Source organism: Bacillus inaquosorum KCTC 13429, assembly GCF_000332645.1.
GTDB classification, from domain to species: Bacteria; Bacillota; Bacilli; order Bacillales; family Bacillaceae; genus Bacillus; species Bacillus inaquosorum.
The window spans coordinates 1-55,851 of record NZ_AMXN01000009.1 but is presented as its reverse complement, the minus strand read 5'-3'; the positions used below and the strand labels follow the sequence as shown (position 1 = coordinate 55,851).

The 55,851-nt window shown below is 43.2% G+C and carries 64 protein-coding genes and 1 pseudogene; 19 read left to right on the top strand and 46 right to left on the bottom strand.

Annotation, left to right across the window (positions count from 1 at the left end; genetic code table 11):
- The first annotated feature begins 125 nt into the window (after positions 1–125).
- The gene (locus BSI_RS02585; protein WP_003241646.1) at positions 126–1,091 is read left to right on the top strand and encodes a bile acid:sodium symporter family transporter; all 966 of its coding nucleotides are present in this window, start codon (positions 126–128) and stop codon (positions 1,089–1,091) included.
- Between the two features lie 51 nt (positions 1,092–1,142).
- Here BSI_RS02585 and odhB read toward each other — a convergent pair whose 3' ends face one another.
- The 8 genes from odhB to cdaS form a co-directional block, all read right to left on the bottom strand.
- Positions 1,143–2,396 carry a 2-oxoglutarate dehydrogenase complex dihydrolipoyllysine-residue succinyltransferase gene (odhB, locus tag BSI_RS02590; protein ID WP_003241644.1) on the bottom strand — a complete coding sequence of 418 codons (1,254 nt, stop codon included), beginning with the start codon at positions 2,394–2,396 and terminating at the stop codon, positions 1,143–1,145.
- Between the two features lie 15 nt (positions 2,397–2,411).
- Entirely contained in the window at positions 2,412–5,246 is a 2,835-nt protein-coding gene (gene sucA / locus BSI_RS02595) for a 2-oxoglutarate dehydrogenase E1 component (RefSeq protein WP_003241643.1), read from the bottom strand.
- Between the two features lie 228 nt (positions 5,247–5,474).
- Positions 5,475–7,391 carry a vWA domain-containing protein gene (locus BSI_RS02600; RefSeq protein ID WP_003241641.1) on the bottom strand — a complete coding sequence of 639 codons (1,917 nt, stop codon included), beginning with the start codon at positions 7,389–7,391 and terminating at the stop codon, positions 5,475–5,477.
- A gap of 10 nt (positions 7,392–7,401) precedes the next feature.
- Positions 7,402–8,292: an AAA family ATPase gene (locus BSI_RS02605; RefSeq protein WP_003241639.1), complete on the bottom strand. Its 891-nt coding sequence runs from the start codon at positions 8,290–8,292 to the stop codon at positions 7,402–7,404.
- An 87-nt stretch (positions 8,293–8,379) separates the two neighbouring features.
- Complete coding sequence (locus BSI_RS02610; protein ID WP_003241637.1) at positions 8,380–8,967, bottom strand: superoxide dismutase family protein; 588 nt, start codon at positions 8,965–8,967, stop codon at positions 8,380–8,382.
- 94 nt (positions 8,968–9,061) lie between these two features.
- Positions 9,062–10,297: a D-gamma-glutamyl-meso-diaminopimelic acid endopeptidase CwlS gene (gene cwlS / locus BSI_RS02615; RefSeq protein WP_003241635.1), complete on the bottom strand. Its 1,236-nt coding sequence runs from the start codon at positions 10,295–10,297 to the stop codon at positions 9,062–9,064.
- A 382-nt stretch (positions 10,298–10,679) separates the two neighbouring features.
- Entirely contained in the window at positions 10,680–11,897 is a 1,218-nt protein-coding gene (locus tag BSI_RS02620; protein ID WP_003241632.1) for a macrolide family glycosyltransferase, read from the bottom strand.
- 235 nt (positions 11,898–12,132) lie between these two features.
- A complete protein-coding gene (cdaS, locus tag BSI_RS02625; RefSeq protein ID WP_003241630.1) occupies positions 12,133–12,747 on the bottom strand; it encodes a cyclic di-AMP synthase CdaS in 615 nt (204 codons plus the stop codon).
- Positions 12,748–13,022: 275 nt separating this feature from the next.
- On the opposite strand from cdaS, the gene BSI_RS02630 reads away from it, so the two are divergent.
- Together BSI_RS02630 and rsbRC are read left to right on the top strand one after the other, a co-directional pair.
- Positions 13,023–14,381: an MATE family efflux transporter gene (locus tag BSI_RS02630; protein WP_003241628.1), complete on the top strand. Its 1,359-nt coding sequence runs from the start codon at positions 13,023–13,025 to the stop codon at positions 14,379–14,381.
- 15 nt (positions 14,382–14,396) lie between these two features.
- Entirely contained in the window at positions 14,397–15,245 is an 849-nt protein-coding gene (rsbRC, locus tag BSI_RS02635) for an RsbT co-antagonist RsbRC (RefSeq protein WP_003241625.1), read from the top strand.
- Between the two features lie 25 nt (positions 15,246–15,270).
- Here the strand turns inward: rsbRC and bshB2 are convergent, their stop codons facing one another.
- From bshB2 to rarD, 4 genes are all read right to left on the bottom strand, one after another.
- Complete coding sequence (bshB2, locus tag BSI_RS02640; RefSeq protein WP_003220099.1) at positions 15,271–15,936, bottom strand: bacillithiol biosynthesis deacetylase BshB2; 666 nt, start codon at positions 15,934–15,936, stop codon at positions 15,271–15,273.
- Between the two features lie 18 nt (positions 15,937–15,954).
- Complete coding sequence (locus tag BSI_RS02645) at positions 15,955–16,305, bottom strand: YojF family protein (protein ID WP_003241622.1); 351 nt, start codon at positions 16,303–16,305, stop codon at positions 15,955–15,957.
- A complete protein-coding gene (gene yoyC, locus BSI_RS02650; RefSeq protein ID WP_003241620.1) occupies positions 16,302–16,580 on the bottom strand; it encodes a protein YoyC in 279 nt (92 codons plus the stop codon). Before yoyC ends, BSI_RS02645 begins: the two co-directional genes overlap by 4 nt.
- 75 nt (positions 16,581–16,655) lie before the next feature.
- The gene (gene rarD / locus BSI_RS02655; protein ID WP_003241618.1) at positions 16,656–17,552 is read right to left on the bottom strand and encodes an EamA family transporter RarD; all 897 of its coding nucleotides are present in this window, start codon (positions 17,550–17,552) and stop codon (positions 16,656–16,658) included.
- A gap of 98 nt (positions 17,553–17,650) precedes the next feature.
- Here rarD and BSI_RS02660 point away from each other — a divergent pair, with 98 nt between their 5' ends.
- The gene (locus BSI_RS02660) at positions 17,651–18,109 is read left to right on the top strand and encodes an Hsp20/alpha crystallin family protein (RefSeq protein WP_003241616.1); all 459 of its coding nucleotides are present in this window, start codon (positions 17,651–17,653) and stop codon (positions 18,107–18,109) included.
- 32 nt (positions 18,110–18,141) lie between these two features.
- Here the strand turns inward: BSI_RS02660 and BSI_RS02665 are convergent, their stop codons facing one another.
- Together BSI_RS02665 and BSI_RS02670 are read right to left on the bottom strand one after the other, a co-directional pair.
- Positions 18,142–18,378 carry a hypothetical protein gene (locus BSI_RS02665; RefSeq protein ID WP_003241613.1) on the bottom strand — a complete coding sequence of 79 codons (237 nt, stop codon included), beginning with the start codon at positions 18,376–18,378 and terminating at the stop codon, positions 18,142–18,144.
- 86 nt (positions 18,379–18,464) lie between these two features.
- Positions 18,465–19,799, bottom strand: coding sequence for a gluconate:H+ symporter (locus tag BSI_RS02670; RefSeq protein ID WP_003241612.1), 1,335 nt, complete (start codon positions 19,797–19,799; stop codon positions 18,465–18,467).
- A gap of 342 nt (positions 19,800–20,141) precedes the next feature.
- Between BSI_RS02670 and BSI_RS02675 the strand changes: the two genes are divergently transcribed.
- The gene (locus BSI_RS02675; RefSeq protein WP_003241610.1) at positions 20,142–20,531 is read left to right on the top strand and encodes a tautomerase family protein; all 390 of its coding nucleotides are present in this window, start codon (positions 20,142–20,144) and stop codon (positions 20,529–20,531) included.
- A gap of 446 nt (positions 20,532–20,977) precedes the next feature.
- Here the strand turns inward: BSI_RS02675 and yodB are convergent, their stop codons facing one another.
- Positions 20,978–21,316, bottom strand: a complete 339-nt coding sequence (yodB, locus tag BSI_RS02685; protein ID WP_019258668.1) for a transcriptional regulator YodB — start codon at positions 21,314–21,316, stop codon at positions 20,978–20,980.
- 129 nt (positions 21,317–21,445) lie between these two features.
- Between yodB and BSI_RS02690 the strand changes: the two genes are divergently transcribed.
- Positions 21,446–22,054: a nitroreductase family protein gene (locus BSI_RS02690; RefSeq protein WP_003241606.1), complete on the top strand. Its 609-nt coding sequence runs from the start codon at positions 21,446–21,448 to the stop codon at positions 22,052–22,054.
- 42 nt (positions 22,055–22,096) lie between these two features.
- On the opposite strand, the gene BSI_RS02695 is transcribed toward BSI_RS02690, so the two are convergent.
- Positions 22,097–22,699, bottom strand: coding sequence for an alpha/beta hydrolase (locus tag BSI_RS02695; RefSeq protein ID WP_003241604.1), 603 nt, complete (start codon positions 22,697–22,699; stop codon positions 22,097–22,099).
- 15 nt (positions 22,700–22,714) lie between these two features.
- The gene (locus BSI_RS02700; RefSeq protein WP_003241602.1) at positions 22,715–23,626 is read right to left on the bottom strand and encodes a ring-cleaving dioxygenase; all 912 of its coding nucleotides are present in this window, start codon (positions 23,624–23,626) and stop codon (positions 22,715–22,717) included.
- A gap of 183 nt (positions 23,627–23,809) precedes the next feature.
- Between BSI_RS02700 and BSI_RS02705 the strand changes: the two genes are divergently transcribed.
- Positions 23,810–24,010 (top strand): DUF3311 domain-containing protein, encoded by a 201-nt coding sequence (locus BSI_RS02705; protein ID WP_003241600.1) that lies wholly within the window; start codon positions 23,810–23,812, stop codon positions 24,008–24,010.
- Entirely contained in the window at positions 24,010–25,500 is a 1,491-nt protein-coding gene (locus tag BSI_RS02710; RefSeq protein WP_003241598.1) for a sodium:solute symporter family protein, read from the top strand. Before BSI_RS02705 ends, BSI_RS02710 begins: the two co-directional genes overlap by 1 nt.
- 34 nt (positions 25,501–25,534) lie before the next feature.
- On the opposite strand, the gene ctpA is transcribed toward BSI_RS02710, so the two are convergent.
- Positions 25,535–26,935 carry a carboxy-terminal processing protease CtpA gene (gene ctpA, locus BSI_RS02715; protein WP_003241597.1) on the bottom strand — a complete coding sequence of 467 codons (1,401 nt, stop codon included), beginning with the start codon at positions 26,933–26,935 and terminating at the stop codon, positions 25,535–25,537.
- A gap of 153 nt (positions 26,936–27,088) precedes the next feature.
- Here ctpA and BSI_RS02720 point away from each other — a divergent pair, with 153 nt between their 5' ends.
- Together BSI_RS02720 and BSI_RS02725 are read left to right on the top strand one after the other, a co-directional pair.
- Complete coding sequence (locus BSI_RS02720) at positions 27,089–27,790, top strand: class I SAM-dependent methyltransferase (protein WP_003241595.1); 702 nt, start codon at positions 27,089–27,091, stop codon at positions 27,788–27,790.
- Positions 27,791–27,877: 87 nt separating this feature from the next.
- Entirely contained in the window at positions 27,878–28,129 is a 252-nt protein-coding gene (locus BSI_RS02725; protein ID WP_003241593.1) for a hypothetical protein, read from the top strand.
- An 82-nt stretch (positions 28,130–28,211) separates the two neighbouring features.
- Here BSI_RS02725 and ldcB read toward each other — a convergent pair whose 3' ends face one another.
- Positions 28,212–29,033, bottom strand: a complete 822-nt coding sequence (ldcB, locus tag BSI_RS02730) for an LD-carboxypeptidase LdcB (RefSeq protein WP_032732298.1) — start codon at positions 29,031–29,033, stop codon at positions 28,212–28,214.
- A gap of 82 nt (positions 29,034–29,115) precedes the next feature.
- Positions 29,116–29,817 carry a purine-nucleoside phosphorylase gene (gene deoD, locus BSI_RS02735; protein WP_003241589.1) on the bottom strand — a complete coding sequence of 234 codons (702 nt, stop codon included), beginning with the start codon at positions 29,815–29,817 and terminating at the stop codon, positions 29,116–29,118.
- Between the two features lie 202 nt (positions 29,818–30,019).
- On the opposite strand from deoD, the gene yoyE reads away from it, so the two are divergent.
- Positions 30,020–30,145, top strand: a complete 126-nt coding sequence (yoyE, locus tag BSI_RS02740; RefSeq protein WP_003241588.1) for a protein YoyE — start codon at positions 30,020–30,022, stop codon at positions 30,143–30,145.
- 35 nt (positions 30,146–30,180) lie between these two features.
- Here the strand turns inward: yoyE and yodL are convergent, their stop codons facing one another.
- The 3 genes from yodL to BSI_RS02755 form a co-directional block, all read right to left on the bottom strand.
- A complete protein-coding gene (gene yodL, locus BSI_RS02745) occupies positions 30,181–30,498 on the bottom strand; it encodes a shape determination protein YodL (RefSeq protein ID WP_003241586.1) in 318 nt (105 codons plus the stop codon).
- 60 nt (positions 30,499–30,558) lie between these two features.
- Positions 30,559–31,170 carry a phosphatidylglycerophosphatase PgpB gene (pgpB, locus tag BSI_RS02750; protein WP_032732324.1) on the bottom strand — a complete coding sequence of 204 codons (612 nt, stop codon included), beginning with the start codon at positions 31,168–31,170 and terminating at the stop codon, positions 30,559–30,561.
- 79 nt (positions 31,171–31,249) lie between these two features.
- Positions 31,250–31,426, bottom strand: coding sequence for a YozD family protein (locus BSI_RS02755; protein WP_003241581.1), 177 nt, complete (start codon positions 31,424–31,426; stop codon positions 31,250–31,252).
- Between the two features lie 120 nt (positions 31,427–31,546).
- On the opposite strand from BSI_RS02755, the gene BSI_RS02760 reads away from it, so the two are divergent.
- A complete protein-coding gene (locus tag BSI_RS02760) occupies positions 31,547–31,690 on the top strand; it encodes a hypothetical protein (protein ID WP_003241578.1) in 144 nt (47 codons plus the stop codon).
- Here BSI_RS02760 and yodN read toward each other — a convergent pair.
- The 13 genes from yodN to cgeC all read right to left on the bottom strand — a co-directional run bounded on the left by yodN (position 31,687) and on the right by cgeC (position 42,106).
- Entirely contained in the window at positions 31,687–32,367 is a 681-nt protein-coding gene (gene yodN / locus BSI_RS02765; protein WP_003241576.1) for a germination protein YodN, read from the bottom strand. The genes BSI_RS02760 and yodN overlap by 4 nt on opposite strands.
- A 150-nt stretch (positions 32,368–32,517) precedes the next feature.
- Positions 32,518–32,742 (bottom strand): YozE family protein, encoded by a 225-nt coding sequence (locus BSI_RS02770; protein ID WP_003241575.1) that lies wholly within the window; start codon positions 32,740–32,742, stop codon positions 32,518–32,520.
- Positions 32,743–32,828: 86 nt separating this feature from the next.
- A complete protein-coding gene (locus tag BSI_RS02775; RefSeq protein ID WP_003241573.1) occupies positions 32,829–33,107 on the bottom strand; it encodes a YokU family protein in 279 nt (92 codons plus the stop codon).
- Positions 33,104–34,519 (bottom strand): lysine 2,3-aminomutase, encoded by a 1,416-nt coding sequence (kamA, locus tag BSI_RS02780; RefSeq protein WP_003241571.1) that lies wholly within the window; start codon positions 34,517–34,519, stop codon positions 33,104–33,106. The genes BSI_RS02775 and kamA overlap by 4 nt, the downstream gene beginning before the upstream one ends.
- Positions 34,520–34,531: 12 nt before the next feature.
- Entirely contained in the window at positions 34,532–35,359 is an 828-nt protein-coding gene (gene ablB / locus BSI_RS02785; RefSeq protein WP_003241569.1) for a putative beta-lysine N-acetyltransferase, read from the bottom strand.
- A complete protein-coding gene (locus BSI_RS02790) occupies positions 35,337–36,647 on the bottom strand; it encodes a peptidase (RefSeq protein WP_080030906.1) in 1,311 nt (436 codons plus the stop codon). Before BSI_RS02790 ends, ablB begins: the two co-directional genes overlap by 23 nt.
- Positions 36,648–36,654: 7 nt before the next feature.
- Complete coding sequence (locus BSI_RS02795) at positions 36,655–37,308, bottom strand: 3-oxoacid CoA-transferase subunit B (protein ID WP_003241565.1); 654 nt, start codon at positions 37,306–37,308, stop codon at positions 36,655–36,657.
- The gene (locus tag BSI_RS02800) at positions 37,293–37,982 is read right to left on the bottom strand and encodes a CoA transferase subunit A (protein ID WP_003241564.1); all 690 of its coding nucleotides are present in this window, start codon (positions 37,980–37,982) and stop codon (positions 37,293–37,295) included. The genes BSI_RS02795 and BSI_RS02800 overlap by 16 nt, the downstream gene beginning before the upstream one ends.
- 6 nt (positions 37,983–37,988) lie before the next feature.
- On the bottom strand, positions 37,989–39,323 hold the full coding sequence (locus tag BSI_RS02805) for an aspartate aminotransferase family protein (protein WP_003241562.1): 1,335 nt from the start codon (positions 39,321–39,323) through the stop codon (positions 37,989–37,991).
- 131 nt (positions 39,324–39,454) lie between these two features.
- Positions 39,455–39,568 (bottom strand): YjcZ family sporulation protein, encoded by a 114-nt coding sequence (locus BSI_RS23335; protein WP_032732322.1) that lies wholly within the window; start codon positions 39,566–39,568, stop codon positions 39,455–39,457.
- 79 nt (positions 39,569–39,647) lie between these two features.
- Positions 39,648–40,427 (bottom strand): spore maturation N-acetyltransferase CgeE, encoded by a 780-nt coding sequence (gene cgeE / locus BSI_RS02810; protein WP_003241556.1) that lies wholly within the window; start codon positions 40,425–40,427, stop codon positions 39,648–39,650.
- A 28-nt stretch (positions 40,428–40,455) separates the two neighbouring features.
- Positions 40,456–41,736 (bottom strand): spore maturation glycosyltransferase CgeD, encoded by a 1,281-nt coding sequence (gene cgeD, locus BSI_RS02815; RefSeq protein WP_003241553.1) that lies wholly within the window; start codon positions 41,734–41,736, stop codon positions 40,456–40,458.
- 64 nt (positions 41,737–41,800) lie between these two features.
- Positions 41,801–42,106, bottom strand: coding sequence for a spore maturation protein CgeC (gene cgeC / locus BSI_RS02820; RefSeq protein ID WP_003241551.1), 306 nt, complete (start codon positions 42,104–42,106; stop codon positions 41,801–41,803).
- 206 nt (positions 42,107–42,312) lie between these two features.
- On the opposite strand from cgeC, the gene cgeA reads away from it, so the two are divergent.
- Both cgeA and cgeB read left to right on the top strand, forming a co-directional pair.
- A complete protein-coding gene (cgeA, locus tag BSI_RS02825; protein WP_003241549.1) occupies positions 42,313–42,699 on the top strand; it encodes a spore crust protein CgeA in 387 nt (128 codons plus the stop codon).
- 6 nt (positions 42,700–42,705) lie between these two features.
- Positions 42,706–43,659, top strand: a complete 954-nt coding sequence (gene cgeB / locus BSI_RS02830; protein ID WP_003241546.1) for a spore maturation protein CgeB — start codon at positions 42,706–42,708, stop codon at positions 43,657–43,659.
- Positions 43,660–43,729: 70 nt separating this feature from the next.
- Here the strand turns inward: cgeB and BSI_RS02835 are convergent, their stop codons facing one another.
- A complete protein-coding gene (locus BSI_RS02835; RefSeq protein WP_003241544.1) occupies positions 43,730–44,878 on the bottom strand; it encodes a phytase in 1,149 nt (382 codons plus the stop codon).
- A 421-nt stretch (positions 44,879–45,299) separates the two neighbouring features.
- Between BSI_RS02835 and alr the strand changes: the two genes are divergently transcribed.
- Positions 45,300–46,484, top strand: a complete 1,185-nt coding sequence (alr, locus tag BSI_RS02840; RefSeq protein ID WP_003241542.1) for an alanine racemase — start codon at positions 45,300–45,302, stop codon at positions 46,482–46,484.
- A gap of 256 nt (positions 46,485–46,740) precedes the next feature.
- Positions 46,741–46,915 (top strand): annotated as a pseudogene (locus tag BSI_RS23220) (SDR family NAD(P)-dependent oxidoreductase); the annotation flags it as partial.
- Positions 46,916–46,957: 42 nt separating this feature from the next.
- Here the strand turns inward: BSI_RS23220 and msrB are convergent.
- Entirely contained in the window at positions 46,958–47,392 is a 435-nt protein-coding gene (msrB, locus tag BSI_RS02845) for a peptide-methionine (R)-S-oxide reductase MsrB (RefSeq protein ID WP_003241538.1), read from the bottom strand.
- Complete coding sequence (gene msrA / locus BSI_RS02850; protein ID WP_003241535.1) at positions 47,393–47,926, bottom strand: peptide-methionine (S)-S-oxide reductase MsrA; 534 nt, start codon at positions 47,924–47,926, stop codon at positions 47,393–47,395.
- Between the two features lie 131 nt (positions 47,927–48,057).
- Here msrA and BSI_RS02855 point away from each other — a divergent pair, with 131 nt between their 5' ends.
- Positions 48,058–48,483, top strand: a complete 426-nt coding sequence (locus BSI_RS02855) for a MarR family transcriptional regulator (RefSeq protein ID WP_003241533.1) — start codon at positions 48,058–48,060, stop codon at positions 48,481–48,483.
- A 50-nt stretch (positions 48,484–48,533) separates the two neighbouring features.
- On the opposite strand, the gene BSI_RS02860 is transcribed toward BSI_RS02855, so the two are convergent.
- The 7 genes from BSI_RS02860 to ilvA all read right to left on the bottom strand — a co-directional run bounded on the left by BSI_RS02860 (position 48,534) and on the right by ilvA (position 53,906).
- Positions 48,534–49,871: an MATE family efflux transporter gene (locus BSI_RS02860; RefSeq protein ID WP_003241531.1), complete on the bottom strand. Its 1,338-nt coding sequence runs from the start codon at positions 49,869–49,871 to the stop codon at positions 48,534–48,536.
- Between the two features lie 70 nt (positions 49,872–49,941).
- Positions 49,942–50,136, bottom strand: a complete 195-nt coding sequence (gene ypmT / locus BSI_RS02865; protein ID WP_003241529.1) for a protein YpmT — start codon at positions 50,134–50,136, stop codon at positions 49,942–49,944.
- Positions 50,137–50,148: 12 nt separating this feature from the next.
- Positions 50,149–50,712: a YpmS family protein gene (locus BSI_RS02870; RefSeq protein WP_003241527.1), complete on the bottom strand. Its 564-nt coding sequence runs from the start codon at positions 50,710–50,712 to the stop codon at positions 50,149–50,151.
- Positions 50,713–50,721: 9 nt separating this feature from the next.
- Positions 50,722–51,489: an SGNH/GDSL hydrolase family protein gene (locus tag BSI_RS02875; protein WP_003241525.1), complete on the bottom strand. Its 768-nt coding sequence runs from the start codon at positions 51,487–51,489 to the stop codon at positions 50,722–50,724.
- A gap of 77 nt (positions 51,490–51,566) precedes the next feature.
- On the bottom strand, positions 51,567–52,148 hold the full coding sequence (scuA, locus tag BSI_RS02880) for a cytochrome c oxidase assembly accessory protein ScuA (protein WP_032732295.1): 582 nt from the start codon (positions 52,146–52,148) through the stop codon (positions 51,567–51,569).
- 151 nt (positions 52,149–52,299) lie between these two features.
- Positions 52,300–52,551, bottom strand: coding sequence for a YpmP family protein (locus tag BSI_RS02885; RefSeq protein WP_003218212.1), 252 nt, complete (start codon positions 52,549–52,551; stop codon positions 52,300–52,302).
- Between the two features lie 86 nt (positions 52,552–52,637).
- On the bottom strand, positions 52,638–53,906 hold the full coding sequence (ilvA, locus tag BSI_RS02890) for a threonine ammonia-lyase IlvA (protein ID WP_003241521.1): 1,269 nt from the start codon (positions 53,904–53,906) through the stop codon (positions 52,638–52,640).
- 247 nt (positions 53,907–54,153) lie between these two features.
- Here ilvA and BSI_RS02895 point away from each other — a divergent pair, with 247 nt between their 5' ends.
- Entirely contained in the window at positions 54,154–55,149 is a 996-nt protein-coding gene (locus BSI_RS02895) for a sigma 54-interacting transcriptional regulator (protein ID WP_003241518.1), read from the top strand.
- A gap of 20 nt (positions 55,150–55,169) precedes the next feature.
- Positions 55,170–55,811, top strand: coding sequence for a PAQR family membrane homeostasis protein TrhA (gene trhA, locus BSI_RS02900; RefSeq protein WP_003241516.1), 642 nt, complete (start codon positions 55,170–55,172; stop codon positions 55,809–55,811).
- The last annotated feature ends 40 nt before the right edge of the window (positions 55,812–55,851 follow it).

Here is a 55,851-nt window from a genome sequence, read left to right as displayed (position 1 = left end):
TCTATTTAAAGCCAATCCGTCTATTGATATTGAATTATTCAGAAAATTAATTATAATAAGAGAATGTTTAAAATTTTGTGAGAATTTCCGCTGAAGTTCTTGATAAATGTGTAAGGAGTGTTTTTATGGACATCATTAGAAAAATAAGTCATTTCGCGGGACAAACCTTCGGCATATGGGTCATTGTTTTTGCCGTGCTGGGATTTTCTTTCCCGTCTTTATTTACGTGGATCAGTTCTTATATTACGATTTTTCTTGGCATTATCATGTTTGGAATGGGTCTTACATTGCAAGCCGATGATTTCAAAGAGCTGCTCAGAAAGCCTTGGCACGTCATCATTGGAGTGATTGCTCAGTATACCATCATGCCGCTCGTTGCTTTTGGATTGGCATTTGGACTGCATCTGCCAGCTGAAATTGCAGTGGGTGTTATCCTTGTGGGTTGCTGCCCTGGGGGAACTGCATCTAATGTCATGACATTTTTAGCAAAAGGAAATACGGCGCTTTCTGTTGCTGTTACAACAATATCTACCTTGTTGGCACCTGTTGTAACACCGGTTTTGATTATGCTGTTTGCAAAGGAATGGCTTCCAGTCTCGCCGGGGTCTTTGTTTATTTCAATCTTACAGGCTGTGTTATTTCCGATCATTGCAGGCCTGATCGTCAAAATGTTTTTCAGAAAACAAGTCGCAAAAGCCGTACATGCCCTTCCGCTTGTTTCTGTCATTGGCATCGTTGCAATTGTCTCAGCTGTCGTCAGCGGCAACCGGGAAAATCTGCTTCAATCAGGGTTGCTCATTTTTTCTGTTGTCATCCTGCATAACGGTATCGGTTATTTGCTTGGATTTCTTTGCGCAAAGCTTTTAAAAATGGATTATCCGTCTCAAAAAGCGATTGCAATCGAAGTCGGCATGCAAAATTCAGGACTTGGGGCGGCACTAGCCACGGCTCATTTCTCACCGCTATCTGCCGTACCAAGCGCGATATTCAGTGTGTGGCATAACCTTTCAGGTTCCATGCTTGCAACATACTGGTCAAAAAAAGCGAAAAGGAAACAAACAGCAGCCAACAGCAGCGATCTGTCTCTTTAAATACGCAAACAAAAAAGGTACATCACTTTTATCGTGATGTACCTTTTTTTATTAGCCCTCTAATAAAAGCTGTTCAGGATCTTCTAGTAAATTTTTGATTGTCACTAGGAAACCAACCGCTTCTTTACCGTCTACAATCCGGTGATCATAAGATAAAGCGATATACATCATCGGACGGTTTTCGAAGCGCTCTTCATCAATTGCCACAGGGCGCAGCTGAATCTTATGCATGCCCAGTATACCGACTTGAGGGCTGTTTAAAATCGGAGTCGACATCAGTGAACCGAAAGTCCCTCCGTTTGTAATGGTGAAGGAGCCCCCCTGTAGCTCACTAAGGGTTAATTTATTGTTTCTTGCTTTTTTCGCAAGCTCGCCAATTTCTTTTTCGATTCCTGCAAATGTCAGGCGGTCCGCATCCCGTACAACCGGAACGACAAGGCCTTCATCAGCCGCAACAGCGATCCCAATATCGTAGAATTTCTTAACGATCAGTTCATCGCCTTGAATTTCCGCATTCAGCAGCGGATATTTTTTCAACGCAGCTACGACCGCTTTCGTAAAGAAAGACATGAAGCCGAGCTTCACTTCGTTTTGCTCAAAGAATTGATCTTTGCGGCGTTTTCTGAGATTCATGACAGCCGTCATGTCTACTTCATTAAATGTAGTCAGCATCGCCGATGTTTGCTGTACCTCTACAAGGCGTTTTGCAATCGTTTGTCTGCGGCGTGACATTTTTTGCACTTCAACAGGTTTCTCAAAGCTTTGCTGTGCTTTTTGAGCCTGAGGCTGCTGTCTTTGCTGAGGAGCCGGTTTTGACGCTGGTTTTTCGTACGCTTCGACATCATGCTTGCGCACTCTTCCTAACGGATCTCCCGTTGGAACCTGAGACAAGTCAATTCCTTTCTCTCTTGCCAGCTTACGGGCTGAAGGAGAAGCAATCGTTCTTGATTTTGCTTCGGCTTGCGTTTCCTCGCTCACCTCTTGTGCCGCTGGTTCAGCTTGCTTCTCTACTTTTTCGCTTTCCTTGCTTTCAGCTTTCTCTGAAGGAGCAGGGGCAGAACTTTCACCCGCGCCTTCTGAAATAGTACCGATAATTTCTCCGACTTGGACGGTATCACCCGAATCTTTCAATACCTCTTGAAGTACACCCGATTCTTCTGCTGTCAATTCAACATTTACTTTGTCCGTTTCTAGTTCAAGCAGATATTCACCCTGTTCTACATAATCACCAGGCTGCTTTAACCATTGGGCTATTGTTCCTTCTGAGATTGATTCTGCTAATTCAGGTACCTTAATTTCCGCCATTTTTTCATTTCCCCCTTAGTTTTTGCGAGTCAAGCTATCAGATACAATACGTTCCTGTTCTTTTTTATGAACTGTCGGATCTCCCTCTGCAGGGCTGGATCGTCTTCTCCGTCCAATATATTGAACGCTTACTCCCTGTGGTGCAATTTCTGTCAAATACGGGCTGATATAACTCCAAGCCCCCATGTTCTGCGGCTCTTCCTGCACCCAAACGATTTCTTTCAGGTTCGGAAGTTTTGCAAATAATTCTTTGACTCCTTTTGCCGGGAATGGATACAGCTGTTCAATTCTCGCAATGTGAAGCCACTCTTTACCGTCTTCTAATTTATTGAAATGATCACTGATGTCTATGGACACTTTACCGCTGGATAATACAAGTCTGGTTACTTTTTCATAGTCATGAGAAAGTCCGGACTGTTCGTAAACAGGCTGGAAGCGGCTTTCGCTGAGCTCCTGCACTTCCGAAACCGTATTCGGATTACGAAGAAGGCTCTTCGGCGTCATAATGACGAGCGGTCTGATCTCTTCACGAAGCAGCATTTTCGCCTGTCTTCTTAAAATATGGAAATACTGTGCAGCGCTTGTCAGATTGGCAACCGTCCAGTTGTTCTCCGCGGCAAGCTGCAGGAACCGCTCGATTCTTCCGCTTGAGTGCTCAGGCCCCTGTCCCTCGTAACCGTGCGGAAGCAGCATAACTAATCCAGATTTTTGGCCCCATTTCGCACGTCCGGCAGAAATGAATTGGTCAAAATACACTTGAGCAGCGTTGGCAAAATCTCCGTACTGCGCTTCCCACATGACAAGCGTTTCCGGTGAATGCACGTTATAGCCGTATTCAAAGCCGAGAACCGATCCTTCAGACAGCGGGCTGTTATGAACAGCAAACGATGTGCCACAGTCAGATAAGTGATGAAGCGGCACAAATTCTTCACCCGTCTCACTGTCATGAAGCACAAGGTTTCTTTGGGCGAACGTTCCGCGCTCGGAATCCTGTCCTGTTAAACGAATCGGTGTTCCGTCTTTCAAAATAGAAGCAAACGCAAGTGATTCAGCCAAAGACCATTCCACTTTTCTGTCATCATCAAACGCCTTTGCGCGTCTTTCTAAAATGCGCTTTAGCTTGCCGAAAACGTTAAACGACTCCGGCCAGTTGACCAATTCGCCATTCAGCTTGCGAAGCACATCAAAATCAATGGAGGTGTCCACATCAGGGAAACCGTTTGAAACAGGCTCTGGAAGTTCAATTTCACAGGCGGTATGTTCCTTTTTAGCCGGCACTTTCTGATAAGCATCCTCAATGCGCTTCGTTACCGATTTTTCGATGTTTTGAACAACTTCCTCGGTAAGCACGCCTTCGTTCACAAGCTTTTCGGCGAAAATTTGTTTGACGGTCGGATGCTTTCTGACAGCATCATACAGCATTGGCTGAGTGGTTGACGGCTCATCCATTTCGTTGTGTCCGTAGCGTCTGTACCCGATCAAGTCAATTAGAAAGTCCTTGTTGAATGTTTTTCGGTATTCGACCGCAAACTTAACAGCTGAAAGACAGGCTTCAGGATCGTCTGCATTTACGTGAACAATCGGAATTTCATAGCCCTTCGCCAGGTCACTGGCATAGTTTGTCGATCTTGATTCAGCGCTTTCTGTTGTGAATCCGATCATGTTATTGGCAATAATATGAATCGCACCGCCTACTTGATACCCTTTTAAAGAGCTTAAATTCAATGTTTCAGCAACAATTCCTTCCCCAGGGAATGCAGCGTCTCCATGAATTAAAATGGCAAGCGATTTTGTTTCATCCTGCACCGGGTATCCGCTTTGTGTTCTTGTTTCTTGTGCCGCTCTTGTACTGCCTTCAACAATTGGATTGATAAATTCCAAGTGGCTCGGGTTGTTTGCTAACGTAATGCGTGCTGATTTTGTTTCAGCGTCTTGAAGCTCCCGATTTGCCCCCAGATGGTATTTCACATCCCCTGTCCATCCGTAGCTGATTCCGATTGATCCCTCAGACGGGACAAGGTCTTTGTTCGGCGCATGCTGAAATTCAGAGAAAATAATTTCATACGGTTTGCCGAGCACGTGAGCCAATACATTCAGGCGCCCCCTGTGCGCCATTCCGATGTTGACACTGGTCGTACCTGATTTGACAGATTGTGCAATAATGTCATCCAGCACTGGTACAAGCGCGTCCAATCCCTCAATGGAAAAGCGCTTCTGTCCGACGAATGTGCGGTGCAAAAACTGCTCGAAGCCCTCTACTTCTGTCAGTCTCTCCAGCACAGCCGACAGTTTTTCAGCTGAGTTCTTCTGGAACAGCTCGCCAGATTCAATCTTTCTCGTCAGCCACTCACGCTCTTTGAAGTCATGCACATGGTCAAATTCAAATGAGATCGTTCTTTTATAGGTATTTCGTAAATACTGAATGGCTTCTAGACCGTTCGTAATGTTTTTAGGAGCGTCTTTACAAATCACTGACGCAGGTATTGCTTTTATTTCTTCTTCTGTTAGCCCGTAATCGGATAATGGAAAGAGTTCGCTCTTTTTCCCATCCTTTCTGAGCGGATTGACGGAAGCGTTTAAATGGCCATAGGTTCGGATATCTTCTGCAAGTCTGACTGCGGATGCGATCTTTTGAATCAGATCGGCTGTAACACGTCCCTTTTCTTTTGTTCCCGAGGCCTCTTTTATATCGCTTGGCGGAGCACCGAGCTCGTCGAACATGTCCTTTAGATCCGGATCAATGCTGTTCGGATCTTGGGTATACTGATCGTAAAGCTCCAGCGCATAGCCGAGGTTCGGACCGTAAAAATCTTCCCAATTCATTCGTTGTTTCATACTATTTTGAAACATTTGAATATTACCCCCAACTTAGATAATCAAGTGAATGATTCACTATCTTAAAATAACTTTCGAACACTGTGTCCAAAATTATGTAATAAAAACGCTTCCAACGATATTTTACCACTGTTTGCAATTTGATTCTACCTTGATTGTTCACAAAATAGTAAAAAACCTTTATAAAAAACAAAAAATTTAATCATTTGAAAAAAGAAACGCCAAAAAGCATAGGATAAAGGGCTATCCTATGCTTTTATGGAGCAGTTTTTTCAGCAGCGGATACAGAACATCCGGGAGCTGATCGACATCCGGGACAAATATACTGAATTTTCCGTACATATCCTGAATGGTCTTCATTTGCGATTCTTCTATTTCTGAGTTGGAGAGAAAAACATTTATCACTTCTATTCCTCTTTTTCGGGCTTCAATAACCGCTTCACTTGTATCGACAATCCCGTTTTGTTCATAGCCAAATGCAGCCGGCTCTCCATCTGAGAAAACGATTAAGAACTTTTGTGCCTCGCTGCGCTGCAGCAATTTTTTCGTCATCTGCCGGATCGCATAGCCGTCACGGTTATCTTCCTCAGGCTCGAGCTGCATAATTGCAGGCCCAGCATCTTGTCTTAATGACGATTGGAAAGGAATAACCGTATTGAAATAGTTTGGCTGGCTTGTTTCGGTTGCATCGTTTGTGTCCTCCCAGAAGCCGACAATCTGATGCGGAACCGCTACCGATTTCAACGCTTCGTGAAACAACACGATTCCCCGTTTTGTTTCGTCCATTTTGTCGAACATGCTGGCTGAACAGTCGACCAGCAATGTAAAAACTGCGTCAATTTCTGAAGACGGTTCTTGCTTTTTGTAGAATAGACGCGGATTTCGCTCAGTGAAGTAGCGCAGAAGCTTATTGTTCAGCCGTCCGGCATGAAGGTCTGTTCTCGGCAATGTTTTTTTATGCTCCAGCGTTTTTTGAATCATTTGTTTTAAACGCTTTTGATACGACTCAATCGTTTTTGCCTGCTGTTTATAGGAAAGCTCCTCTTCACTGGTTGCCGGCTGAGGTTCTTTGTAAATCGGAAATGCGTATTTATTTTCTTTGCCGTCAGCCATACCCGCTCCGTTCGGCTGGTCTTTTTGGGACTCCAGCGCTTCCAGCTTGGAATAGTCTTTCCGTTTTGTTTGTCTGGCTGATCCTTGGACAGAGCCAAGGGCTTGATCTCCATCGTCGCCTTCCCTTGAAGCGTCTTTACCTAAATCTGATTTTGCGCCGTGTTCAATATCGAATTGAAGGAAGCTTTTAGCCGGTGCTTCTGTTTCCCGGTGCCACGTCGGCATTTCTTCTTCATGAATATCCTCATCACCGTCTGATTTTTTCGGAAGCGTGATGTCATCACTCAGCTTAGGCGCTTTTTTCTCTTCTTCAAATAACGGCTGTTCCGCAGCTTTTGCGTAATCAAGCTCAGGTAAAAAGAAGTAGGTGTTCAGCATATCCTTATCGAGCACCTCTTCAAGCCCGTCCATGAGGTCTTCAACAATTTTCAGAATCTGCCGTGTCGAATCTGCTTCATACACGCGAAGGAGCTGCTGCTCAATAAACGGGCGCATCAGATCAATATCTTCACGCATAGACGGAAGGGTCTCGAGCGGCGATTCCGTTGTTAGCTTGACATAGATCGCACAAAAGAGGGCATCCGTAAAAATGCTTCGTTCTAAATTTAAGGTCAGCTGGGTAGAGAAGTGTTTTCTGTACATGTCTTTTCGCTTCGCAAATACATGTTTTGTACCCGGACGCTCGTGTTTGATGCATTCTTCAATTCTGATGTCCTCAAGCAGCATAAACAGCTGCTTGGCAAAGCTTTTGAACGTAAGATGCCGATGGATATCATCCAAAAAGTTCGCAAACTCTTGCAGCGAGCTATATCTCGTTCCGACCGAACGCAGGTAGACGTCGCTTTTCAGACCCGCCTCCATGTCCTCGGCTGCTCTGTCTTTCCAAAAGTGGCTCATATAGATTTTCTTTTCAAATGGATTGTAATAGGACTGAACGCCATACTCCACTTCTACCGCTTCACTCTTGGTGAGTGTTTTGGCCAAATCAGTCAGCATCATAAATAAAAACGAATCAATTGTGCTGTCGTTAAATTTGATAAATTTCATCGCAGCTCCCTCATTCAAACAGAGTTTCTGCAATATTTCGAACGGCCGCCTTTTCCCGGTCATCATCAAGCTTCTCTACAATTCCCCGTTCGATGGCACGACGCGGCGGAATATAAGCGGCTAAATCACATGTATCGATTAAAGCTCTGATGGATGCGGCTTCTTCAGACACCTGTCCGTTATTAGCCTGAACAATCAAGTCAGAGGAAAGCGTGATAAACCGGTCAATCAATTTCTCATCTTGCAGAGCTGACTGAGACATAAGCACTTGTTTCAGCAGCTCGCCTTTAATATAAGGCACATCGATGATGACAAAACGGTTTTTCAATGCTTCATTCAGCGGAACAGTTCCAACATAGCCTTCATTGATGGCTGCAATAACTCCGAATCCGCCTTTAGCCCGAATGACCTCGCCTGTAAACGGATTTGTCATCATTTTTCTGTAATCTAATACACCGTTTAAAATGGGCAGTGTTTCCGGCTTTGCCATATTGATTTCATCTATATAAAGAAAATGGCCTTCCTTCATGGCTTTTGTGACAGGTCCTGAAACAAACTCGATCGTCGCCTGGCCAGATTGATTTTCAATTGTTTTATAGCCGACCAAGGCTTCTGCATCCAAGTCAACTGAACAGTTGACACTGTGCATCGGTTTATGAAAATAGCTGGACAATGTTTCTGCCAGCTTTGTTTTTCCTGAGCCTGTAGGCCCTTTCAGCAGGACATTTTTTCCCATGGCTAATGCGATAATGGCGTCGAATAAAATGGCTTCATCCTCCGCCTCATAGCCTGATGTCCCGATGAGTGACTGAAACTCTGGGGAAATTGGCTGATCTTTATATGATAAAAGCTTTTTTTGTATATCTTCCGGCAATGTTAAGTGCTGTAATTGAGTTGTCATAGACAGGTTCCCTTTCCTATTCGTATTCCATTAACGAGTATACTAAAAAAGCCCCTGTATGCTCAATACAAAAGGGCTTGGATGATATTACTGCTTTTCGTTATTGCCTGAAAGGGCTCCGCAGACGATACGCGCACCTGAATTCCCGCTTGGATTCGTCAAATAATCGTCGGCATGTTCATGAATAATAAACGCACTTCCGTCCTGGTCGAGAATATTTAGTTTACTTCCTTTTTTCAGTGAGGTGTCCGGCGCATTCATAATGACATCTACTTTTCCATCAGCACCGACTTCAAGGTTCGGTAGATCTCCGGCATGATGCCCCATCGGATTGTTGAAGCCGTGTTCTTTGTTCAGCGGATTAAAGTGACCTCCCGCTGATTCAAAATCCGGCCTGACACATGAACCTTTCTCATGGATATGAAAACCGAGTGAAGCGCCGGGGCGCAGGCTGTTTGCGGAAATATGAATGTCGAGTCCTTCGTTTTCTGATTCTTTGAGTTCTATAAAACCTACTGCTTTGCCTCCACGATTAACCAGCTGGACATGATGACCAAACGCAGACGTTTCAACCGCTTCTTTTTCCGGTACCCGCTTAGGAGGGTCAGGAGGGTTTTGTCCGCATCCCGCAGCTCCCAGCGCCGTCACCATCATCAACAGCAAGAGACGGTACATACTGTCTCCCCCTTGTTTTTTCTAACAGTGTGGTCAATCATTGTCTGATATAAACAAAAAAAGCCTATAAAAAGGCTTTTTGTCATACTCGTTTTTAAAAATAGCTTCTTGCTCCCAAGTAGCGCTGTTTCCAATAAGAATTGCTGAGATTGGAAATGTCTACGCCCGATGAGCTTGCATGAATAAAGTCTCCGCCGCCTAGGTAAATTCCCATGTGAGACGGGCCGGATTTATATGTGGTAAAGAAAACAAAATCCCCGACTGACGGCTGGCTGACTTTTTGCATGACATTCCAATACCCTGCCGTACTCAATCTTGATATCGATGATACATTATTAATGAGGTAATAAATGAAGCCGCTGCAATCAAAACCGGCAGGCGTGTTTCCTCCCCAGCGGTACGGCACTCCGACATATTTTTTCGCTTCTGTTATCATTCTGTCAATCTTCGAGCCTATTTGAATGTTTGACCCTGAGTTATCTTTTGGCTTTGTCTGATTTGAATTGTTAGACTTTGTTGTTCCCGAGATAGTCAGAACCTGTCCGATTTGCAGCACATCAGATGATAAATTGTTTTTATCACGGATGCTTTGCACAGTGACTCCGAGCTGATTCGCGATTTTCCACAGCGAATCGCCTGCTTTCACCTTGTATGTAGTTGTTTTGGAGGAATTAGAGTTTGACGGCTTCTTGGAACCGCTGTTTCCGCTCTTGGGTGAGCTGCTTCCTTTTATTTTGAGTACCTGTTTAGGATAAAGCGTATCTGATGTTAAGCCATTTAATGTTTTCAATTCAGCTACTGTCATATTTAAGCTGTTTGCGATTTTCCACAGTGAGTCACCCAGCTTAACTGTATATGTACTTTTTGAAGAGCCTGAAGAATTGGAACCGCTGTTTTTCTTTGATCCATTTGAGCCGCTTGAACTGCTTGTCCCTTTGATCTTAAGCTTTTGCCCTGGACGAATCAGGTCACTGCTCAGGCTGTTTAAGCTTTTAAGCTCAGAAACACTCATTTTATGATTTTTAGCAATCATCCATAGCGAGTCACCATATGCAACAGTGTACGTTGACGTTTTGCTTGAGTTTGATGAAGGTGTCGTGCTTTTTTTGCTGTTTTCAGGAATCTTAAGGCTTTGTCCGACATAAAGCACCGACGATTTCAATTTGTTTTCGGATTTCAGTTTGGATATTGTCGTATCATATTGGCGGGAAAGTTTCCAAAGAGAATCACCGCTTTTTACTTTTATCGTTTTTGCTTCCGCGGGCGCTGCTGCCATCGATGACCCAACAACTGCAGAAACAGCCAAGCCGGCTACAATCTTCTTTTTCATTCATTCAACCTCCTAAACTGTTTATTGCTCAAAAAACAGATAGTATTTTATTTCCAAAAATGGCGCACATCAGTTTTATCGTCACTTCTTCAAAAAGTTAAATCCTTTTCAAACATTCGGCAGCAATTTCAGCATCGTTCGACCTTTAAATCTTCAAATAAACACCTAACATTTTACATAACCTGCATCTATTTTTCGAAAGTCTAAAGAACTATTTAAGCGGGGGCAAAAATGATGTTTTTCTATTGATGAACGAAGCAGATTTTCCTCCTTCCTTGTCTGTTTTTCTTATCAATTCTCTATTGGCGTGTCAAATCCCTTCCTCTGCTTTCTTACGAAAATTCCAAAATGCCTGTTCTTTTGATAAGAACAGGCATTTATATTATGCGTTGGCTGATTGAGTTTTGTGTTTCACAACTTCAAGAATGCTGTCGGCCGCTTTTTTAGAACCGCCTGCCGCTTTCAGTGATTGTCCAATTTCTTTTGCCTTTTCAGCATACACAGGATTGTTCATCACTTCTTGAATCGTTTCTTTCAGAAGGCTTTCAGATAGTTGATCTTTTTTCAGAACTTTCCCTGCGCCGATTTTTTCCACTTGATTTCCGACGGCAAATTGGTCAGCTCCCATCGGAATAACAACAAGCGGAGTTTCAAAATACAAACCTTCACTTGTGCTGTTCATTCCGCCGTGGGTCACAAATAAACTGGCCCTTTTCAGGATCTCAAGCTGAGGGACATACGGGCGTACAATGAAATTCTCCGGAATGTCGTTTAACTCATTTGCTTTGATATGCTTGCCGATGGAAAGCACAACCTTACCGTCAAAGTCTTTACAAACCTCAAGACATTGATTAAAAAACTGCTTTTGATTGTTAAAAATGGTTCCCATCGAAATAAACAGCACGTTTTCATTGTCAATCTGCTCAAATGGGAAATCATTGTTTCCGGCTCTTTCCGTAATTGAAGGGCCAACAAATACATACTGATCGCCGAATTGCTCAGCCATTGGCTGAAATTCCCTTGATGTAAAGACAATCGTCAAGTCCCCCTCTGAAGAAAAAACGTCAAATGGCTTCTTGATCCCTGCCTGAAAATCAGTATTTAATGTTTCTGCAAGCTGCTTGTAAGATTCATAATGAGGTGAATCTTCAAATGATCCTCTCATGTATGCACCCATCATTTCCTTTAGAAATTCCTCATTCATCGCAAAGGTTGTACACAGTGAAAATCTCGGCAGCTTCAACAGGTTGGCAATGATTTTACCGGCCAGTAGGTGGTGATCATATATGACATAATCATACGACTCATGTTTGACTTCATCATAAATATGAGTCGCGATATCCTTACAGCCTTTCAAAAAAGCGCAGATCATTTCTGTGAAATCTCTTTCTTCATCTCCGGTTGCATTCTTTCCGAAGTAATCTTCCCGGAAATCATGATACTCACGAAACTCAATATCAAGAGCTGCAATTTTTTCTTTGTATTCCTTCACTGCGTAGTAGGTAATATGTTCTCCCCGTGATTTCAACTCCTTCATTACACCGATAGACGGATTAATATGCCCTTCACCGGGAAAGCCGATCATTAATACATTAGCCATGCGGCAACACCCTTCCTTTAAAAATTTATGTAATATTTTATACGGTACTATAAATACATAATTAGGTAAAGTATTTAACTTAATTAATATTCATTAGATATAACTTTTCTACCAGTTTATATTTCCTGCCTTCAAGACAAAAAGCATTCAGCTTGAAGTGAATGCTTTAAAAAAGATCCGAATTCAGTCATTTTGTCTCATGATAGGATTCATTATCAGGCCCTTATATTTATTTTTACGTTCTTGGCGAAATTAACGGATATAATACACCGTCTTTTGCAAACGACATCTTCCCTGTCTCCTCTGAAACAACAAGCACAAGCGCGTCCGTATACCCCGACATTCCAAGAGCCGCGCGGTGCCGGGTTCCCAGATGGATATCCACATCCTTTGTTGTCAGTGGGAGTACATTAGCTGCTGATACGAGTTTATTTTCCCTTACCAATAAAGCGCCGTCATGAAGAGGATTTCCGGGGAAAAAGATGCTCTCAATTAATGAAGCGCTGATCTCCGCATGAAGGGATGTTCCTTTTTGAATAAAATGTTCAACAGGGTCCACTCTTTCAATCACAATTAAAGCACCATGCTTATGTTCCGATAAGGCTTTAATCGCCTTGGCCAGCTCAATAAATGCCGGCGTAAATTCCTCAATGTATGATTGCAAATAAAAGGATGATGCGATCCCCTGCATGTCCTGAAAAATATGCCCCAATTCATCTAATTCACAAAGGAGGCACTGGTCTTTTTCGTGAAGCGCCTTCAAAATTAGCGATGCATCACCTAATATTTGCTCTAAGTACACTTGTATTTTCCCCTTGAATGCATTTTCTGACATCTGCTCATAACGCATAGACCTTCATCTCCTTTTCAAATTTCCAACCTTTCACGCATGCTTATCTTATTGATGCACATTCTATTGGTAAAGGAGGGATGTAAAGAATGGAAATCGAAAGAATCATTCAGTATATTTGCACCTTTTTAGGCGTGATTTCGCTTTCTTTTATTTATGCCCAAATGTTTAGAAAAACGAAACCGACAAAAAAAGAATAGGCCTGGCGTTCATTGCTTTTTATACATAAAATGTTATAATTTCTCTCGTTATGAAAAAGAAACGGAGATCAATGTATGAAAGAAACTCGAAACGCCCGGCAGAAGATCAAACAGCTTTTGCACATTTTAATTCCGATATTAATTACCCAGGCGGGACTATCTCTTATGACTTTTTTAGATACTGTAATGTCAGGGAAAGTCAGCCCCGCTGATTTAGCCGGTGTCGCCATTGGCTCAAGTCTTTGGACCCCTGTTTATACAGGACTTGCAGGCATATTAATGGCGGTCACCCCGATTGTCGCTCAGCTTTTAGGCGCTGAAAAAAAACAGAAGATTCCCTTTACTGTTTTACAGGCTGTATACGTGGCCGCGCTTCTTAGCATCGCCGTTTTAGCGATTGGATATGCTGCAGTTGACCTTATTCTTGGCCGATTAGACCTTGAGGCTCACGTGCATCAGATTGCCAAACACTTTTTAGGGTTTTTATCGCTGGGAATTTTCCCTTTATTTGTTTACACTGTTTTGAGATCATTCATTGACTCATTAGGGAAAACGAGAGTCACAATGATGATTACACTCAGTTCTCTTCCGATCAATTTTGTATTGAATTACGTATTCATCTTTGGGAAATTCGGAATGCCTGCCCTTGGCGGCGTCGGTGCCGGGCTAGCGTCCGCGCTTACATATTGGTGTATCTGCATCATCAGTTTTTTCATTATTCATAAAGCCGCGCCATTTTCCGAATACGGGATTTTCCTTACAATGTATAAGTTCTCTTGGAAAGCGTGTAAAAATATGCTCAAAATCGGGCTGCCTATTGGGTTCGCCGTGTTTTTTGAAACGAGCATTTTCGCAGCTGTCACGCTTCTGATGAGCCATTTTGATACAGTGACCATCGCGTCCCACCAGGCGGCCATGAACTTTGCTTCGCTTTTATATATGCTGCCGCTTAGCGTGTCCATGGCTTTAACAATTGTTGTCGGTTTTGAAGCCGGTGCAGCCCGATTTAAAGATGCACGCTCATATAGCTTGATCGGCATCATGATGGCGATTGGCTTTTCTTTGTTAACTGCAGCCTGTATCCTGTCATTTAGAGCGCAAATTGCCGGCATGTACACTTCTGACCCCGATGTGCTCCTGCTGACACAGCACTTTTTAATTTATGCGCTGTTTTTTCAGCTTTCCGATGCTGTGGCCGCACCTATCCAGGGAGCGCTCAGAGGATACAAAGATGTGAACTATACGCTTGCGGCCGCATTTGTCTCTTACTGGGTCATTGGCCTTCCTGTCGGTTATGCGGTCGGTACGTTTACAAGCCTTGGCGCGTTCGGTTATTGGATCGGGTTAATTGCAGGACTCGCCGCCGGGGCAGTTGGGCTGTTTTTCAGGCTGGCTAAACTGCAAAAACGTTATTCGCAAAAACAATACAGTTAAAAGAGGTGATCATACATGGCAAAAAATAAAAAATTATACGAATATCTTTCTCAGCATGCGGAGACCATCAGTTCAACATGGTATGAAACAATTGAGGAGACTGATCCGAATTCCATATATGCATCAACAGACCCTGCTGTCATTCACAATTTAAAGAGCCAGAATCTTGCCTTCAACTATAAAATAAACCGTATTTTTATAGATGATGAAGATGTGTACCTGCCTATACTGAAAGAATGGGCCTTTGAAGTCACACAGGATCAAGAGCATTTAAAGACTCCTATCCACTATATTATCCGGGAGTTTGTCAGAGTGAGAGATTTATATGTTTCCTATGTGAAAGAATTTGTCCATATCAATCAGGACACTGTGAAAGGCGAAGAAGCCGAAGATCTTTATCACGCCCTTATAAAAGCGTTTGATCTTGTGATTCATATTTTTATAGAAGAAATGTACAAAAACACAAGTCTTCAGCTTCAAGCCCAAAAAGATATGATTACTGAATTAAGCGCGCCGGTCATCGTGCTGTTTCACAGCGTCGGGCTGCTGCCTTTAATCGGAGATATTGATACAGTCCGCGCCAAACTGATTATGGAAAACACACTGCATCAATGTGCGGAGAAAAAGGTGACACAGCTGTATATTGATTTGTCAGGAGTAGCTGTTATTGATACGATGGTTGCCCACCAGCTGTTCAGCCTGATTGAGGCGCTTCGTTTAATCGGCGTTTCATCAACTTTGTCGGGAATCCGCCCTGAAATAGCGCAAACAGCGGTTCAGCTTGGTTTGTCTTTCGAAGATATTTCCCTGAGATCCACCCTCGCTTCAGCGATTGCATCTGACTTGAAATTAAAAAAGGTATAAGGCTAAAGGCCTTATACCTTTTTGATTAATCATTCCATTGATACGTCCAATATACTTCTTCTTCAAACCATGTTGCCATAACAGGTTCATTGTTTTTCAATTTTTCTTCAAGCTCTCTGAGCATGCCTTCTGTTTGAGTGCGGTGAGCTCTTAATGCATTCATTTTAATATCAGCTACTTCTTTGATATCAAGTACGACATCTGCTTCGCCGAGAACTTCTTCCCTGTTGCGTGTAATGGCCATGCAGAGCGTACGCGGACGGTCTTCTTTCTTTTTACGGTACAATGCACGGATAACCGCTTCCCCACATGCATCATGGTCAGGGTGCACGCCGTGTCCAGGATAAAATGTGACAATTAAACTTGGTTTTACATCATCTATGATCTCTTCCATGATATCAGCTAAATACTCATCGTCTTCAAATTCGAGCGTTTTGTCACGGAGCCCAAGCATCCGAAGGTCATTGATATCCATTTCTTTGCATGCGTTAATAAGCTCTTGTTTTCTTAATAGCGGCAACGTTTCCCGATTCGCAAAAAATGGATCGCCCATATTTCTGCCCATTTCACCTAAAGTGGCGCAGGCGTACGTAACCGGAATGTCTTTTTTTCTGTTTAAGGCAATCAGGCCTGCCACTCCGTATGATTCGTCATCAGGGTGAGGCAGGATTACAAGTACATGTTCTTTCATTATTTTTCACCCTTTTCTTTAAACTGTGAACGGTTTTTCACTGATTTGCAGAGAAATAGCCAGTTTACCGCCCGGCAGGTGTCCTGCCAATAATAAACGATTTTCTTCATCTACCGTGTATTCAGTCAAGCCTTCAGCATAAATCCAGCCGTCTTCTGTTTTTAAACCAACCCGAAAAGGGCCGTTGCCTTTAATTTTCGCCTGATGATAGGTAACTTTTGCATTGCGGATGTATGCAACAACCGTCATGTTTTTTTCATTTAAGTGCGCTGAATAAGAACCGGTTGTGGTTTCTAAATGGATATATACAGGGCGGTCCGCATATCGTTCTAAAGATGCTTGCACATCTTCTTTTATGATTGCTTTCATGATTGCTCCCCTCTTTCTTCTTTTAAATGCTCTGCGCGTTCTGTATGTAATTTGACCAGCTGATATTTCACAGCCGGTTCGAGCTGTGAATTCACAATGCGCTGGAGCGCGGCAAAATATTTTTCCAGCATCGGTTTCCGGAGTCTCGGATGTGTACGTTTATCCAAGAGCTCAAGATCAATCGCCTCTGCTACCGCTTCTGCGTCATCACTAGCGAAAGATCGGTTGTTCCAAAGTGAAGCGTAGGCTTTCACTACCTCTTTATCATTGTCCATCGTCTTGCTCCTTTATGTCTTACATACATGAAATGATTATACATAATATATGGTTCAGCTGAAAAGCCAAAGGCCTCAATGGCTTTTTGACGCCCGTTTCCACTTTACTTGTGAAAACGTAAACAAGAGCAGCGCAGCCCATATACAGCTGAATGTAAAAGCCTTCGAGCTTGAAAATGGCTCATGATAAACAAACAGCCCGATCAGCAAAGTAATGGTCGGTGCAATATATTGTAAGATACCGACTTGGTACAGCGGCAGCCGTTTCGCTCCTTCCGCAAACAATAATAGCGGCAACGCCGTAAATACACCGGCAAAAAAGAGAAGCATCCACGCCCCCCCGCTTTCTGCACCCGCGGGCTGGATATGGCCGCTCAGCAGCAAATATCCCAAAGCAATCGGCATAATCATGAATGTTTCCAGCGTTAAACCAATGGCGCTTGACAGGCTTGTTCTTTTTTTGCTTAACCCGTACAGCCCGAAGCTGAATGCAAGCAGAAGCGCAACATAAGGAATGGAGCCGTATTGGAACGCCGAGATAATGACGCCGGCCGCCGCAATCGAAACCGCCACCAATTGCAGGCGATTCAGTTTTTCCTTTAGAAATAAAATTCCAAGGAGCACTGATACAAGCGGATTAATGTAATAGCCAAGACTAGCCTCAAGCAAAAAGCCATGGTTGACAGCCCATATGTATACAAACCAGTTAATCGAAATCAGGACAGAAGCGAGAAATAAAGAAAGGATGCCGCCTTTCTTTTTCAAAGAGCGCAGCTCCTGCCACCCTGTTTTCCATTGCCGCAAGAAAAAAAGCACGATACACATAAAAACAAAAGACCATATAATACGGTGAGCCAAAATATCAAGGGCCGGCAGCTGTTCGAGAAGCTTCCAATAGAGCGGAAAGAGCCCCCACATGAGAAAGGAAACGGCTGTGTAAAGAACGCCTTTTTTTGTTTCTGAGTATTGCATTTATATCCCCGCCTTTCTTTAGAGCATCTTATATTATATCACGTGAAAGATCGGGCGGGCATATACTATTTTGTCCGTGAAGAAAGGGTGTGACGACGATGTTTGAGTGGAACAAGTACTTTCCTTTCCACAATCAATTTTCCAAGGAAGCATTAAAAAAAGCAGATCCAAAAGAAGTTGAAACGTATGTAAATCGCGTAATGGAAAGTGTGTTCGGCAGTGATTATGCGGCTCAATTTCCTTTCCGCGATCCTCTCCCCCAAAAAGAACAGCCCGCCAAATCTGCTAAACCTGATATAGATATATTTGAAACAACAGACCATGTGTTTGTAAAGGTGCCAATCAGCGAAAGCCAGCTGGAACAGTTGAAAATCAAACACACTTCTCACGCATTAATGATAGAAAATTTTCCGAATTTGGATCATCCGAAAAAAATAAGCCTGCCTTGTTTAGTCAAACGCAAAGGAACAAAAGCCGTCTATAAGGATGGCCTTCTGGAAGTCATGTTTCAAAAGCAGCAAGACTACAATATGTCCGAGGTAGAAATCATCCGATAAAAAACGGCCTGCACCGATGCAGGCCGTTTTTGTTAATAGAAACCGGGATATCCGCCGTATGGCACGCCGGCACCAAAACCGTACGGTGCGCCTCCGTAACCATACGGGACAGGCGGATAAGCATAGGGACGAGGTGCGTTAAACAGAGCACTCCCGAGAAAACCGCCTAATAAACCACCGACTAAAGGAGCGCCAAACAAGAAAGGATTGCGCGCCGGATATCCGGCTGGATCTGGGTTCCCGCGATAATATGAATGATGAGGGTACATGATTTTTCCTCCTTTATATCTGCCTATACGTAAAGTATTCAACAAGGAAGAAAAACGATTGGGCTATGGACTGAATCTGGGTATTGTTACATCACAAGCCCTGCCAATAACACACAACCGAGCCCTGTTACTGAGAGAACTGTTGTAAGCAGCGTCCAGGTTTGAAAGGTTTCTTTCATGCTCAAACCGAAAAATTCCTTTACCATCCAAAATCCTGCATCATTTACATGACATGCGATGACACTTCCCGCTCCGGTTGCCAGTACCATCAATGCCGGGTTTACACTGCCTGCCTCCATAAGCGGAGCTGCCATTCCCGCAGTGGTAAGCGCAGCCACAGTAGCAGAGCCCAAACACAGGCGCAGAACCGCAGCGATAATCCATGCAACGAGCAGCGGCGACATGTTTGTTTGACTGAAAAGATCAGCAACATAATCACCGACCCCGCCGTCAATCAGAACCTGTTTAAACGCCCCTCCCCCTCCTATGATAAGCAACATCATCGCGATTTGTGAAATCGATTCGGATAACGATTTGCTAATCTCCTTCATAGGTATTTTACGCGCATATCCCATCGTATAGAGCGCAAGCAAAAGTGAAATGAGCATTGCCGTCCCCGGAGTGCCGATAAATTCTATGATGTCTTTTCCTCTTGAATGTTCTTTGAGTAATAAAGAAAAAACAGTCGCAATGGCCATAAAGATAACTGGAAATAAAGATGTGACAACACTGATCCCATAGCCTGGTGTTTCATCCAGCTGAAATTCTTTCCGCGGCCCTAACGCCGATAAATTTCCGCGCTTTTGATACGCACCGGGAAACCGCTTCATCGCAAATTTATTAAATAAGGGCCCGGCAATCACAGTCGTCGGAACAGCGATGATGATTCCAAAAAGCAGCACCTGACCAATATGGGCGCCGTATGCGACTGAGATGGCAGTTGGCGCAGGATGCGGGGGCAAAAATCCGTGAGTGACATTTAAGGCGGCTGCCATCGGGATTCCCAAATAGAGAAAAGGCATTTTTAATTCTTTGGCAATCGCATAAACAATCGGAATCAACAGAACAAGACCCACTTCAAAAAACAGGGCTATGCCGATGATAAACGAGGCAATGACCACCGCCGCCTGTATTCGTTTCCTCCCAAATTTGTCAATCAGCGTAATGGCAATGCGATAGCCGCCCCCAGCATCTGAGACGAGCCTTCCGAGCATCGCACCAAGCCCAAACACTAAAGCTAAATGCCCGAGCTGCCCGCCTATACCCGCTTCAATTGAAAGAACGATTTTATTGATATCCATCCCAAGTCCGATGGCTACTAAAAATGAAACGACAATAAGTGAGACAAAGGTATTTAATTTCACTTTAATAATGAGAAATAACAGAATCAGCACTCCGACAGCAACGATTAAAATCGGCATGGTACCCCTCCAAATGTGTTTTAAAAATGAATTCGGCACTATTTAAGCCCAGCAAACAGAAAACGCTTTCACTAATAACTAAAAAATGTTGGTTATATGATTGTTATCTTTTGATCAACTAGTGTATTCATACTAATCTCCTAATCAATGACTGTCAATTGTTTTTATGAGTTTTTCTCAATTATCTAACGCCTATCCTATCGATTTGTTAGTTACATGTTGATTAACTTTTGGTTATATGTTATGTTTTTTATCAAGCTAGCAGCCAGTTTTCATATCAATCCATTGTCTGGAAGCAAATCGAACAATATGAAAACAGACTTCACAAGAGGAGGAATTCACATGCCATTATTACGTTTTGATGTAATTGAAGGGCGTGACGAAAAATCACTGCAATTGTTATTAGATACTGCTCACAAAGCGATGGTCGAAGCGTTTGGTGTTCCGGAAAGAGACCGTTATCAAATTGTCCATCAGCATCCGGCAAACGAGCTTATGATCCAGGATACAGGATTAGGATTTCAAAGAACTAAGGATCTGGTCATCATCAGTATAACGAGCAAAACAAGAACAGAAAGCCAAAAGGAAAAATTGTATGCCCTGCTGGCTGAAAAGCTAGAAGCAGAATGCGGTATTTCCCCAGAAGACCTAATGGTTTCCATTACCGAGAATGGTGACGCAGACTGGAGTTTTGGTCTTGGTGAGGCGCAATTTTTGAATGGAAAACTATAAAATAATGAAACATAGTAAAAAAGAGAGCTTCATCAGAAGCTCTCTTTTTTAATTCTCTCATTTCTTTTTGATAAAAATGGAAATCCCAAATTTGGTGGATAGAACCTGGATCTCCTTTTTTAAATCCAGTTTCATGCCAATGTAATTCCAATGGAAGCTGACTGGTTTTTGGCAGTAAATATAAAATTCAGGCAGATAGAGTTCCGTTTTGCCGATTTGCAAAACGAGATAAATGATGATCCCCATTAACAATAGGTTAGCGCTAATCATTTTTTCACAGATTGGAACATTCCCTATTTTTGTATATTCACTTCATATTCACATTACTTTGTAAACCTGTAAAAGCCATTTTGACAAATATAAAAAGTCATGTAAACGGTATGAACCACCACCCCTTACATGACTTTATTATTGAAATAAAGACTCTTTCCCGGACGCCTCTTTCCTTATTTCTCTTCTTCACACACTGTTTCACCGGGCTCGCAAAATTGATCGGCCCACGCCTGCATCTCTTGGAATACAGCTTGAAGCGCTGTTCCTTTTTCAGTCAGCGTGTAGATGACTTTGACCGGCGTTTCAGGGAGAACCTGCCGCTGGACGATCTCGTTTTGTTCAAGCTCCTTAAGGCGTTCCGCAAGCATTTTTTGGCTGATCATCGGTATTGTTTCCGTTATCTCTTTAAACCGTTTCGGCCCATCCATTAGCACATGGATGATCAGACCGTTCCATCGTTTTCCCAGCAATGAAAAAGCGGATTCCATTTTAGGGCACATTGTATTTCCCACAAGTCTTCATCCCTTCATCTATTGATTGACATGTATTCAATGATCCATTACAATAATCTTTCAAGTTACATTTAGTAAGCTTCTAACTTTTCTATTATCATACCACGTTTATCCGAAGGAGGAAACACTATGACGAATACTCTGGATGTTTTAAAAGCACGTGCATCTGTAAAGGAATATGATACAAATGCCCCGATCTCTAAGGAAGAGCTGACTGAGCTATTGGACCTTGCCGCTAAAGCGCCTTCAGCTTGGAACCTTCAGCATTGGCATTTCACAGTATTCCACAGCGATGAATCAAAAGCGGCGCTTCTTCCTGTAGCGTATAATCAAAAACAAATCGTTGAGTCTTCTGCTGTTGTCGCTATTTTAGGCGATTTAAAGGCAAATGAAAACGGTGAAGAAGTTTACGCTGAATTGGCAAGCCAAGGCTATATTACAGATGAAATCAAACAAACATTGCTCGGCCAAATTAACGGCGCCTACCAAAGCGAGCAATTCGCACGTGATTCTGCTTTCTTAAATGCTTCTTTAGCCGCTATGCAGCTTATGATTGCCGCAAAAGCAAAGGGTTATGACACGTGCGCAATCGGCGGATTTAACAAAGAGCAGTTCCAAAAGCAATTTGATATCAGTGAGCGCTATGTTCCGGTTATGCTTATTTCAATCGGAAAAGCATTGAAACCTGCCCATCAAAGCAACCGCTTATCGCTTTCAAAAGTGTCAACTTGGCTGTAAGGATATGAAAAACCTTAGTCCGAAATACGGACTAAGGTTTTTTTATACAATCGCATTTTTGTACCATTCGCGAGCCTGTTCAGCTTCATGCTGCGTCAGCTGATGGCCCCCATCCTGCCAGAATACGGAGGCTGATGCCCCACTGTCACGTAAATAGCGGTGAAGCTCTTCTGATTCTCCCTTCGTGCAGAGAGGGTCGTATTTCCCGGCACCGATAAAAACTGGGAGTCCAGTCATATCAGGCAGCGTGATACCGCGAACCGGAACCATCGGATGATGCAGAATAGCCCCTTTTAAGACATCTTTATAATGGAAAAGCAGGCTTGCTGCAATATTTGCGCCGTTTGAATAACCGACTGCAATCACTCGGCCGCGGTCAAATTGATGCATTTCTGCAGCCTCGTCGATAAAATCTTTCAATTCTCTTGTCCGCTCCACGAGGTCCTTTTCATCAAAGACACCTTCACTCAGGCGTTTGAAAAATCGCGGCATTCCATTTTCAAGCACCGATCCTCTGACACCAAGCAAATGGGCATGAGGGTCTATAAACCGTCCCAATGAAAGCAGATCGTGTTCATTACCGCCTGTTCCATGTAGCAGCAACAGTACGTTGTCAGATGTGCCTTTTTCATAAATATGCTTCATCGTAAATTCCCCCTTTTAAAGTTCAGGCAACATGTCTGTTATTTGTTGTCTATGTTTCTCCAGCCATACAGGCAATTTTAATGAGGTCCCCAGCTCATCAAACGTTTCATCTGTCATAAAGCCCGGTTCATCTGTGGCGATTTCAAATAAGATACCGCCTTTCTCCCTGAAATAAATGGATGTAAAGTATTCTCTGTCAAGGATTTCTGACGAAGGAAGGTGGTTTTCCGCAATAATCGGCAGCCATTTCGCCTGTTCCTCTTTCGTTGTCCGAAACGCTACATGGTGGACCGTGCCATAACCTCCCACCCCTCTTTTTTCAGGGTGTAAATGTACGTCAATGACGCCCCCGATGGCCGCTGAGGATATCAGTCTGACAATCTTGTCTTCTTCAGCCGCTTTGGAGTATCCGAGACTTTCCGTTAACAATTGAATGGTCGCCTGCGGGTCGTAGGAATACAGCAGCACGCCTTTCATTCCCGTAATCGCCTCATATTCTGAAATGCCGTCAGGTGTCCACTCACTTTTATCGCTTTTCTCATCCTCTATGATCGCTAACGGAAGGTCTTCCGTATCATGAAAAACAAGCGCCCTTTCACCGAATATCGTTTTTTCCTCCAGTTTCAGCCCGTTTTTCTCAAGACGTTCCTTCCAAAAAGACAAGGAGCCTTTTGGAACTGAAAAGTACACCCGGCCCGCTTGGCCTTTGCCTACCGTTCCCTGTCCGCTTCCTTGGAACGGGAAAAAGGTCATAATTGTACCGGGATCTCCATTTTGGTTCCCGAAGTAAAAATGATACGTTGCGGGATCATCGAAGTTTACTGTTTTTTTGACAAGCCGAAGCCCGAGCACTTCTGTATAAAATCGCAAGTTTTCTTGCGGATCTCTGGCGAATGCTGTGACATGGTGCAATCCTTCTGTTTTCATTTTCCCACTCCTATTTATCTCGATTTCAAGATATTTATTATTTTAAACCTTTATTAAGCAGGATGCAAACGATGTGTTTTGATTAAATAATTGAAAAAATCATTTTTTTCTAATAATTATCTTGTGATCTTATCTTACAACTGCTATTATAGTGAGCATTATCATGTTTCAGGAGGAAAGTAAATGGTTAAAAAAGCACTTATTGTTATTCTCATTCTTTTGCCATTCGCCCAACTTGCGCTATTGCCGCTTGTGAATCGAATTGAACCGATTATGTTCGGCCTTCCGTTTTTCCACCTTTGGCTGCTGTTGTGGATTATCATTACGCCGTTATGCTCGTTTGGCATTTACCAGATGCAAAAAAAAGATGGAGGGCTTGAATAATGCAAGGGAATCTCACTGCACTTCTCATTACAGCTGTTATCGTTTTAACCGTTGTCTGTATCGGATTTCTCGCCGGAAGAGACAAATCCTCACGCACCTCGGTGGAAGAATGGTCTGTCGGAGGCAGACGCTTTGGCGGCCTTCTCGTCTGGTTTTTAGTAGGCGCTGACCTCTATACGGCATATACTTTCTTAGGGTTAACCAGTACTGCTTATACGGGCGGAAGTGTTGCATTTTTCGCCATTCCTTATTCTGTATTGGCCTACTTTATCGCCTACTTCTTCCTGCCGAAACTTTGGAAAGTTGCGAAAATTCATAAATTAACGACACTTGCGGATTACGCCCGGGAGCGTTTTGACAGTAAGCTTTTAGCAAGCCTTGTTGCCATCGTCGGTGTGCTGATGCTTATTCCGTACATATGCCTTCAGCTGAGCGGCATTCAAGATACGCTCCAGGTTGCCGGCACCGGATATATTAATGTAAAATTCGTTGTCATCATCTCATTTATTCTTGTTGCTCTTTACACATTCTTCAGCGGGATTAAAGGTCCTACATTTACAGCGATCATTAAAGACATTTTAGTATGGGTTATTATGCTGTTTATGGTGGTGTCCCTTCCTCTCATTCATTTTAACGGCTGGACGCCAATGATTGACACGTTAGTAAAGGAAGCGCCTCAAATGCTGACGATACCGGCTGATGGGCCAAAAGGCATTCCTTGGTTTATCACAGCATCTATTGTTTCCGCTCTGGCACTTTTTATGTGGGCACATGCCGCTACAGGAGTTTTCACAGCGAAAAGCGCCGATGCAGTAAGAAAAAACAGCATGTTTTTACCGCTTTATAATATTGTTTTAATTTTGGTCATATTTCTTGGTTTTATCGCATTTCTTGTTCTGCCGGAAGATACAAATCCAAGACTGGCGCTGCTGCATTTGATTCAAACATCTTACGGCGGCGTGGCACAAGGTTTTGCATATTCCACTATCGCTCTTGCTTCATTGATTCCTTGTTCCATCATGGCAATCGGGGCATCAAACTTATTTGCAAATAACCTATATCGGGATTTGATTCATCCGAATGTGTCTCAAAGCAAGCTGACACTTGTCACACGTTCAATGGTGTTTGTTGTCATCGGCCTTGCGCTTCTGTTTGGAATGCTGTTCCCGACTGCCTTAGTGACACTCCAGTTATTAGGCGTATCCGGCATGGTGCAAATCTTCCCGGCGATTGCTGTCAGCCTATTCTGGAAAAACCAAACGAAAGAAGCGACAGTTATCGGATTATTGGTCGGCCTTGCGGTTACGTTTATTGTGTATACCACTCAATCCGCACATGGTATTTATGAAGGGTTCTGGGGATTGGCCGCCAATATCATCGCTGTGGTTATTCTCAACCCGCTGTTCGTCAAAAAAGCACGGTCCAATCTTGTTATTGAAGGTTTATTTGGTAATAAACAAGACCAAAACCCGAATCAAAAGGGTGCATAAAAAAACCCATACGCGGTAGCCGCGTATGGGTTTTTTACATTTCTTTTTTCAGTGTTTCAATTGCTTTTTCCATTTGCGTGTCATTATTTGACAGCTTCTTTTGAAGTTCTGTCATTAATTTCGTTGTTGTATCGCCAGTCAGTACACCAGTTTCTTTCAGCTTCTCTTTTTTCTGGAACTGTTTGACCACAGATGCAAAATCCTGATCATACGTACTGTTCACTTTCACCTGATAGCCAAGTGCTTTGAACATTTGCTGAGCTACTTTGACGTTGGTGCCTGAATCACCTGACTTGTACGTTTTATCCGCATCCAAATACGGCAGTTTCGCGTAATCAGGCAGCTCTGCTTTCACTTGAGGCTTGATGCCTTTTTTGTGAATCCATTCACCGTCGGCAGTCAGCCATTTGGCGACGGTCAGTTTGACGGTAGAGCCATCATCATATTCTTTTGCTGTCTGCACTGTGCCCTTGCCAAATGTCGTTTCACCGATTAATGGTATGCCTGACGATTCGTGAAGGGCAGCGGCCATAATTTCGGCGGCGCTGGCTGTGCCGTCATTCACTAAAACGACGGTCGGTTTGGTCACTGTTCGTTCTTTTTCAGCCTTCATGACTTCTTTAGAACCGTTCTTGTATTCAACCTGCATGATGTTTTTCCCTTTATCAATAAACAGGTTGCTCATTGTAATCGCTTGGTCCATTAAGCCGCCCGGGTTGCCCCTTAAGTCTAAAATATAGCCTTTGGCGCCTTTTTTCTCTAAACTGTCAATCGCACTCGTCAGCTCTTTAGCAGTTGTTTCAGAGAAAGAAGTGATTTGGATTTCGCCGATGTTGTTGTCTTTCATCTCAGAATAGACGGTCTCTACAGGAATGGTATCGCGCTTAATGGAAAGATCGATATTTCCGACTCCCGCTCTGTTCAGCTCAAGCTTCACTTTTGTGCCCTTTTTGCCGCGGATTAAAGCGACAGCTTGATTTACATTCATGCCTTTGACGCTTTTTCCGTTCACCTTAAGGATTTGGTCCCTCGGTTTGATTCCGGCTTTTTCAGCAGGTGAACCTTTAATCGGCGATACAATAAGGATTTCACCGTCTTTCTCCTCTACTTGGGCTCCGATGCCTTCAAAGGATGCGGAAATCGTCTCATCGAATGATTTTGCTTCCTCTTGATCCATATATGTGGAATACGGATCATCCAGAGATTCAATCATTCCTTTAATTGCTCCGTCTACTAATTTGTCATCATCTGTCTTTTGGTAGTAATCACTTTTGATTTGCTCATACGCTTTATTTAATTTGTCGAACTCGCTGTCTCCCATGCTTGCTGATTTCTGGCCCAGGATGCTGGAATTGCCCGTAATAAATAAAGTAAGCGCTGAAGCGACAACCGCAGTGATCAGCACAATAAAAAACAGTTTTAATTGCCGTTTCAATTAAACACCACCTTTTTCTTCTTACATTATTATCATGGACGAATTCTTATTCGTCAACTCGGAGCAGAAATGAAAGAGAAAACGCCCTTCTTTCGCTTTTCATAAACCTATGTCTTTATACGACATATGATAAAGAAAAAGGAGGATTCGATATTGAGCCGATATTTAGAAATGCTGTCCTTATTCGGTGTCGCAGGGGCGCATCCAGGCGGGCTGGCTTTTTCAAAAGCGGTCTTGCAAAAAGCTGCCCCCTCCCCAGATCAGCCGATTCTTGATGCCGGATGCGGAACAGGCCAAACAGCGGCTTACTTAGGACATTTACTGTATCCTGTAACAGTCGTTGATAAAGACCCTATCATGCTAGAGAAAGCGAAAAAAAGATTTGCAAATGAAGGGCTTGCCATCACTGCATATCAGGCAGAGCTGGAACATCTCCCGTTCTCTTCTGAGTCCTTTTCCTGCGTCCTGTCAGAATCGGTCCTCAGTTTTTCCGATTTGACGCCCTCTCTCCAAGAAATTTCAAGAGTGTTGAAGCCCGGCGGGATGCTGATTGGTATTGAAGCAGCTTTAAAAAAACCGATGCCGCCTGCAGAAAAAAAGCGAATGATGGATTTCTACGGTTTTACTTGTTTACATGAAGAAACCGAGTGGCATAAAACTCTTAGGTCTTATGGTTTTCAAAAAACGGAAGCGATAACACTTCTTCCAGATGACATGGAATTTGAACCGACCACAGAAATGGATTTATCGCAAACGATCGCTCCTATCTACTACGATACGCTTCAAACACATTATGAACTCATGCAGATATATAGCGAGTTCATGGGACATTGTATCTTTGTCGCGCATAAGTAAAACGGCGTATCGCCCCCTGTTTTCGTCCAACCTTTTTATCCTATCTATCATATGCTGATAGAAAGTCAGTATAGGAGGGAAACAATATTGGAGAGATATTACCATCTTTGCAGAAACCATCAAGGTAAAGTCGTCAGAATTACAGAGAGAGGCGGAAGAGTTCACGTCGGCAGAATTACCCGTGTAACAAGAGACAAAGTTTTTATAGCTCCGACTGGCGGAGGGCCAAGAGGTTTTGGCTACGGATATTGGGGCGGTTATTGGGGATACGGAGCGGCTTACGGTATTTCCCTCGGTTTAATCACAGGAGTGGCTCTGGCTGGTTTATTCTTCTGGTAAGCATAGAATAAATGTATGAACAAATGCTAGATTCACCAAACACAATAAAGCCCGCTTATCAAATGTAAGCGGGCTTTTACTGTTAGATTTTCTTCACTTTTTCAAAGTACTCTTCCAGCGTTAAATCATTATCATGGATGACCTTTGCGGCCTTTTTGCCTACATAGCGCAAGTGCCATGGCTCATATTCGTATTTGGTGATATCTTCTTTATTTTTTGGATAGCGAATGATAAAGCCATATTTATAAGCATTGTCCTGCACCCATTTTCCGTCTGCCGTGCTGCCGAACGCTTCATTTATCTGAAAACCGTTGCTTCGGCTCGAGATGTCCATCGCAAGGCCTGTTTGGTGCTCGCTTTCACCCGGATAAGCGACCGCTTCCCTTGCCTTCTTTTCCCCTTTTAGGCTGACTTCATTGTTAAAAATGACTTGCTGTCTGTCATACGAACGGTATCCTGAAACAGCTGCCAGTTCATAGCCTTCCTTTTTCGCAGCATCGAACATCGTTTTTAATGCGTCGGCCGCTTCCTTTCTGATGTAACGTTTTTGAATCTTTTCTTCAAAAGAGAACTCTACATCAGGTATGACTAGATCACTAGGTTCATAGTTTCCGGGCAGTGCGTATTCTTTATTGACAAGCGCGAGTATGTTTTCTGGATTTTGAATGGTTTCCAGACCGTCCACTTTTTTAATATTATTGAAATATTTGCTTTCCAATGAAAACGCACTGTCCTGAGTGTTTGCTTTTTTGCTGTCAGCTGTTTTTTGTTCTGTTTGCTTTGTTTCTGCTGTGGTTTTCGTATCCTTTTGAGCATCTCCGTTTGACATGCTGCAGCCGGCTCCGACTATTGCCGTTACACTCAGAGCGGCAGCCAGTGAAAACCATTTACCGGACTTTTTCATATTACATTACCTTCCTTTTATCAATCGTTTCCGCATTCATAAAGAAGAGGCTGCCGGCACCCAGCACGCCTCTTGATTTATTTTATTGTGATACGGAATGTAAAGCCACTTCTATCATATCATGAAATGTCGTTTGACGCTCTTCCGCTGTCGTTTCTTCTCCTGTTAATACGTGATCGCTCACGGTGAGAATTGACAGCGCTTTTCTTCCGTGCTTCGCTGCTAATGTATACAATGCAGTCGTTTCCATCTCTACGCCCAGGACACCGTATTTTGCAAGCTTTTCGATTTGCGAATCGTCGTTGTAGAATTGGTCAGCTGTAAATACGCTTCCTACAGTGACCGGCACGCCTTTATCCTTTGCGGCATCATAGGCATTTTTTAAAAGCTCAAAATCTGCGCAAGGCGCAAAATCAATGCTTCCGAAAGCGACTCTGTTCATTTGAGAATCAGTTGAAGAGGTCATAGCCAAAATGACGTCCCGCACTTTGACATCTTTACGGATAGCGCCGCAAGAACCTACTCTTATTAAATTTTGCACATCGTAGCTTTGAATTAATTCATTCACATAAATTGAAATCGACGGAACGCCCATTCCCGTGCCTTGCACGGAGATTTTTTTGCCTTTATATGTACCCGTAAATCCATACATGCCTCTAACTTCATTGTAGCATTCTACATTTTCAAGATACGTTTCAGCAATAAATTTTGCTCTGAGAGGATCTCCCGGCAAAAGCACTGTGTCCGCAATCTGTCCTTTTTCAGCACCTATATGTACACTCATCTCATATCCTCCTGTAAATCTAAATTATCATCCAGTCCGTTCATTTTACAACGAATGTCATGATGAGACAAACTTCAGCATTGATTATAAAGGAATATGGCGAAAAAAGAAATGTTCCGGGGCCGTTTGGGCACTTCCGGAGAAAAACGGGATAATTGAGGTGTTTATTTGAAAACCTAACCGCAGGAAGGAGGGATGGGACATGGGTAAAAAACAGCGTAACCGGATCACCGGCCAAAAAAAGAACAACCACATACCTGCAAAAGACGTGATTGCAGCTGAAGAGGCGCACGAGAAAGAGTATTCCGCTGCCAAACGCAAGCCTTAAACTGCAGAAAACTGCGGAAATCCGCAGTTTTCTTTTCATTTTGTCGTTTGTACAATCAGACGATTGATTTTCCTCCATCCGGCGGGAAGCAGTTTATAATATGTTTTCCCTTTTCTTCCTTCATCAATCAGAATCACGTCCCCTGTGGCCATAAATCTCGCATCATAATCACTTGGAACAGTGTCAAATACATTAAACAAAGAGAATGCTCTTTTCAGCACGTCTTGATGATCGCTCCCGTTCAGTTCAGTTCGATAGACGGGTCTGTAGCCCTTTTTTTCGCCAAACCGGGGTGTTTGAAATATTGTCACGTCATAGGAACAAGACTTCTTTTTAAACACGGATAACATCATCAAGATCCCCTCCCTTTTATTTCTTTAACATATTAGCGTTTTTGTCCGTTTTTCCTCTCTCTATTTTTGTCGAAACCGCTTAATCTTTTCGTCAAAACCTTTTACGAGGAAAAACAGAAGCAGGCCGAGACTAAAGCCCCCTAGCACGTCGGTTACAAAATGCACACCCAGATAGACTCTGCTTATGCCGACCAAAACCGTGATCACGCCGGCTATGGTGTATACCATTTTTTTATGTTTGGACAAAAACGGGAGGTGTTTTACTAAAAAGTAGGCAATAACAGGATAGACATAGGCAGCGTTCATAGCGTGGCCGCTCGGAAAGCTGAAGGATGATTCATGAACCAGCGGTGAAAAATCAGGCCTCACTCGCTCGATCCATTCTTTTAACACTTTGTTTAACAGTCGATCTGCACCGAATACCAAAAGCATCAAAAGCCCGTCCCATGTTTTTCTGTAAAAAAACAGCCCTATTCCAATGATCAGGATAAGAGGGAACAGGAAAGAAGAAGCTCCAAGATGCGTGATCCCAGCCATGGCATCATTAAGCCATGGCTGGCGAATCAAAACAGCTGCCTTGCTTATCATTTCATCTGCAGATTGAACAGCATTTGTATGAATGACCGCAGCTAGAAAAAGAAAGAAAAGAAACAGACTAACGGGCTTGTACAACATTTTAACCACCTCGATTTTCACAGAAGTCATAGAACATGAATAACAAAACCGGAGCTGGCCGCTCCGGTTTCAAGCCTCAATCATCTTCGTCCAGCTCTTCATCTATCATACATTTTTCTATCAAATAATCAAAGGTAATATCAGCGATTTCAAACAGCTCATCCTCACTCGGTATGTAGCCCCGTCTTGCAAGCTCTCTGTAAAAAAATTCAGCGATTTCTTCCGTATCAATCACAAGATCTATTTCTTTCATCTCCGTACCGCCTCCTTTTTTATGTTTTATGAAAAAACAGGCTGAATTATACCCGGTGTTCTAAACAATTCTTTCGGTCATATACATTGAATAAAAAACAAGCCATAGGAGGCTGACTATATGATCGCTAAAATGATGGAAGCACTGGACGGAGAAAGATTTGATATCATAATGGAAAAAACGCTCAAAGGAATGACGCAAGTGATGATTTGGGGCTGTCTGCCTTATTTTTTATATGTTTTGATCCGTATGTTCACAAACTAACTGAAGTGCTCTTTTAAACTTTCCAGAACAAACATCATCATATCTTTATATTCTTCATCTTGAAACATTTCGTACAGAATTTTGTAGTCATTATAAATATCCAGAAGCTCATCAACAATTGATACAGCAAGGATGTGAAGGGTATCTTGATCTTCATCATCACCTTCAAACTGAAGAAGAGCAGACGATGCGATATCTTCGCCGATCTCTTGGGCAGTTTCTCCGACATAGTGGACAAACAAAAGCTGATGTACAAACTGGTCCATTTCATATTTTCTTAGCACCAGCGTGAGATCCTCTTCCTCCGTTTCAAGCCACTCTCCATCCTTTAAACGGGTCAGCTCATAAATGATATCTTCCCAGCCATCTTCTAAATATCTCCAAATTTCTGTTCTGTGGCCGATAATGCGAAAGAGTTCTTTTCCATAATCTTTTACATAAACGACGTCCCCAATAAGGAATTCATACTCAATATCAAGCTTTTCCATGTCGACAATGACACCCTCATAATCTTTGTAAAGCTGAATGGACGACTCAAAGTATAAGACTTCATTATGATTGACTTCATATAGATAGTGTTTATCAATTTGGTGTACTTTTGTGATGGTGCCGACTGTTCCATACATAATGACGACTACGATATCCCCTACTTGGAATTTCGGTTTATTTTGCTTCACGGTGTCTCCCCCTCGCCGCAACATTTCTCATACGCTATCGTATGCCGGGTGACGCCAATTCGCATGGGCATGAAAACCAAAGGAAATATCCAATTCTGGTATGGGTGAGGACATAAAAAAATCCGCAGTGATCTGCGGATGGAACAGCTATTATCTGCCGTGCACTTCAGCCTCGTATTGATCCCAAGCTTCATCAAACGTAGCCATCGTGTGAAGGTAATCAGCGTTCAGCTCTAAATATGAACTGATTTCATGATAATCGGTTGAGGTTTTCGGAAAGCTGTGATCCTCATACGCCTGATTGGCAAATTCACTGATGCTGTCCTTCGGCTTAGGGTGTCTGTATTTCAATAAATAGTGATAAAAGGATTTCATGGGTTTCCCCTCCTGGTGTCTGTCTTTTGTTGTTCTATTATACAGTTCAAGTGTAAAATTACAACAAAAGAATACCGAAACATCATTCAGGAGAAATCAAAATAGTTGCGTTTCAGAATTCTTTCTGTCTCCATGAGCTGTTGATACGTCAGGCTTTCAGGCAGTTTTTTTGTTTGAATCAAAAGCAGCTGATCCTCAATCTCCTTAATCGTGTTTTCCTCTTGATAGGTCATTCCGCAGGAAGCACACACCATGGCGGGGGTGTCTGTCAGTTCTATGGCTCTTGTTCCGTCAGGGAGCTCCCAGTACACCGTGTTTTTGCCGGGTACTGCTTCAAGCTCGCCGCACCATTCGCATGTTTTCATGAAGAATCCCCTCCGATTTCAGCCTCTTTCTGTTTTTTCTGCTGCGCCAAAAATTTCTTTTCTTTTAGCTGGTCTCTTTTCTCACGCCGGTCTTTTAATGTTTCATGCTCGGGATTCGCTGTGTATGCCTCTCTCCTTTTGATTCTGGCTACATTTTCCGGTGTAAAAGAAACCTCTTTGTCGGCAAAAATGGCACTCAGCCCGATCGGCTCCTTTTTGTCAGCGATTTCAGGGAAAACGGACTCAAAATAGGCGTCAGCCTGATTAGGGATATAATTCTCCGGTTCCGGATATGACGTAATGACGCCTTCAAAATTTCTTAAGATGACTTTGTCAGGGCTTTGCGACAGTACATAGTTTGGCTGCAAAGCGATTTTCCCCCCGCCGCCTGGCGCGTCAACGACAAAGGTAGGAACCGCATAGCCTGAGGTATGGCCTCTCAGCCCTTCAATGATCTCCAAACCTTTGGAAACGGGGGCTCTGAAATGTCCGATACCTTCTGACAGATCACATTGATAAATATAATACGGACGGACTCTGATTTTTACCAAGTCGTGCATGAGCTTTTTCATGATTGGAACTGAATCATTAATACCGGCTAACACGACTGCCTGATTTCCGACCGGCACTCCTGCGTTCACCAGCTTTTCACAGGCCTCAACGGATTCCTCTGTCATTTCGATGCTTGTGTTGAAATGAGTGTTCAGCCAGACCGGATGATATTTTTTTAAAATCTCGCACAGTTGATCGGTAATGCGCTGTGGAAAGACGACCGGCGCCCTTGTTCCGATTCTGATCACTTCCAGATGCGGAATGCTGCGAAGCTCTTTTAAAATGTATTCTAAAATTTGATCATTGATTAGTAACCCGTCACCGCCTGAAATTAAACAATCGCGGATTTCAGGTGTTTCCCGGATATAAGCAATCGCAGCATCAAGCTGTTTTTTGGGGACTCCCATTCCGATTTGTCCGGAAAAACGCCTTCTTGTGCAGTAGCGGCAGTACATGGAACATTGATTAGTGACAAGAAACAGCACACGGTCGGGATAGCGGTGCGTCAGACCGGGTACCGGTGAATCTTCATCCTCATGGAGCGGGTCTTCCAGATCGTATTTTGTTTTGTGCATTTCTTCAGAAAGCGGCACAGACTGCATGCGGATCGGGCATCTCGGATTATCGGGATCCATTAATGAAGCATAGTAAGGTGTAATATTTAGGGGGATCGTTTTGGTCGAAATTCTGACGCCTTCCTCTTCATCCTCAGTCAGATTAATGACTTTTTTTAAATCATCTACCGTTCTTACCGTATGTGTCAGCTGCCAAAGCCAATCGTTCCATTTCTCTTCTGGAACATCCTTCCATAACTCAATCTCCTTCCAATGCCGTTTCGGTTTATGCCATTTGTTTGCCAAATGAATTCCTCCTTACAGGTGCTTACACCAAATATTCATGTTTTCAAGACCTTCGGCTATATAGCAATTGTTGATCAGCCTTCCGCCATACTGATAGCCGGAATGGTACAACACAGCATTCATCCCAAAAGACGCAGCACGGGCGAGAGAAAATACATGAAAGATATCCTTCTCGGCCATTTCTTTTTCTAAAGCCCCGATTAAAAGGCTTGTCAGCGAACGGCCCCGATATTCCGGGAGCACAGCGCAGTCGGTTATTTCCGCATGACCCAGCTCTGGATTGATATCTGCGCTTGCTGCACTGATCAGACGATCATGATCAAACATGACATAATACATCGTATTTTCATTCATCGTCTTTTCAATATAAGCAGGATCAAATACGGGGGTCGGGTACGTACGGAATACTTTTTTATACAGCATGGATAGCTGGTACATGTCGTTTGTTTCTGCTTTTCTCATCGTAAAAACGGGGGTAATTTCGCTGCGGTGGTGAGGTGCTGTGCGATATAAGGCTTCGATGGTCTCCTGTTCTTCTATATAAGAATCTGTTTGTCTCCGTTTCTCTGTGAGGTAACGGACCATGACGCAAGCCGGGTGGCCGAGATAATAGCCCTTGAGAAAACCCTCCGGCACAAATAAGTGTTTGGCAAGCACTGCCTCATCATGCTGTTTCGTATAGACGATGATTTTTTCCGCATCCTCTTCTTTTGCCGCTGCCACGATATCAGGCAGCGCCTTCTCAATGGCTCCGTCATAACGAACTACTCTGATTCGTTTGTTAAAGTCGTCATGGTCCAAAACCGCTGTGACACCGTTACTCTTTATTGACTTGAGCATCCGCATCCTCCCCGTCTGTATGAAGCCCGCACCAATCCATAACAAAAAGTGCAATAATTTTAGCAGATTCTATCATGGCTTCAACCTCAATGTATTCGTTTGCCTGATGAGCTGTTTTTGTTTCTCCAGGCCCAAAGACGATCACTGGCGTATCTCCTGCATGGTATAAAAGCCCTCCGTCTGTTCCCCATGGCGAGGCTTCGATCATTGGCTCTGTCTGTTTCATTTTTTGATAGGCTGATTGCAGCACTGAGATTAAAGGATGGTCATCTGGTAAATCATTCGGAAGCCATTGAGCGCCAAACCATTCTACTTTAATCGGATGATGTTTAAACCATTCGTCACGGTATTCTAAATCCCTCAGCCAGTTTTCCAATTCTATTTTTACAGCTTCAGGCTTTTCATGGGGAGCAATTCCGCATCTCCCTTCTATGACGACACGGTCTGCAACTGAAGATGGCCACGCACCGCCTGAGATGGTGCCGATATTCACCGGTACCGGTATTGGGACATTGTCATACAGCGGATCTGAAATTCTCGCATTGCGGGCTTTCTCCAGCTCTTGTATGGCTGTGATCACGTGCATGCTTTTTTCAATCGCGCTCACACCTTCATAGCGTGTGCCCCCATGTGCCGCTAATCCTTTCACTGTGATCCGAAACCACATCGAGCCCTGCTGCTTTATAAAAAGTTTCATATTCGTCGGTTCCGGAATCAGCGCGCCGTCAGCACGGTAGCCTCTCATAATGGCAGACAGTGTTCCAGCGCCGCCGCACTCTTCATCTACAACACTTTGAAACAATACATCTCCCTTCAATTTGACATCGCAAGCGTGCAGGGCTTCTAAAGCAAAAAGAAGGGCTGTATTGCCTCCCTTCATATCCGTTGAGCCGCGGCCGTATATTTTACCGTTTTCTTCGACAGCTTGAAACGGTTCATACTTCCAATCCCTTACGCTTCCTTCAGGCACAACATCGATATGACCGTTTAAAATCAGCGACCGGCCCCCGCCCGCTCCCGTTTTTTTTGCAACGATGTTCGGGCTCTCATGAAAATCGGAACGGTCTGATTTAAAGTAGGGATGCTGTTTTAATTGCTTTAGGCTTGGCTCCCACACGTCTATGTCCATATGAAATTGCCGCAGCTTTTCAAGCACAACAGCTTGGGCGTTAAATTCTGAGCCTAATGTGCTTTTTTCTCCAATCAGCCTTTTGAGAAGACGAATGGCTTTGGCCGAATGCTGATCAAGCCACTCGATTACTTTTCTCTCAATACCCTGCATCCTCATTCCCCCTTTAAGAAAAAGGCATATCTATTTTGATTTCAGCTTCAGTCAACCTCGTCACCTCGTCGATTGTCGAGCCATTCATCAGCTCTTTTAATATGAAATGATGGCCGTCGACCTCAAGAACGGCTTTTTCAGTAATGATCATATCTACACAGCCTGCTGCAGTTAATGGAAGCGTGCAGGTTTCTGTTAATTTAGGCCTCCCCTTTTGATCTGTATGACTCATGACGACAACCACTTTTTTCGCTTTTTGGGCCAGTTCCATCGCACCGCCCATGCCCGGCACCTTTTTTCCCGGGACAAGCCAATTTGCCAAATCGCCTGACTGGCTCACCTGCAGGGCGCCTAAAATCGTAATGTCAATTTTGCCTCTTCTGATCATCGCAAAAGACATCGTTGTATCAAAATAAGACGCTCCTTTTACAGCCCGGACCGGAAATCCCGCTGCGTTGCATAAATTTTCATCCTCATCTCCCTTTTGAGGGCTTTCGCCAATGCCGAGCACACCGTTTTCCGCCTGCAGCATGACCTGCATGTCAGGCGGCAAAAAGTTCGGCACCAAGGATGGAATGCCGATACCGAGATTTACAATCATGCCCGGCTTGATTTCAGAGGCGGCCCGTTTTGCGATCTGTTCTCTCTCTGCTACTCCCAAGCCCATTTCCACTTCACTCCTTCGCTTCTCACAACCCCCTCGACAAAAACCCCCGGTGTAACAATCATTTCTTCAGAAATCTCTCCCATCGGGACGATCTGCTCAGCTTCGGCAAAGGTTCTACTGGCGGCCATTGCCATAAGCGGATTCATATTGCGCGCTGTTTTGTCATACGTTAAATTGCCGAATTCATCTGCAATGCGCGCATTGATGAAAGCAAAATCAGCCGTCAGCGCCTCTTCAACCAAATATCGCTTTCCAGCCACAGACACGATGCCCTTTTCCTCACAAACCATTTGATTATCAATACCGACGTCGGTTAAAATGCCGCCGAGTCCCGCTCCGCCGGCACGAATCCGTTCTGCAAGCGTTCCCTGTGGTGAAAATTGAACCTCTAACGTCCCGTCAGTCATCTGTTTACCTGCTACAGGATTGGAACCGATATGCGATGCGATCAGGGTTTTGACTCGTTGATTGACAATAAGCGGACCGATCCCTATTTCCGGAAACCCAGCATCGTTGCATATGACGGTTAAATCCGTTACACCGCTGTCCAATATAGCTTCAATCAATGATGGAGGCGATCCGACTCCGCCAAAACCGCCGAACATGAGGACCGATCCGTCCTGAATATCTGCAATTGCTGTTTCGATGCTGATTGTTTTTTGAAATGGCGCCATTTGATTTCAATCCTTTTTCAGTATTTTTTCGACCGCTACAACTGTTTCTGAAAAAATAGATATAAGCTCTTTAGCCTCACCGTCTGAAATGGTAAAAGGAGGAGCAATAATGACAGCATCTCCTTCCCCGCTGTCTATTCCCGCTTTGGCAGGATAAACAATCAGCCCGCGTTTTTTCGCCTCGCCGATCATGCGCTGGGTAACCGCCTGCTCTGGTGGAAAAACGTTCTTCGTTTTCTTGTCAGATACAAATTCAATGCCTAATAGCAGTCCTTTACCGCGCACATCACCAATGATCTCGCTTTGAGATGCTGCCTCAACAAGCTGCTTTCTCAGCGCAGCCCCCTTTTTTTCTGATTGCTTGATCAAGTCATGCTTTAACACATATCGCAAAACTTCAAGAGCAGCTTTGGCAGAATAGGGGTGTGCACTATATGTGTGGCCGCTCATAATCACACCTGAGCCTTGTTTTATCGTCTCAATAATAGAGTCAGATACAACGGCAGCGGCAATTGGCGCATACCCGGCACCGAGGCCCTTCCCCAGTACAGCAATATCCGGAACGGTGTGCCAATGTTCTGTCGCAAGCATTCTTCCTGTTCTTCCAAGCCCTGTCATCACTTCGTCTGCAATAAAGAGCACTTCGTGTGTGCGGCATACCTCACTTAATCTTTCATAATATCCCGGAGGCGGGGTGATCGCTGCTCCTGCGGCTCCGATGATAGGCTCAGCCACAAAGCCGGCGATAAATTGGCTTCCGATTCTTTTGATGGCCGTTTCGAGTTCATCAGCGGCAGCCTGAACAAAATCCTCTTCCGTCTTATGATTCTGCCGATAAACATGAGGAGCTGAGATAGCGGGATATCGTTCAACTAGATGGGTGAACCGGTATCTCCTTTCATAAAAACCAGATAATGAAAGCGCTCCCAAAGTTATTCCGTGGTAACTGCTCCATCGCGACAAAAAGATGGATTTTTGCGTTTGTTTTTTTTCCTGCCAATATTGAATGGCGATTTTCATAGCGGTTTCTATTGCTTCTGAACCGCTGTTGACAAAAAAAGACCAATTCACATCTCCCGGAAGCTCCTGCGCCAAGAGAGCGGCTAATTGCTCGGCGGGCTCACTCGTAAACTGTGAGCGGTAAGCAAAAGACACCTGATCAAGCTGTTCTTTCAGCTTCTCAGTCACATCACGAACCCCGTGGCCGATGTTGCATGTCACCGCACCTGATGAGCCATCAAGATATCTTTTTCCAGTTTGATCATAAACATATGAACCCTTCGCATAGCTGACAACCGGATAGGCCGAACTAAGCTCCGGCTTAATCAAATAACTGCTCATGCTCCCACCTCAAAAACCCATTTGCTATATTGTATGAGTGTTCAATTTGCGGCATGACGTTCCCCGCAAAAACTTTTTCACACAAAAAAAGAGCCTTCCTGAACGGAAAGGCTCTTTTTGAATTTCACCTTCTAGCAAATAAAAGCGGCTCCGACAATAATTAATAAAATGAACAAGACAACAATCAATACAAACGTATTTTTCTCGCAGCCAAATCCGTAACCGTATCCAGGGTATCTATGCATGCTGTTTTCATCCTTTCTTATCACGATATACGGCATTTTATGCGGGCCAAGTCCCAAATGGTTTGTGCGAACGCCTATTTCATGTAAGGAAATAATGAAAAACAGTATGCACCCGCTCATATTTTTTAAACGTCAGCTTTTCGTAAAAATGGGTTGCTCCGTCAATGCTTGTAGCCACTAAATAGGCCGCTTCCATTCCTAGTGATTTGGCGATGGACAGCATTTCTTTCACTAAGATACTGCCATAGCCCTTCCTTTGAAACTGATCCAAAATTGCCACTTCTTCGATTTTGGCCGTTTTCTCTTGCGGATGAATGAACAGCTCCCCGCATCCAATGGGAATCTTCTGTTCCTGGTCGCTGTAACAAACAACCAGGATAATCGTACCCGCTTTGTAAAAGGGATATTTTCTATTTAGTTTTTGTTCAGCGATCGCTTCTCCAATATAAATGGAATCGTAAATTTTCATGATAGAAGATCCGTCGCTAAGGCTTTTTGCCGTCCCCCATGCCGTTAACGGATGTCCCGTCTGCCCCTTCCAGTCATCAAGCTTCATGTCATAAAACAGCTCATCCTCGACAACAAATCCGCTTTTTACAAGCGATTGCTTCAAACCGAGCGGAAAAACATGCTGCGGGGACGCTTTTAAATGAAGATAATTCGCATCAAGAAGCTTTGGTACGGATGGCAAAAAATCCAGTAACCGCTCCAATGGAAACGTATCATGGAGCTGAACAAAGTTATGAGAAAAAATTTGCGGAAGCTCCGGATCTCTATATACGCTGTAATGATCAAACGATGCTGATTCAGACGTTAACAATATATATTGATGTTCCGTTTTTGAATAATGTCCTGTCATGAACGTCTCCTTTTTATGACCTATACCTTTACTCAGTTGCAATATTCAATTTCTTTATAATCTCATCGTACACCGGATAAAACGGCTTTCCAATTGGAAATTGCTGAATATTTCGGAAAGAAGCGGATATTGGCTTCTGATGTAAAAAGAATTTCCTTGCTACTTGCTCACTAATCGGGTGAAAGACGCCGTTTAGAAACAAAAACGGCTCGCGTTCTATAAAAAACAGCCTTCGCCCAGGCGGATTTTCGATCCATCCAGATCGTTCCCGCGTAATTGGCAGCCCTTCTGGCAGCGCCTCCAGTTCTTCTTTTTCAATTGTCAATATGTCTTTTCTTTTAAATTGATAAAACTGAAAAGCATACTGGCCCATAATCCGTCTTTTTTTTCCGGCTTCGATATAAAATATTGCTGGATGGTCAGCTTCCTTTACTAATATATAGTTCGGAATGTTTAAAATCTTTCCAATGCTATATTGGAATAAATACGGGTCCGGAACAGCCACAGTCCGATTTAGATACAAAGAACCCCACCTTTCCCCGACAGGATGCCTTACACCCTGATCAAGAAAATACACGTTTTGATCTGAACCTTTTACAAAAGAACCGTCAATCAAATCAGCGGGCAGAAACCGATATGCATTTTGAAATGAATCGGGGGTTTTATAGGTTGTATCTAATACTTCATTTATCGGCAAAAATGGGGCAAAGTTGTTGATCCTGGCCCAAAAAATTGAGTCGCCATGATTCCAATGCTTCATATCATCATCCCAATAGCTTCCATATTTATGTTGAATACGATCAAGTAGCGAACGGCGATGCATAACTGAACAATGATCAACTTGAAAAGCGGCCTGATCAAGCACTGCATTGGCATTTCTATAGAAATGGGAAATTTCCTCTCCCCTTTCGTTTACATGTACAACTTTTTGTTTTGAATAGACAGCTTGTGCCTCAGGCTTATGTGAAAACGTCTGCACCATACGGCTCAGCCGCTCAGGGTGATAAACAGTGTCATCGGTGAGATAGGAAATGTAATCGCCGTCGGCATATGGGAGCGCGCTGTTAATTAATGTGGCATAACGGGTTGTTTTTAGTCGTTCTGCGGGATGTACGAAACTGTTTTGATAACGAATGCGCTGGTCATGAAGGTACTTGTGAATCACCGCAGTTGTTTCTTCATTAGAATGATCATCCATGATAAATAGCTCCCAGTGATCATATGTTTGCTTCATGACGCTTTCGATCGCTTTTTGAAGATAATTAGGTTTGTTGTAACTCGTTAAAATAATGGACACTTTCTCTCCCATCTATACACCCTCCTATCGTCAAACATAAAAACGGCTCCGCAGCAAGCAGAGCCTCTGTCATCATTTAAAAAGCACCCCAGCTTACAATACTTGAGAGTGCGACATGAGATCTCGTGTTATTTAACGGGTTTTGAAAAATAACCAAATCAGTCAGAACTTCTTTTACGATGACGTTTTGAAGCGTATTTCCATTCAACAGATGAACTGTTGAAACCGGTACGCCAAGCTCTTTTGCAAATACGAGCTGCCGTCTGAGATCAGATGGATTTCCTTCAGAAGATGATTGACGTATGAGCAGAATCAGCAAAAGCAGAATAAAATGCAGTTCATCTTGATTTTCTTCTTGATTCACGTGTTTCTCTAAATCCAAACAATCCCTCTCCCTTATCCTTATACTCTGTTTCACAATATGAACTGACTTTGATTTATGGTATAGGCTATGTCCACTCATTTAAAAAATCAGCATTTTCCTTAAATGTAAGAAAAATAGATCAGGTACGGCGTTCGACTCATACCAATTGGCAATCCGAAGAATATGATTAACGTGAGTTCACTATTGGATAGGAGGTGTGTGTAATGAGCTCTGAAAATGCACAGTTAAAAAAGGATTTGATTAAGACCCTTTTAAGCCCTTTATTCTCAACAGAAGGAGGAGTAAACGTGGATAATAATCTTAAAGACATGCTTGAAGCTGCCATCGATCAAAAAGTAGATGAAAGTGATATGATTACGGCTGAATCTACTTCCCTTCCGGCAAGATGGATTTTTGCCAGAGTTACGCCAGGCACTACAATCAGTATTGTGACTGATTCCGGTGACATGATCGGCCCGGTTGTCTTCGTTGCTTTCGATCAAGTTCACGGTATCGTATTTGTAACACAGGAAAGCTCCGTCACTCCGGCAGGTCAAGCTACAACATTAATTGATGTAGACAAAGTAGAAAGCGTTACGTTCTTTTCGTAACATCTGATGAAAGTCTTGTATATCCAGTCGGGATACGGAGGAATATACAGTTATTTTGACCGCTGGGCTGAAGAATGTTTTCGGAACACTCATACAGAGTATATGTCTGCAGATACACCGGAGGCAGAATCTCTGGTGAAGATCGAAACGTTTCAGCCGGACTTCGCACTTATGATGGTAGGAGACCGCGTTCCTCACGACTGGCTGACCTGGTTAAAGGGTAAGGGTATCCCCGTGTATGTTTGGCTAACCGAAGACCCATTTTATATTGATATCAGTCTTCAGGTGATTAAGCACGCTGACGCCATATTAACGATTGAACAAAATGCCGCTCTCTATTACCGGGAGCTTGGCTGCCAGCACGTCTATTATGTTCCGATTCCAGTTAATCATCGGCTGTTTAGAAAAATGGACACAGAACATTCTTTTCATTCAAATCTGCTTATCATCGGCTATCCTTACCCTAATCGGGTTCAGCTTATGAAAGAAGCGGTACATCTGCCTTTCACGGTTCGAGTAATCGGAAAGGAATGGAGAAAATATCTGCCTAAAAAAGTGCTCAAACAGCCGCATATCGATGTCGTCAGCACGTGGGTTCCGCCCGAACAGGCCGTTCATTATTACAATGGGGCAGACATCGTGATCAATGCGCATCGGCCCTATCATTTTGCTTTCAACAAAAATCATTTCCGCATCAAAAATGCCAGTTTTAATAACAGAACGTTTGATATCGCTGCATGTGAAGCATTTCAATTAACAGATTTACCCGCGGCACATCCTTTTTCATCCTTTATTTCTTATCACAACATCAACGATTTTAAGGAAAAAGCCGCTTTCTATATCAACCATCCTGAGGAACGGCATAAAGCAGCAGCAGCCAATTACAAAGAGACCGTACCCGCAAATACGTATGATGAGCTTCCTGCAAAACTAAAGGCGATTCATCTGGCGCTTTCTTGAAAAATCGTTCATTGATATGAACGATTTTTTGATCTGCAGAAAAAAGCAGCTTACTCAGCTGCTTTCTTTTTTAGCCGTCAGAACGGTCCTTCAGCTTCCTCGGATTCACCTGCTTATGAAGATCAGGCTTTCCGCGGAGATGCTTTGCAATCTGTTCCCACGACACAATTTTGAAGTTTTGATTGACGGCTTGTCCATTTTCAATATTTTCGCCGTCCTGCGCCACAAAAATCCCGTACGGATATTTTGGGCCAAGCCCGAAGCCGAGAACATCAATACCATCTGTATCACTAGTACCGTCTATCTTCTCGCCATCTGTAATGTCAAAGTTGGCTACATAGCGATTGCTTCCCTGCCGTTCATACATTGCATAGCTGTTATTTCCTTGACTTGAAGCCATGAGATATCCTTTACCCTCTGGCGCATAATAGATCGTCAGTCCCTCAATATCAGCTGTCAAATGTTCTCCAGTCGCACGGTCGACAACCTGCCCCTTTGATCCTCCGCCAGGCTCAGCATTAAATTTCCAGATGGCTTCATCTTCCTCTGCTATGTACAGGTTCCCGTACTCATCATCCGCGACAAGGCCTTCGGTCTGAGAATTCAATTTAAATTCACGCACTTTTTTCCCTGACACATAACCCTTTCCATTATCAACAATTTCATACTGCTCAAATTCTCCTTGTTTGCCTGTCACTAATGCGTAAAATGCTCCTGTTTTCTGACTATGATACAGGCTGAATCCGTATACCTCAGAAATATTAGTGGCTATAGGGTGGTTCGGGTCTGTAATGCTTTTCAATATTCCTTTATCCCCGTCAATTGCATATACTTCAATTGTATTCTTTCCTTCAGACCGGTTGGAGGCGGCAGCTATATCAATTTTTTCGCCTCTAAATGGAAAATCATAGCGCAGATCGACATTATTGAGTTTGCCAAACTCGAAAGAATGAACCTGTTTGCCGTCCAAATCATACACGACTAGCCCTGATTTCTTATTTGTCGTGATCAACTTGCTTTTTTCCGGATGCTTTTCATTAACCCAAATGGCCGGGTCATCCGCTGCGTCATCACCAGAAGCGACTGGATCTGTCTCCGTTTCCGCCGTCACTTTAAAATGTTGTTCCTCATTTACATGATGTGCCGACACCGAGTTTGCTGTCAGGCTAAGAAATAAACCCGCGGCAGTGCTTAGCAGCATTGTTTTTGAAACCTTCATTTGAATACCTCCTTTTTATCACCATCACTCTCTATTGTAAAATATATACAGGTCTTTAACTGTGAGGAAAATGAACCCTTTTTTTATAGTGTTTCTGACTCATAAATCGCTATTCCTTACGATGTACGTGGAAATGACTCCGTCAGATTTGCTTTTACGGTGTGAAATAAACCGAAATGAATAATTAGTACATTGTTTATTTAGTTAGAATATTCTCATGATCATACCCCTAAATTTTTTTAGTGGTTGCTTTCATTAACTCGAGCATCGATGAGCACCTTCTCGTAAATCCTGAATTTGCTGTTGAATGATTTCAGTTAAAGTTGAATAAAAATAAAATTGGAATCATCCAACAATTAACATTAAGATTATTGCGGCTAAATGCGGTTTGTACTATTCCATAAGAAGGAAGGAATCGTTGATGACAAAGCTTTGCCGAGAAGTTTGGATCGAAGTCAATCTTGACGCCATTAAAAAAAATTTGCGAGCCATACGCCATCATATACCAAAAAAGAGCAAAATTATGGCTGTTGTAAAAGCGAACGGTTATGGTCATGGGTCTGTAGAAGTAGCGCGCCATGCACTGGAACACGGGGCGAGTGAGCTCGCTGTTGCCAGCGTGGAGGAAGGAATCGTTTTACGAAAAGCAGGGATTACAGCACCTATTCTTGTGCTTGGTTTTACATCCCTTAGTTGTGTGAAAAAGTCAGCAGCTTGGAATATAGAGTTATCCGCATTTCAGGTTGATTGGATTAAAAAAGCTAACGAAATATTGGAAAATGAAGCAAGTACTAACCGATTGGGTATACATATTAATGTGGATACTGGTATGGGCCGATTAGGTGTACGTACAAAAGAAGAACTTTTAGCAGTAGTGAAAGCACTAACAGCAAGTAAATCCCTAAGATGGGCAGGTATTTTTACACATTTCTCAACAGCTGATGAACCAGACACCACACTAACCAAGCTGCAGCACGATAAATTTGTCAGTTTTCTCAGCTTTTTAAAGAAGCAAGGCATTGAGCTGCCCACCGTGCATATGAGCAATACGGCTGCCGCTATCGCTTTTCCTGAATTTAGTGCTGATATGATTCGTTTAGGTATAGGCTTATATGGTTTATATCCTTCAGCATATATAAAAGAACTTAACCTCGTTAGGCTTACACCTGCATTAAGTTTAAAGGCGCGTATCGCTTATGTGAAAACGATGCGAACAGAACCGCGGACCATTAGTTATGGTGCTACATACATCGCGGAACCTGAGGAAGTAATCGCTACACTCCCGGTCGGCTATGCTGACGGTTATTCCCGTGCACTTTCCAATCGCGGATTTGTTCTTCATCGCGGAAGACGAGTGCCGGTAGTGGGAAGAGTGACAATGGATATGATAATGGTTAGTTTAGGAGAGAGCGGTGAAGGTAAACAAGGAGAGGAAGTCGTGATTTATGGTCAGCAAAGGGGAGCTGAGATTCCCGTAGATGAAGTTGCTGAAATGCTCAATACGATTAACTATGAAGTGGTGTCTACATTAAGCCGCCGCGTCCCTCGTTTTTATATAAGAGATGGCGAGATTTTTAAGGTATCAACTCCAGTATTGTACGTGTAGATGTTCACTTATTTTTTTACAACACACGAGGTTGTTCATCTTAAAATCTTCTTTTATGCAAAAATCAAGGTTCCTCATCTGAGAGATTTTGCTGATGTATAGAAATCTTCGACAAATTTCGAAATCTATCCGCTGTCATCCAAGTTGTCCGACAATTGGACTAGACAGGGATTTGGATGCTGGTGGAAAGCCAGAAAAGAAGAACCTACAAAGTCAAATAAAAAAACCGAAATCATTGTTTATACAACAAAACCTAAAACAATTAACATCCCCTCATGAAATTGAATCACTGTATGAATGGGGCAATCTTATATGCCCCTTCCAGTTCGCAAAGTCAATCTGCCTGGGTATCAATCAGATCAAGCCCCACTTATTACAAAAGACAGAATTGCCCAGATATTGAAGATTTGCATCAAGAAAAAAAGGCATAAAAACAAGCCTGTCTATCCATTAGGCAGGCCTGTTTTTTTGATTTATTTATCAAAGAGATGCAGATAGCTTTCGTACCCTTCTTCTTTCAGTTTATCCTTCGGCACAAAACGCAGCGCCGCTGAATTTATGCAGTAACGCAGCCCGCTTGGCCCCGGTCCGTCATTAAATACATGGCCAAGATGAGAATCAGCAGTGCGGCTTCTCACTTCTGTGCGAATCATGCCGTGGCTCGTATCTAGTTTTTCTTCCACTTCTTCTTCTTCAATCGGCTTTGTAAAGCTTGGCCAGCCGCAGTGGGAATCAAATTTATCCTTGGATGTAAACAATGGCTTGCCTGACACAATCTCTACATACAGCCCTTCCTCTTTATGATCCCAATATTCATTTTGAAACGGCGGCTCCGTGCCGTTATTTTGCGTCACCTCATATTGCATGCGATTTAGTGACTTCATTTTTTCTTCTTTATTGTACGCCATTTATTTCGCCCCCCAATGCTCGCTGATAAATCCGGCTCGTCCAGAACCTGTCCGGTAGCGCTGATAATGTCCTGGATTCTTTTTATAAAAATGCTGATGGTAGTCTTCCGCTTCATAGAAAGGTTCAGCTTTTAAAATGTCCGTTACAATCGGGTCTTTAAAGACGCCGCTTTCTGCCAGGCGCTGCTTGGAAGCTTCCGCAAGCTCCTTTTGTTTTTCATTATGATAAAAAATGGCTGCACGGTAGGAGGTGCCGCGATCTGCAAACTGGCCGCCGGCATCTGTCGGGTCGATTTGCTGCCAAAATAATTCAAGCAGTTTTTCATAAGGGAACACATCAGGATGAAACGTGATTTGAACCGCTTCACGATGACCTGTCGTTTCACTGCACACCTCTTCATACGTAGGGTTTTCAGTATGGCCGCCTGTATACCCGGACACCACTTTTTCAATTCCCGGCTGTTCGTCAAAAGGTTTAACCATACACCAAAAACAGCCTCCTGCAAATGTGGCGATTTCTTTTTTTTCAGACATACTGGTGCCTCCTTTGTTAATACGTGGTATTATTATATTATAGCATGTAATAATAGAATGAAAATGATTCTGCTTTTCAATAAAATCTATAGGTTTTAAGCAATATGCTTATGTAATGGAGGTTCACAAATTTGAAAGTAAGAACACAGATGATGTACGATATGGAAACTTTACTCCGTAAAGTCTTTAAACAAATACGCAACGAAATCAATGAAATTCTAGATAAAGAGCTGTCACGGAATGAATTTACGATTCTGCGGATCCTCAGTGAACAAGGGCCCAAAAAAGTTACTGAATTTGCGCCTATTTTAGAGGTATCGGCAAGCCACATTACGGCTGTGACTGATGCGCTGGTAGAAAAGGAATGGATTACGAGAATCAGATCGAAGGAAGACAGACGCATCATCCGCATTCATATCACTGAAGCGGGTGAAAAAGTCCTTCAGCATTTCAACGAGAAAAAAACGGAATATTTCTTTAAACGCTTTGACTGCTACAGTGATGCCGAACTTGCCTCATTAATCGAGCTCTTCAGCAAACTTGATAAAAAACGGTGAAAAAAAGCACATACCGCTATATATGGGTATGTGCTTTTCACAGCGCTCACTTATTTTGCAGTGAACAGTTTCATTGTTTTCCAGCGGCCGTATCTGTAATACAAAAAAGCCGCACAGCTGCTTAATAAAAAACTCATTCCGATTCCGAGCCCGATTCCTTTCTGTCCAAGCCAAGCTGAAAATAGGGCTGTGAAAGGATATCTCAAAACCCAAAACGATATCAAATTTAAAACCAGCACCTGCAGCATCGCTCCCGCTGCCCTGACGATTCCGTTCAGTACGAAATTAATTCCGATAAAAGGATAGAAAAACGCGATCCAGCGCAAATATTGTTCACCAAACGCGACCGCATCAGGCTCGCTGATAAATAACCTCATGAGGTATTTACCAAATACCCAAAGTATAACTGCAATCACCAGCATGCAAGAAATAACAGCCATCACACCAAGCCTCGCAATGGTTCCCACTCTTTTAAAGTTTCCGACTCCGATATTTTGCCCTGCCATACTGTTGACCGCCGTACCGGCAGCCATAGCCGGAAGCGTGATGAGGCTGTCGAGCCGCTGCACCGCGCCGAAGCCTGACACAACGTGCTCTCCGTATGAGTTGACAACACTCATAATCGCCATCATGCCGCCTGTAATCACCATCATCTGCAGACCGGCTGGAATCCCGAGTTTTAAAATCAGCGCGGACTCTTCCCATTTGGGCATGCGCGGAATAGAGAACGGCACAAGCTTGTGTTTGATGACATAAAACAACCCATACAGAAACGCAATGCCCTGTGACAAAATCGTCGAATAAGCAGCTCCCGCTATTCCCATGCGGAACACAGAAATAAAGAGCGGTGCCAACACTGTATTCAGCACAACGGCAAACGCAATAAACCGGAGAGGTGTTTTGCTGTCGCCAAGCGCCCGAAGCACAGTACTGATAAAGTTATATCCAAACAAAAATAAAATGCCGATAAATTGAATCTGTAAATAGGTCTCAGCAAGCGGAATCATCGACTCCGGCGTTTTTAGAAGACGAAGCAAAAGCTCTGACAGAAAAAAACCGGCCGCGCCGAATCCGATGCTTAGGCCTGTTAATAAAACAACAAATGCGTTAATATACGACGCCATTCCTTTTTCATCATCTTTTCCCTTTTGCTGTGACAAAATCGTTAACGTCGCATTGTTAAGGCCCAAAATAAAAGACAGCACGGTTAATACAATCGTGCTTGATACCGCGGCTGCCCCAAGGGCCTTTGCCCCCAGTAAATTTCCGATCCACAAACTGTCTATAAATTGAAAGGAAACCTGCAATGCGTTTCCGAGCATAATAGGCATTGAAAACAGCACAAGCTGTTTCAGCACGTTCCCCTGTGTAAAATCGTATGCTTTCATTTTTTCTCCTCGTGTTCTCAAATTTTCTTCAGGCGCACGAAAAAAGAGACGTTGTTTCATGTCTCTTTTTTCATGATTTATCGGTTTTTTTCCGGTCTCTCATACCAAATGTAAACACCATCACACTTAGGAACAAGGCACAATAGGAAACGTTCAAATACATTTGATCCATATCTTCAGTGGCCAGATGATGATAAGCAAGCCAGCCAAAATACAGGGAAAATATAAAGGATAATAAACTGAAATACTGGTAAATCCGTTTCATTTTCAGTCACCTCTATTGTTTAGGATGGTAATAGGAAAACTCAATTTCATCTTTTTCTAAATTTATTTTATCCGCTTTGACATACATTCCATTCGTTAAAGGCATTTCTGACAGACGCACTTCAATGCTTTTATCGCCGGGATGAACGTGGACAAATGACGGCAATTCGTAAAAGCTGTCCATATAATTTAACACAAAGCTAATCGGTATACTCAATTTCCCTAACGAAAATTTCGTGACATTCAACTCCACATCGCCATTTTTTTTCACAGTCGGTTCAAAAGCGACAAACGCATCAATGGACGTGGAAAAAGCCTTGATTTTCCCTGCGACATGAACATCATCATCTATCTCTACTTTATAATCAAGCTTGTTTGCTGCTTTGTCGTTTAAATATGAGTTGACAAACGCAGCTAATGATTCTTTTGTGCTTGTCACTTGAAATCCATACTCGCTCTGAGATGAATCCTTCACCTGAGCTTGTTCTCCCGGCAGCATAACAAGTGTCACAAACCCAGCGGCTAGGACAATATTGATTGCAAGCAATATAAAAAACAGTCGTTTCCACTTATTCATGATGTCACCCTACTCTTTCGGTAATCCTTCTTTTTTAATGGCTTGATAGACCCGCTTCGCGATAAGGGAATAGCCCGTACCATTAGGATGAAAATCATCTTCCTCAGAAATTCGGCTGCTGTCACTTTTTTGATTGAACAAGTCTTCAATTTGAATGATTTTTGCATGTTTATCTTTTTTCAGCTCTTTTTCAGCAATATGGTTCCAATCAGTGACGACTCCGTTTATTTCATTTAATTCAGATAGCGTGAACGTAAACGGATTATACATGCTGACATAAATCAGCTCAGCGTGATCATTCAGCTCCCGGATTTCAGAAATGATTTTTTCAAAACGCTTTTCATACGGCTTTTCCGCTTCCTGAAACGGTTCAACGGTTAATTGGAGAAAGTTTTGGCGAAGGACTTTCATCAAATCATTACCGCCAATGGTAAAAAAGACATAATCTGCGTCCTTTATGCCTTTTTGAACCTTTTTATCTTTTAGTTTCTCTAACAAATCATCCGAACGGTTCCCTTTCACGGCATAATTCTTTACGTCTACCGTTTTGACTTGTTTATCTGACCGGATAGAATCCGCCACCTTGCCGACGTATCCCTTTCCGTCAGGATCTCCGACACCTTCTGTCAGCGAATCTCCGACAGCCGCAATGACAATGTGCTCTTTCGTTTTCGTTTCATGGGCTTTTTGTTTTCCCTCAGATGCTGTACGTATGCTCGTACAAGCAGTAAGAAGCAAAATCAAACTGGCCATGAGTGAAAAAATGCGCAGCTTCAATCTTGTTGCTCCTTCCCATTCTACTAGTGGAAAGTGTATCATGTTTTAGAAGATTTGCAAATGCCCAGTCTCCTAGCTTACTTGAGTGTACTGGCTGTCTTCACATCCGCGATGATATCATCGTACGGTGTATTTTCCACTCCATTGTAATCTTTCAGCACCTTACCGTTGGGGCCTACCAAATAAAAAGAAGATTGATGAATGACTTGGTCCTCTCCCTCCGGTTTCTTCACAATTGCTTTAAAGCTCTTAAGCGCGAACGCTTCAATGTCACTCTGGCTGTATCCCGTGAGGAAATCCCAGTTATCAAAAGATAATGGATAATTTGCGGCAAATTTCTTCAGCTGTTTTGGCTTATCGTTTTCTGGGTCAACACTAAAGGATACGATGCGGACATCTATATTCTCAGCCTTCAGTTTTTTTTGCAGCTCGGTCATATGAGCGGTCATTGGCGGGCATATAGTTTCACAATTGGTAAAAATAAAATCCGCCAGCCATACTTCTCCTTTTAAACTCTCTAACGAAACGTTCTTGCCGTCTTGGTTCTGAAATGTAAAAGGCTCCACCTCGTAATTGAGCGGATCTTTAATCTGTTGTCCTCCGCAGGCACACAAAAGCAGAAAAAACAGCCCTGCCGTTAAACTCTTGATAACCTTCATGACTTTCACCCTTTCCAGCCAGCATAAAACGCTTTCTAAAACAGTTCTTACCTGCTGCGTCCCATGTTTGTATTCGATACCGGTCAAAAAAAATCCTGCATGCCTCCCAATCTACAAATACAAAGGGGGACACACAGGTATAAACGCCATATCACGCGTTGTGCTTTAACACCTCTTGATGAAAAACAGCCTGATAATCTGCCCATTTCATCCGGCGCTTCATATAATGTCGGAAAGAATACACTTTTGCCCTGCTGTTTGATGAAAACACTTCTTTTAAGTAGAACTGCAAATGGTGATGTAACATAAAGAAATAGTGCTCATCTTCCTTTAAAACAGGTATTTCTGTCACTTTCACCTGAATCCCGTCACTGCGTTTGAACTCTAGGCTTTTGAGTAACAAGCTATCAATCCTCTTTTTTTGTTTTTCTTCTATTATATACAATGCCAGCCAGGCTGTCTGTCATTTTGCGCGGTTGTGTGAAAAAATTAGATCAGCAAATGAAACAAGTCCTCATCCTTATTCACCTCTACATAATGAAACGCTTTTCTATTCATCCGTTCAATCAGCGGTCCATAGTCTGCCTTGTTCTGCAGCTCGATGCCGACAAGAGCAGGTCCGTTGCTTTTATTATTTTTCTTCGTATATTCAAACCTTGTAATGTCATCATTAGGCCCGAGGACTTCGTCAAGAAACTCGCGGAGCGCCCCCGCTCTTTGCGGAAAATTGACGATAAAATAATGCTGAAGTCCCTCAAAAATCAAGGACCGCTCCTTCATTTCCTGCATTCTTCCGATATCGTTATTGCCCCCGCTGACCACACACACTACATTTTTGCCTTTAATTTCATCCTTGTACAAATCAAGCGCGGCAACAGAAAGAGCTCCAGCCGGTTCAGCAACAATCGCACATTCGTTATATAATTCAAGAATGGATGTACATACTTTCCCTTCAGGCACAAGGAGGATGTCATCCACGACCGCTTCCAGCGTCTGGAACGTTTCCTCCCCAATTTTTTTAACAGCGGCTCCATCTACAAATTTATCAATTTTATCAAGTGTGATGACATGCCCGGCTTTGTTTGATTCAAAATAGGATCCCGCACCCGCCGGCTCAACAGCAATTACCTTTGTATCAGGGGACACATTTTTCAAATATGTACCTACCCCTGAGAGAAGGCCGCCGCCTCCGACACTTGCAAACAGAAAATGCGGTTCTGTATCAATGTCGTTTAAAATCTCGACTGCCAGCGTTCCCTGGCCCGCCATCACATCCGGATCATCGAACGGATGGATAAACGTCCGGGATTCCGCCTCACAGCACTCAACAGCGCTTTTATACGCATCGTCAAACGTATCACCTGTCAAAATAATATCGATAAATCCTTTTCCGAACAGTTCAACTTGAGACACTTTTTGTCTCGGTGTTGTAGACGGCATAAAAATTTTCCCGTGAATGCCGAGATGTTTACATGAGAACGCCACACCTTGAGCATGGTTTCCGGCACTTGCACACACAACTCCGTTCTCAGTCTGCTCGCTGGAAAGCTGTTTCATTTTATGATAAGCCCCTCTGAGCTTAAAAGATCTGACAACTTGCAAATCTTCACGTTTCAAATAGATATTGCATTCATATCTCTCAGAAAGTCTGTCATTCCTTTGCAAAGGTGTGTGAATCACAACATCCTTCACGTTTTGATGAGCCTTTAAAATGTCTTTCACTTGGATGAGAGAGTTTTCTTTAAGCAACGGTTTCATGTACAGATTCCTTTCTTGTTTTAAATCCCTATTTAATATGCCATTATAACACGAATATTCAAAAAATAAGACAATTATTTTTATTTAATAATTAAAAAAATACAGACTATATTCACCACATCCTGTTGTAACATCTGCGTCATCAGTATCCTGCTGACCCAAGAAAAAAGATGATCGTAAATAATAGGTGTTTTCAGCCAAAAGACATGATATAATAAAACCAATTAGAACCAAAAGGAGCCAATTGATGAATACCGCACCAACACTCAACACATTTCATAACCTAATCGGAGAACATCAAACATTTTTGGAAGCGAAGCGAATCGCTAAGCAGTTCTCATTATCGGAGCTTCCCGTCCTGATCACAGGAAAAATCGGAACAGGGAAAGATCATTTCGCACAAGCCATACACCAGAGATCTTCGAGAAACAACGAACCTTTTATTAGCGTCAATTGCAGCGCCCACTCGGAAGAAAACCTTATGCATGAGCTTTTTGGTCCTAACGGAAACTCAGGAGCGTTTCAAAAAACGGCACGAGGAACCCTTTTTATTGATGAAGTATGGCGTATGCCTGCTTCTGTACAAGCTCAGCTGCTAAAAGCGCTTGATTCAGACACGGAAAAACCGCGAATGATCTGTGCTTCCGCAGACGGATGCGCGGAACATACATTCAGACAAGACTTATTCTACAGACTGAATATTTTAACGCTCACACTTCCCGAATTGTCTGAACGAAAAAGCGATATACCGCTTTTGACACAGTATTTTCTCTCAAATTCAGGTCAGCAATTGTTAATTGATCCCTCAGTCTTTCCGATGCTTGAGCAGCACACATTTGAAGGCAATGTCAGAGAATTAAAAAACGCCGCAGATTATATGGCAGCAGTGTCAAGCGGAGGAACAATTCATTCATATGACGTCCCGCCATACATTAGGGGCGCAATAGACGGAAAAGCGTCGAAGAAAAAAGCGAAGCTGCTGACTTTAATGGAAAAAGCGGAGTTTTTGTTTATTTTGGAAACAATAAAAGCGTTAAACGAAAAAGGAGAGCCAGCCAGCAGACGGATCATTTCCGAACACAGCAAAAACACCCAAACGTCGTTAACTCCTCAGCAGGTCAGAAGCCGACTCGACTATTTGGAGAAAAAAGATTATGTCACAAAAAGCCGCGGACGCGCCGGCACTAAAATTACGTTAGAGGGCTTGAGCTTTTTAGAAACGCTGAAAAATCAAATGATCTAGCGATCGAAAGGAGAATGCACTTGTTTACAATCAAAGAAGAGATCGCCAATGCAATTACACATGGCATCGGTGTACTCTTATCCATACCCGCACTAGTGTTTCTGATCATATTTGCAGCTAATTACGGCTCCGCATGGGATATTGTCAGCTTTACGATATTCGGTGTCTCTATGCTGCTGCTTTATCTAAGCTCCACACTGCTTCACAGCATCACACATAAAAAAACGAAGGATATTTTGGAGATTATTGACCATAGCGCCATTTACGTTCTGATCGCCGGAACCTATACGCCTTTTTTGCTGGGCCCGCTGAAAGGCACGCTCGGCTTCACCCTGCTGGTTATCGTATGGTCACTCGCCCTAGGCGGAATCGTTTTTAAAATTTTCTTCGTGAAACGCTTTATCCTATTGTCAACCTTAGTGTATTTGATCATGGGGTGGCTGATGATTATCGCGGTTAAACCTTTATATGCTTCGCTGAGCGGAGCGGGATTCAGCCTTCTTTTTCTCGGCGGCATTTTATACTCTGTCGGAACCATCTTTTACATTTGGAAAAAGATCCCCTTCCATCACGCCATTTGGCACAGCTTTGTATTAGGCGGAAGCGCTGCGATGTTCTTCTGCGTGCTGTTTTATTGTGTGAAGGTGCCGTTCATGTCGTAACAAAAAAGCGCAGTCTTAAAGGGACTGACCCCATAAGATG

What these genes read in the sequence shown, in the direction of transcription:
- msrA (WP_003241535.1), bottom strand. Translation starts at nt 47,926, where the DNA reads ATGTCTGAAAAAAAAGAAATCGCCACATTTGCAGGAGGCTGTTTTTGG.
- ypmT (WP_003241529.1), bottom strand. Translation starts at nt 50,136, where the DNA reads ATGAAACGGATTTACCAGTATTTCAGTTTATTATCCTTTATATTTTCC.
- BSI_RS02665 (WP_003241613.1), bottom strand. Translation starts at nt 18,378, where the DNA reads ATGTACCCTCATCATTCATATTATCGCGGGAACCCAGATCCAGCCGGA.
- rarD (WP_003241618.1), bottom strand. Translation starts at nt 17,552, where the DNA reads ATGCAATACTCAGAAACAAAAAAAGGCGTTCTTTACACAGCCGTTTCC.
- BSI_RS02690 (WP_003241606.1), top strand. Translation starts at nt 21,446, where the DNA reads ATGACGAATACTCTGGATGTTTTAAAAGCACGTGCATCTGTAAAGGAA.
- BSI_RS02620 (WP_003241632.1), bottom strand. Translation starts at nt 11,897, where the DNA reads ATGGCTAATGTATTAATGATCGGCTTTCCCGGTGAAGGGCATATTAAT.
- ilvA (WP_003241521.1), bottom strand. Translation starts at nt 53,906, where the DNA reads ATGAAACCGTTGCTTAAAGAAAACTCTCTCATCCAAGTGAAAGACATT.
- BSI_RS02660 (WP_003241616.1), top strand. Translation starts at nt 17,651, where the DNA reads ATGTTTGAGTGGAACAAGTACTTTCCTTTCCACAATCAATTTTCCAAG.
- scuA (WP_032732295.1), bottom strand. Translation starts at nt 52,148, where the DNA reads ATGAAGGTTATCAAGAGTTTAACGGCAGGGCTGTTTTTTCTGCTTTTG.
- BSI_RS02675 (WP_003241610.1), top strand. Translation starts at nt 20,142, where the DNA reads ATGCCATTATTACGTTTTGATGTAATTGAAGGGCGTGACGAAAAATCA.
- BSI_RS02800 (WP_003241564.1), bottom strand. Translation starts at nt 37,982, where the DNA reads ATGGCGCCATTTCAAAAAACAATCAGCATCGAAACAGCAATTGCAGAT.
- BSI_RS02705 (WP_003241600.1), top strand. Translation starts at nt 23,810, where the DNA reads ATGGTTAAAAAAGCACTTATTGTTATTCTCATTCTTTTGCCATTCGCC.
- BSI_RS02795 (WP_003241565.1), bottom strand. Translation starts at nt 37,308, where the DNA reads ATGGGCTTGGGAGTAGCAGAGAGAGAACAGATCGCAAAACGGGCCGCC.
- alr (WP_003241542.1), top strand. Translation starts at nt 45,300, where the DNA reads ATGACAAAGCTTTGCCGAGAAGTTTGGATCGAAGTCAATCTTGACGCC.
- BSI_RS02760 (WP_003241578.1), top strand. Translation starts at nt 31,547, where the DNA reads ATGATCGCTAAAATGATGGAAGCACTGGACGGAGAAAGATTTGATATC.
- BSI_RS02710 (WP_003241598.1), top strand. Translation starts at nt 24,010, where the DNA reads ATGCAAGGGAATCTCACTGCACTTCTCATTACAGCTGTTATCGTTTTA.
- cwlS (WP_003241635.1), bottom strand. Translation starts at nt 10,297, where the DNA reads ATGAAAAAGAAGATTGTAGCCGGCTTGGCTGTTTCTGCAGTTGTTGGG.
- bshB2 (WP_003220099.1), bottom strand. Translation starts at nt 15,936, where the DNA reads ATGAAAGAACATGTACTTGTAATCCTGCCTCACCCTGATGACGAATCA.
- cgeA (WP_003241549.1), top strand. Translation starts at nt 42,313, where the DNA reads ATGAGCTCTGAAAATGCACAGTTAAAAAAGGATTTGATTAAGACCCTT.
- BSI_RS02805 (WP_003241562.1), bottom strand. Translation starts at nt 39,323, where the DNA reads ATGAGCAGTTATTTGATTAAGCCGGAGCTTAGTTCGGCCTATCCGGTT.
- ablB (WP_003241569.1), bottom strand. Translation starts at nt 35,359, where the DNA reads ATGCTCAAGTCAATAAAGAGTAACGGTGTCACAGCGGTTTTGGACCAT.
- BSI_RS02835 (WP_003241544.1), bottom strand. Translation starts at nt 44,878, where the DNA reads ATGAAGGTTTCAAAAACAATGCTGCTAAGCACTGCCGCGGGTTTATTT.
- BSI_RS02870 (WP_003241527.1), bottom strand. Translation starts at nt 50,712, where the DNA reads ATGAATAAGTGGAAACGACTGTTTTTTATATTGCTTGCAATCAATATT.
- yodL (WP_003241586.1), bottom strand. Translation starts at nt 30,498, where the DNA reads ATGATGTTATCCGTGTTTAAAAAGAAGTCTTGTTCCTATGACGTGACA.
- yoyE (WP_003241588.1), top strand. Translation starts at nt 30,020, where the DNA reads ATGGGTAAAAAACAGCGTAACCGGATCACCGGCCAAAAAAAGAACAAC.
- cgeB (WP_003241546.1), top strand. Translation starts at nt 42,706, where the DNA reads ATGAAAGTCTTGTATATCCAGTCGGGATACGGAGGAATATACAGTTAT.
- cgeE (WP_003241556.1), bottom strand. Translation starts at nt 40,427, where the DNA reads ATGACAGGACATTATTCAAAAACGGAACATCAATATATATTGTTAACG.
- odhB (WP_003241644.1), bottom strand. Translation starts at nt 2,396, where the DNA reads ATGGCGGAAATTAAGGTACCTGAATTAGCAGAATCAATCTCAGAAGGA.
- yoyC (WP_003241620.1), bottom strand. Translation starts at nt 16,580, where the DNA reads ATGGACAATGATAAAGAGGTAGTGAAAGCCTACGCTTCACTTTGGAAC.
- rsbRC (WP_003241625.1), top strand. Translation starts at nt 14,397, where the DNA reads ATGGCAAAAAATAAAAAATTATACGAATATCTTTCTCAGCATGCGGAG.
- BSI_RS02775 (WP_003241573.1), bottom strand. Translation starts at nt 33,107, where the DNA reads ATGAAAACATGCGAATGGTGCGGCGAGCTTGAAGCAGTACCCGGCAAA.
- cdaS (WP_003241630.1), bottom strand. Translation starts at nt 12,747, where the DNA reads ATGCGTTATGAGCAGATGTCAGAAAATGCATTCAAGGGGAAAATACAA.
- BSI_RS02860 (WP_003241531.1), bottom strand. Translation starts at nt 49,871, where the DNA reads ATGAAAGCATACGATTTTACACAGGGGAACGTGCTGAAACAGCTTGTG.
- BSI_RS02895 (WP_003241518.1), top strand. Translation starts at nt 54,154, where the DNA reads ATGAATACCGCACCAACACTCAACACATTTCATAACCTAATCGGAGAA.
- BSI_RS02670 (WP_003241612.1), bottom strand. Translation starts at nt 19,799, where the DNA reads ATGCCGATTTTAATCGTTGCTGTCGGAGTGCTGATTCTGTTATTTCTC.
- BSI_RS02770 (WP_003241575.1), bottom strand. Translation starts at nt 32,742, where the DNA reads ATGAAATCCTTTTATCACTATTTATTGAAATACAGACACCCTAAGCCG.
- BSI_RS02610 (WP_003241637.1), bottom strand. Translation starts at nt 8,967, where the DNA reads ATGTACCGTCTCTTGCTGTTGATGATGGTGACGGCGCTGGGAGCTGCG.
- BSI_RS02700 (WP_003241602.1), bottom strand. Translation starts at nt 23,626, where the DNA reads ATGAAAACAGAAGGATTGCACCATGTCACAGCATTCGCCAGAGATCCG.
- BSI_RS02695 (WP_003241604.1), bottom strand. Translation starts at nt 22,699, where the DNA reads ATGAAGCATATTTATGAAAAAGGCACATCTGACAACGTACTGTTGCTG.
- deoD (WP_003241589.1), bottom strand. Translation starts at nt 29,817, where the DNA reads ATGAGTGTACATATAGGTGCTGAAAAAGGACAGATTGCGGACACAGTG.
- BSI_RS02630 (WP_003241628.1), top strand. Translation starts at nt 13,023, where the DNA reads ATGAAAGAAACTCGAAACGCCCGGCAGAAGATCAAACAGCTTTTGCAC.
- BSI_RS02790 (WP_080030906.1), bottom strand. Translation starts at nt 36,647, where the DNA reads ATGAGGATGCAGGGTATTGAGAGAAAAGTAATCGAGTGGCTTGATCAG.
- sucA (WP_003241643.1), bottom strand. Translation starts at nt 5,246, where the DNA reads ATGTTTCAAAATAGTATGAAACAACGAATGAATTGGGAAGATTTTTAC.
- BSI_RS02605 (WP_003241639.1), bottom strand. Translation starts at nt 8,292, where the DNA reads ATGACAACTCAATTACAGCACTTAACATTGCCGGAAGATATACAAAAA.
- BSI_RS02755 (WP_003241581.1), bottom strand. Translation starts at nt 31,426, where the DNA reads ATGAAAGAAATAGATCTTGTGATTGATACGGAAGAAATCGCTGAATTT.
- BSI_RS02645 (WP_003241622.1), bottom strand. Translation starts at nt 16,305, where the DNA reads ATGAAAGCAATCATAAAAGAAGATGTGCAAGCATCTTTAGAACGATAT.
- BSI_RS02585 (WP_003241646.1), top strand. Translation starts at nt 126, where the DNA reads ATGGACATCATTAGAAAAATAAGTCATTTCGCGGGACAAACCTTCGGC.
- ldcB (WP_032732298.1), bottom strand. Translation starts at nt 29,033, where the DNA reads ATGAAAAAGTCCGGTAAATGGTTTTCACTGGCTGCCGCTCTGAGTGTA.
- BSI_RS23335 (WP_032732322.1), bottom strand. Translation starts at nt 39,568, where the DNA reads ATGCATAGATACCCTGGATACGGTTACGGATTTGGCTGCGAGAAAAAT.
- cgeD (WP_003241553.1), bottom strand. Translation starts at nt 41,736, where the DNA reads ATGGGAGAGAAAGTGTCCATTATTTTAACGAGTTACAACAAACCTAAT.
- BSI_RS02600 (WP_003241641.1), bottom strand. Translation starts at nt 7,391, where the DNA reads ATGAAATTTATCAAATTTAACGACAGCACAATTGATTCGTTTTTATTT.
- msrB (WP_003241538.1), bottom strand. Translation starts at nt 47,392, where the DNA reads ATGGCGTACAATAAAGAAGAAAAAATGAAGTCACTAAATCGCATGCAA.